The following is a 57,671-nucleotide window of genomic DNA, read 5'->3' as shown; positions in this document are numbered from 1 at the left end:
TGCGGGACAACCTGACCCTGGGTGCGGGCCTGGCCAGCGACCAGGAGCTGATCGCCGCCCTGGCAGCCACGGGGGCCTTGGACTTTGTGCGGCAACTGCCCAAAGGCCTGGACCACCTGCTGCACGAAGGCGGCCTTGGCCTCTCCGGCGGTCAGCGCCAAAGCCTGCTGCTGGCCCGCCTGCTGATACGCCAGCCGCAGGTACTGCTATTGGACGAACCTACGGCCGCGCTGGACGACGTGACCGAGCGGCTGTTGCTGGATGACCTGGGCAAGTGGAGCCGTGGGCGCACGCTGATCGTGGCCACCCACCGTGTGAGCGTGCTGCAACTAGTGGAACGGGTAATCGTGGTGGACAACGGCCGCATCGTGATCGACGACGCCCGGGATGCCGCTTTGGCCCAGTTGCGACAGCCCGGAGGGCCACAGGCATGAAGCACCTACCCCACAGTGTGACCGACACGCCCTCCTACCTGGACGGGGCCGATGATACGCAGGTGGTACGGGCCAGCCGCGTGGTGTGGCTGACGGCCCTGGCACTGGCCGCGTTCATTGCCTGGGCGGCCACCTTCGAGGTGGTGGAAGTGTCCAACGGGACCGGCAAGGTGGTCCCCAGCTCACGTGAGCAGTTGATCCAGTCTTTAGAGGGCGGCATTCTGGCCTCCCTTAACGTGGCCGAAGGCGATGTGGTCCAGCAAGGGGCTGTGCTGGCCCAGCTGGACCCGACCAAAACCGAATCCACGGTGGGTGAAAGCGAGGCCCGCTTTCGAGCGGCTACTGCCAGTGTTGCGCGGTTGCAAGCCGAAGCCAGCGACCAGCCCTTGAGTTTCCCCCCGGCACTGGAAAGCTCACCCGAGCTGATCCGCAGTGAAACGCAGCTGTACAACAGCCGACGCCGTGGACTGGAAGCCACCCTAAAGGGCATCAACGCCTCCCTGGCGCTGGTACGCAGCGAACTGGAGATCACCGAGAACCTGGCGCGCATTGGTGCGTCCAGCAAGGTAGAGGTGATTCGCCTCAACCGCCAACGCTCCGAACTGGAACTCAAGGCCGCCGAAGCCCGTTCCGAGTACGTGGTGCGAGCACGGGAGGAACTGGCCAAGGCCAGCGCCGAAGCGGACAGCACCGCCCAGGTGATCCGAGGACGCGCCGACTCCCTGTCACGGCTTACCCTCCGCTCCCCGGTGCGAGGCGTGGTCAAGGACATTGAAGTCACCACCCTGGGCGGTGTGGTGCCGCCCAATGGGCAATTGATGCAGATCGTACCCATGGACGACCGCCTGCTGATCGAAACCCGCATCGCCCCACGGGACATCGCCTTTATCCACCCCGGCCAAGCCGCCAAGGTAAAGATCACGGCCTACGACTACGCCATCTACGGCAGCCTGGACGGCACCGTGGTCAACATTTCCCCCGACACGATCCAGGATGAGGCTAAACCGGAAGTGTTCTATTACCGGGTGTATATCCGCACCGCCTCGGATGCGTTGCTGAACAAGGCCGGGACGAGCTTTCCTATCGTGCCAGGGATGATCGCGACCGTAGACATTCGCACCGGGGCGAAAACGGTGATGGCGTATTTGATGAAACCGTTGAACAAGGCGGGGGAAGCGTTGCGGGAGCGTTAGGGTTTGTTTGGGTTAAGTGCTGGGAAGGTGCTCGGCTGAACGTGGCCAACACTAAACTGTTACACCTTCCTCCAAAATGCTTAGCGCTAACTGCGCCGCGTCTCTCACGCCCTCGCTATTCGAGTGTGTTGAAAGTTTAATACCACTGCGCCAAGGCTCATCAACAAACGTCACAGTTGCCTAGGTATACCACTACCTAACGCCCTTGGAGGTGTGATCATATTCGAGTACGGCTTTCAAAGCTTTAATCGCACCATTTTCGGCATATATAAAAGCGATCTTCTACAAGCGGACCGTCATCCGGCATACCTGACATTTTTACCAGTTGTTCAATACCGCCGATTTGGCTGAATCTATCTCCAGAACGGGTCAGCGACAGGCGCCTTGGCCCCGTACAGCGAACGGAGTGGGCCATGACTAACTCGCCAGATGAACAGGCGCTCAAAAAGGATGCCGCTGCTGTTTTCGAACGCTTACAGGCCATGCTGGTCGACGTGCCATCGACCGCCGACGCGAGCGCGTGGCTGGCTAAGGTCTCCAGCGACGGTTCGTTCACCGACATCGCTTATCCCTCGCAAACTCCGGTGGCCGATGTGGGGCCATGGGAGAATCATTTGGACAGAGTGAGGGGGTTGGCAAGTTTCGCCATCAAGGGTGCAGAAGAAAAACAAAAGGCCGGGTATCGCGCTGCTGCTGCCAAGGCGCTGGTGTGGTACACCCAGTGCGATGTTCAGACCAAGAACTGGTGGCAGCGAGAGATAGGCCTGGCTAAGCGAGCTGGGCACGCGCTGGTGGTACTGGCGGCAGCAGGGTCAAACGACGTGCCAGTCGAAACTGTCCACTACCTCGAAAAGGTGTCCAATATCAATCCCGGTACCCGGCACATGACCGGCGCCAATCTTGCCGATTTAGCTGATAACCAGTTGATGTGGGCATTCGGGGGTTGGAAAGTCAGTTCAAACGTAAACTACCTGAAAAAAGCTCACGACGCTTCGGTTGCGCTGTCCAAACTCTACCGCCCCGTCACGCTCAATGGTCCTGAGCAGGGCGAAGGTATACGTGTGGATGGCTCCTTCAGCCAGCATAACCCCGTACAAGGCGATACCGTTTACTCACAGCTGTACACCGGTGGCTATGGGGTGGTTTTTCTAGATGTTTTTTTCAAATACAGTGCACTGCTCAGAGGCGCCTACGCACTCGCCAGAGAGTGCAATACACACGTTTTTGAATTCGTTAAAAAAGGTTTAGCGGGCGCTTATTACAAGGGCCGATATGACCCTCACTCGCTGGGACGAGGCATTAGCAGACCTCAAGCAGAGCGATTTAACACGCCGCAATGGTTGATCTGGTGCAAGGAGCACCAGTATCTTATAAATACTGGAGGCCTCGAAGGTTTTAAAGAAAGTAAAGTCAGAATCGAGGGTCTCTTGTTCGATCAAATTAACGCGTATTGGCTCAACGACAGCCTGACTGCAAAATTTGAAGGATTTGCCTTTTTCAACAAAGTTGTTTCTACCCGCACAGTGGGTACTGAAACCGGAAATGGCGAGAACCTGAAAGGCTATTACCTGGGTTGCGGCACTTACTTCCTTGTCGCCGAAGGGCACGAATACCATAACATCCAACCTCTCTTGGACTGGCAGCGATTACCCGGCCTCACTGCCGAATATGATCCTAACTTTTCTTTCCCACTGCTGGAGTGGGGCAAAAACGCTTGGGGCAGTCATGATTTTGCAGGTGTACTGGAAACTCGGACGGTCCTCGATAAAAAGGACTTCTATAGGCGGCACAAAGTTAGCTGTGGAGTTTCTACGCTTCAATTAACAAAAGGCAATCTGCAAGATACCCGAAAGACGATTATTGTCCACCAAGGCTCCGTTTGCTGCCTTGGCCATGCTGGAAACCTTCGAAAGACTACGCACCCTGTATACACCACTGTCAATCAATGCCTTTTCGTGGATGAGGTCACTATAATAGCGAAAGGCAAGATGCATAAAATCAGCACAGGTATTTCAAAATTTGAGGAAACCGAATGTATTTTTCATGATGGCCTTACATATGACTTTCGAAACGATAATCTGCCAACGATCACTATCGCTATCGAAGAACGAAAAGAAAACTGGAGAACGATCAATACCTCCGTATCTGACTGTGAGAAAAATGCGAAGATACTTACGATCCACACCGAGCACAAGCTGGGGTCGGAAGAATATTTTTGGCGAATTAGCTCAATATTAGACGCACCAAGCCATTCCTTAAGTTATCTCGAAAGCAATCATAGAAAGCAAATAATCAGATTAACCTATGACTTTACACCTGAACCCAAAGACGTCGTAGCCGGATCAATTTTTTATTCTTTCGAAATATTGAGAATACCTGACTGGCCCACTTTAAAATTCTCATCGCCATGCATTTTCATGATGATTCAAGATACCCTATCTTACCCAAAAAAAATTATAATTGTTGTTTCCGACCCTACTCAAAAATTAGAAAGCCTTACCATCTATGTCACAGGATCCGGCATCGAAAAAACACTCACTGCGCATTTCCCTGAAGGCGAAAAGCGAGGTAAAGGTGTTGTCGTAAGTTCGCCGCTATAGATAGCAGGATTACTTAATTCAACCGCCTGAAACCAAACACTATTACAGACCTGCTGGGCGCGCGGACCTGCGCATCTCGGACCTGGTGTACGGCCATGCCCTGCGCCTGCGTAACTCGGTTCGGCCACGCTCCATCGGCTCGTTCATTTCACAACTGCGCGAGCTGGAGCAGATCCGCAACCTGATTATCTCCAGCACCGTCACAGCCTTGGCCGATGTGCCTTCTTCTTTCTGTTCGCGGTGGTGTTCTAGCTGATCGGCGGGGCGCTGGTAACCATTCCTCTGTTCGCGCTGCTGGCCATGGTGATCCCCGGCGTCCCTGCCAACGCCGCCTGGCCCGGCGGGCCAATGCCAACTTGCGTGAGCCCTCCTTGCGCAATGCCAGGCGGGTAGAAAGCATTCAAGGCTTGGACGACACTAAACTGTTATACCTTCCTCCAAAATGCTTAGCACTAACTGCGTAGCGTCTCTCGCGCCCTCGCCATTCAATTATATTGAAAGTTTGATTCCACTGCGCAAAGACTCATCACCAAACGCTGTATCTGCCTGGGTAAACCACTACCCAACGCCCTTGGAGAGGTGATCATCTTCGAGTACGGCTTTCAAAGCTTTAATCGCACCACTTTCGGCATATATAAAAGCGATCTTCTACAAGCGGACCGTCATCCGGCATACCTGACATTTTTACCAGTTGTTCAATACCGCCGGTTTGGCTGAATCTATCTCCAGAACGGGTCAGCGACCGGCGACTTGGCCCCGTGAAGCGAACGGAGTGGGCCATGACCAACTCGAAAGATGAACAAGCGATCAAGAATGATGCCGCTGCTGTTTTCGAACGCTTACAGGCCTTGGTGGCCGTGGTGCCATCGACCGCCGACGCGAACGCGTGGCTGGCCAAGGCCTCCAGCAACGGCTCGTTCACCGACATCGCTTATCCCTCGCAAACCGCGGTGGCCGACGTGGGGCCATGGGAGGATCACCTGCACAGGGTACTGAGGTTGGCAAGTTTCGCTATCAAGGGTGCAGAAGAAAAACAAAAGGCCGGGTATCGCGCTGCTGCTGCCAAGGCGCTGGTGTGGTACACCCAATGCGACGTTCAGACCACGAACTGGTGGCAGCGAGAGATAGGCCTGGCCAAGCGAGCTGGCCACGCACTGGTGGTACTGGCAGCAGCAGGGTCAAACGACGTGCCGATCGAAACTGTCGACTACCTTGAAAAGGTTTCCAATATCACTTCCGGTACCCGGCACATGACCGGCGCCAATCTTGCCGATTTAGCTGATAACCAGTTGATGTGGGCATTCGGGGGTTGGAAAGTCAGTTCAAACGTAAACTACCTGAAAAAAGCTCACGACGCTTCGGTTGCGCTGTCCAAACTCTACCGCCCGGTCACGCTCAATGGCCCTGAGCTGGGCGAAGGTATACGTGTGGATGGCTCCTTTAGCCAGCATAACCCCGTACAAGGCGATACCGTTTACTCACAGCTGTACACCGGTGGCTATGGGGTGGTTTTCCTAGATGTTTTTTTCAAATACAGTGCACTGCTGACAGGCGCCTACGCACTCTCCAGCGAATGCATTGAGCACGTTTATATATTCATTGAAAAGGGTTTACTGGGCGCTTATCACAACGGCCAGTATGACCCACACACGCTGGGACGAGGCATTAGCAGACCTCAAGCAGAGCGCCCTGGCACGCCGCAATGGCTGATCTGGTACATGAAGCGCCGGCAACAGAAGGGTTACGGAAACCTCGAAAGTTTTGACGCAATTGAAGTCAGCATTGAGGATCTCCCATGCAATCGAATTAACGCGCATTGGCTCAACGACAGCCTGACTGCAAAATTTGAAGGATTTGCCTTTTTCAACAAAGTTGTTTCCACCCGCACGGTGGGTACTGAAACCGGAAATGGCGAGAATCTTAAAGGCTTTTACCTGGGTTGCGGCACTTACTTCCTTGTCGCCGGGGGGCACGAATACCGTAATATTCAACCTCTCTTGGACTGGCAGCGATTACCCGGCCTCACTGCCGAACATGATCCTGACTTTTCTTTCCCACTGCTGGAGTGGGGCAAAAACGCTTGGGGCAGCCATGATTTTGCAGGTGTACTGGGAACTTCGACATTCCTCGTGAATAGAAGCTACACAGTTGACTGCGGAATTACTGCACTTCAGCTGACAAAAGGCAATCTGCAAGACACCCGAAAGACGATCATTGTCCACCAAGGCTCCGTTTACTGCCTTGGCCATGCTGGAAGCCTTGAAAAGGCTACGCACCCCGTATATACCACCGTCAATCAATGCCTGTTCAAAGACGAGGTCATCATAAAGTGCGCAGGAGGCACGGAACAAAAAATCAGCACAGGTATTTCGACGTTTGAGCAAACCGAATCTATCATTCACGACGGTTTTCTATATGATTTTGGAAACTATAATCTGCCAACGATCACTATCACTATCGAGGAACGGCAAGAAAACTGGAGAACGATCAATACCTCCGCGCCTAACCGCATGCAAAAAGCGAAGATACTCACGATCTATACCGAACACAAACCGGGATCGGAAACATACTTTTGGCGAATTAGTAGACATTCACAAATGCAACACTTTAGCCTTGACGGTCACGAAAACACTCGTGAATGGCAAATCATCGGATTAACCTTTAAACTCGGAGTCGAGTCTGGGAGCCCCGTACACCGACATGCTGGCACTGTAGCTGGATCAATTTTTGACGCTCCCAGAACATTATTCATATCTAATGGCCCCAGTTTTGAATTCTCATCACCATGCATTTTTATAATTATTTACAAAACCCAACCATCGCGATGGGAAATCACTATTTCCGACCCTACTCATAAACTAGAAAACATTACCATCAACGCAACATGGCACGGCAAAGAACAAACACTTACCGCGCACTTTCCCGCAGGCGAAAAACAAGGTGAAAGTGCTACCGTAAGCTTATTTTGGCCGAACTAGGATTACTTTATTTCAACTGCCCGACGCCAGGCGATATTTTATTAAAACACCAAATCTCAAGCATCAAACGACGCTCCACCCCTGCGTGCTCAACAACCTACACGTGAACTTCCTTGTCTGCCTGCAATGTGCTCCATACCGTGTTTATCGACCCATCTATATAACCGTAAGAGTACGACACCATGCCCGAACAAACCGCCACTGCCTATACGTACGCTAAGCTGTTCCCTGAGCAACTGGCCAACCCTTGCCGCCCCGACGCGCCCGAGTCCAATACCGGGCCGATTGCCTACTTGCATGCCTTGTACTACAAAGCCCTAGAGTTGGAGGGGACCAGCAAGTCTGGCAACCGTATTACGCTGGCGGCGAGGCGGCCAGACATCGTCGAACTGGTGCTTGACCCCCAGCGCCTTGAACAACCTGTCAGCGCACTGACCTTGGCCATTCGAACCCTCGCCCGCCATGCACAGGAACGTGCCGGTGAATCAGTTTACCTGCCTGAGGCGATGGCAAGTGCAGGGCAACACGCTTGCCTGCCTTTTCACCGTGCCCATGAGCAGACCCAGGCCGTGCTCAAGCATTGGCAAATTCCCCATTTGGAACTGTTGCAAAAAACCGGAGAGCGCTATCCCAGCTTCTGCTACAAGCGCCTGCGCACCGACGAACTGCGTCAGGACATGCGTAACGCCAGTGGCTTTAGCCCCGCACTGCAAACCCTGCTACTGGATGAAACCCCGCTGCGCAATACGGGCGATGACTGGCGCAAGTGGTATGGCATGGCGGAGGTCGAGCCCAAGAAGGCGATCGCCTCGCTGCTAGATGTCGAAACATACGGGCGCCGTACGGGCCTGCGCTTCGAGCAGATCCTCGAAATGCTGGCCGTAGCCGGTATCGATGACAACGCCGATGCCGGCTACAGCCTTGTGCATATGTCCAAGGCGTACCGCCCAGCCAGCCAGCCCGAAATCGATAAATACCACTACGGCGCGACTTACATCAATGCCAGGCGCAAAAAACCCTTGACCATCAAGGACGCCAACACGAATACCGGCGTCAAAGCACAGTTCGGCGACCTCGACTACGACTGCCTATCGCGGATGTACCAGATAATCCACCTACAACGAGCCCTCGGCTTGCCTTTCGCTGAGGTGGACCTGCTGCTGATGTCGATCCTGCGCGCCGAAGGCCAGGTCGGCAATTGGCACCTCACACCTGCCACCTTGCGTGCAATCGGTGTATTCCGCTACCTGAACGAAGCGTATGAGATCAAGGCGGAACAGTTCGCCGCACTCATGTGCGAGGTGAATCCGTTCGGGATCGGCGAACAAGTTCCAATGCTGGACCGTATACTGGACGGCCTAAGCGCAAGTGGGCTCGACGCGCCCGAGCCCCTGGCGATCGATGACCGGGCGTTTGATCCGACCGACCAAGCCAAGGGTCAATTCCAGGTCGTACCGACGCTGGCCAAGGTGCTGGGCACTGACGAACCGACGACCCTGTTCTACCTGGACAAAGCAAAGCAAGCACTAGGGGTGAAAGGGCTTACGCTGTCGTTGAAACTGCTGTCCTCGCTGTATCGGCTCAGCCGCATGCATCGCCTGTTCAAGCGCTCGCCTCAGGAAGGCAAGGCGCTTATTGCGCTGCTGGGTACGACGGGGGCCGATGTCTGGTCGCATTTGGCCGGCACACCTGTGATCAGCGACGCAGATAGCAGCGACACCCTCGATACGTTGGTCGCGCTGAGCAATCTTGACCAATGGCTGCGCCGGCAAGAGGTGTCGCCGAGCCGGTTGCTGGAAGCGCTGTCACCGATACCCACCGGCCAGGTAGCACTGGACAGCACGCTGTTGGCCGTCATCCGCGAACATCGCGGTTCGATCGAAAACGTACTCAAGGAGAAGGTCTCGCTAGGGGCCAACGATGCCGCTCCTGTTTCGGAAAAAGAACCCGGCAATTTCTCGGCGCAACAAGAGCAAGTGGCAACGATATTGACGGCTATGTTCGGTACCCCGCAGAACGGTATCGGGCTCAGCACAGAACATGTCCCAGCACTGGTGAGCTGGTCCGGCAGCGACCTTGCGACGGTCCTGAAAGCGGCCATCACAGTCACGGATCCCTCGTCCATTGCATCATCCAAGGAATGCCTGGCCGCGACGCGGTGCTGGCTTGGCCTCATTCGCTGCTGCGCCCTCAGCCTCCTGCTGCGCTTGAGCTCGGGAATGATCCAGGCGCTCAATGACAGCCCTGATGTGTTCGACCTCGAACAGGATTCAAACCAAGCCCTCAGCCTGGATCTCTGTTATCAATTCAGCCGCCTGCGCGATTGGATTCAGGTTTGCCGGGGCAACGGGAAGGACGAAAAGGATGCGATCACCTATCTGGCCGACTATGGTCCACATCGCCTCAGCACCGACAGCGCCGAGCTTAGGGCTGCCGCCAAGGCGTTGAACGCTCTGATCGGCTGGAGCGAGGATGAAGTACTGGAGGCTTGTCCGCATGTCAGCATGGACACAGTGGTCACAGATGCCAGGCCTACGTTCGATGATTTTTTGAAGGAAGTGACTCAGGAAGATCGTGTGGCATTCGAAAATCACAAGATCGAGGACTTCTTTCGATTCTTCGTCGTGCGATATACCGGCGCCTATACCTACAAGGACAAGGCGCTACAGCTACTTGTTGACAAATTGAGGGCATTCATGGAGCGGCACCCGGGGCCACTGTTGGTCACGGCAAAGCAATATAAGCAGGCTTATCAGCCAGCCGTGTGGATCGAACACTGGAAAGGCGTGCAGGCCGATGAAAACGAAAAGGTAAAGCGCGGGTACTTCCCCATTGCGTTTGAAGCTTTGGCTGATAAACCGCAGACGGTTCATCGGTCTGTTAGTGCGGCTAGCGTGCCCTCCACCGTCAGCGATATCGACCTCGTTCTGCGCCTGAAGGAATTCTCGGAAAAAACAGGATTGGCGTGCACTTCGCTGCTGAATTTCAGAGCCCTGAACGAAACCTCTGCCTATTTAGCGTATGAAGGAACGAGCCAGCTTTTTCTGGCCACGCTGAACGCGTCCTCGAGTGAAACCGTCGACACGCGAGTTCGCGAATGCTGGCGCGATGCCCTGGCGGGTTATCTGATTGCCCACTGGGCACCACCGCAACCCGACGCAGTCGCCAGCGTTACCTCCTTCGATGACCTATCAAGCTATTGCCTGTGCGATATCGCCATCGGCAGCCAAGTCAACACGACGCTTCTCAATCAAGCCATTGGGAGTCTGCAGCATTACCTTTTCCGCTTGCTCGCTCACCTCGAACCGGGATATGCCACTGCGCCTTCAGCGCAATCACAAAAGGAATGGCACAGCGTGCTGGGGCAGTACAACACCTGGAAACGCTTGATGGATGAGTACAACCATCCAGCCAATCTCATCCACTATGCCAATCGACCAAGGAAAAGTGTGGCATTCCAAGAGCTGGAGGTGGAGCTTAACCAAGGCAAGATGGACACCGACCTGTTGCACACAGCAATCTGTGGCTACCTGACGAAGTTCGAGCGTGTCAGTAATCTTCAAGTAATCAGCGGTTACCTGGACAGCCATGATCCGAAATCAGGTATGTACCATTTTATCGCAAAGACCAACACCACCCCGTATGAGTATTACTGGCGTACGTTCGACATCAGCATGCGTGATGAGCAGGAGCGGATTAATCCCCTGGCATGGAGCGAATGGGAAAAAATCAGTTTGGCTACCACCGACCCCATTGCGCAAAATTCGCACCATGACGTCATACGCCCAGTGGTCATTGCTGGGCGTCGCTATGTGTTCTGGGTGGAGCGCGGCACTACGGACCTACCCGATGGTAAAAACGCTAATAAAACGATGGCGGGCAAGCGCAAGTTTTCGATGAATTACGCGTTTCAGCAAAGTGATGGCGCTTGGAGCACAGCGAATGAACTTCTAAGCCTTGATGGCTATGACAGGGATGGCGTGTGGCACAACACTAATGATTCTAAGAATCCTAACAATTTTGTCAAATCGGAGGATTACAAGCCTGGTTTGATCGTCATTGTCAACCAAGAGGGCGTTCGTAGAAATGACCCCTGGCTGGTCGCATTGATGTATGACAGCAATAAATCCTCGGGAACGGGCCTTGTCAAGGATGCTGACTACTATCTTGAAGCCCGCGACCTATTACTTTTGCGCTCGCAATCGACTAGCGACATTGAGGGAGAACTGGTCAAATCCTTACTCGCCAGTTATAAGGATCAGCACGCCGTTCAACACCCTTATGATGGCAAGCCGGTAATCATTGAGTGCTCTTTAATAAACGAGGAGGAACAATGGGAATACAGTCTGGAATGGTATAAAAAACCCAAGCAGCCTGTATTTACCCTGGACCTGCACCCCAGTACGGATGCAGAATCGTCGCTTGTCGCTATCGCTCAATACAACCAAAGCGGCAACATGCCTGGCCAGACCGGGCGGGAGAGCAAATTAACCATCAGCGTCGAAAGTGCCGATGGTGTTCTACACTCGGCCTCAGTCCATCAAGGCATGTACGTCGAAAGCCTCCAAACAAAGGTGACAGTGCCTTATAGCTTGAAGAAAGAAATTAAAATCACGTTGACCTATATTAATTATGGTAAATTAGTTTACAAAAACACTTATACAGTTGCAGTGAAGCAATACGCCAAAGATGAATACTGGAATATTTCCATTGTCACGAATGATGCCCAAGCACAATATCTCGATCTAGGCACAGCCGATAAAATTAATCCACCGTTGCAGGTTAGCAAAATCCGGCTTAATACCATGTTCGGTAAGAACTTGGTCGCTCGGGCTACCCAAAGTGTAGCCAAGGTACTGGATTGGGAAACGCAACTGCTGCCTGAGCCGAGCCTGGACGACCCCAAGGCCACGGTCGAGATGGATCTCCACGGTGCCAACGCGCTCTACCTACGTGAACTGTTCCTCCACCTGCCAGCGATGGTCGCCATGCGCTTGACGGAACAGGGACAGTTCGAGGAGGCGGAAGACTGGTACCTGTCTTACCTGTTCAATCCTTACCGTCACGAGGCGGATGAACATGGCCGCCCTGCACCGTGGTGCACACGACCGCTCGCACACGTTGGCACCTTGCGCTCGGTGCTGCGCCTTGGCGTCGACCTCATTAGCCGGGTGTTTGTGCTTTCGCGACACTACCAACAAGCGGTTTACCTCTCGCTGCTGGAAAACTGGCAACAGCAAGGCGATCATCATTATCGCCAACTCACACTCAGCTCGTTGAATCAGGCCTGGCTGTGTTATCAACAAGCCCTGAAGGTGCTAGGCCCCCTGCCCGAAAGTGATACCACCTCGCGGTGGGCTTCCGTTGCCTTGGATAAGCTGGACAGCAATGATTTCCGCAAGCCAGTCAACCCACGCGTACGTAGCTTGCAAGCTACGTTGGAAAGCCGCCTTTACAATCTGCGACATGGGCTGACGCTCGACGGGAAAACGTTGCCGCCTCTTGACTGGAATACTGAGCGGTTGGACGCGTTCATGCCTGCGAGAGGGGGTATCAGCAATGCACCCAGGCCCTATCGTAGTGGGCAAGTGGCGCTTCCACACTATCGGTTCCGCCAGCTGCTCCCCTTGGCCAAGGCAGCGGCTCAACAGTTGTCGGACTTTGGGCGGCATTACATGAAGCTGATGGAAGACGAGTTCAATACCACTTTGTCTGTCCAGCTCAAGGAGCACGACATCAAGATAGCGGACTTCGCCATTCGCCTACAGAAAGAACTGGTCGATAACGCTCGGGCCAAGATTACGATATTGCAACTCAATCATGCCAAGGCCAGCGCACACAAGGATCATCTCAATCGTCTCATTGACGTAGGTCGCTCGCCCATGGAGGAGGCCGCCACCTCAATGACGTGGATATCAAACGCATCCAAGGTAATGTCGGTACCTTTCGAGTCGGTGGCTGCGGCAGGTGAAGCGGCCTTACCGACGATTTACGGAATGGCTGTTGGCGGCAACGATCCATTTGCCCCCTTAAGAGCAACCTCGATAGGGCTGAAAACAATAGCAGATGCCCTGGGCCTCGTGTCCAACGAGTTGGCAACCCAAGCGGGCTATGAACGACGTGCAGTAGGTTGGGCATTTGACAAAAACCAAGTCGAATGGGATCTGAAGATCCTGGACCAAGAGCTTGTCGAAGCCAAGGGCGAGCTCGCAGCAACCAAGCTTGGCCTGGCTCAACAGCAACAGGATCGGCAGAACCTCCAGGAGGCCTACATATCCATGACCACTGGATTCACCATCATTCCGATTTACAACTGGATGGTGGTGCGCCAAGGGCAGATTTACGGTGTGGCCTACGATGCCGTCCGGTCGTTATGCGCCACGCTGGAAGAGGCCTGGCGACAGGAGATCGGTGACTATCGACGCGGGAGCTTTTTCGACACCACGGTCTGGAGTGAGAACTACAAGGGCATGCTAATAGGTGAGTCTTTGCTCGTTGATTTGCAACAGATGGAAAACGAGTACTTGCTGAAGAATGAGCGTCGGCTGACCAACAGGAAGACATTCAGCCTCAAAAAACTATTCGGCACCTCCGAGTGGGAACAGCTGCTCAAGCGAGACGATAAACGCGTCGACCCCCTATCCTTGAAATTCGCGTTCAAGGCTTCCCATTTCGACCGCAACTTCCCTGGCCAATACCTGCGCCAACTCAAATATGTGTCCGTCACGATCTCGCTTAAAGGCAAGGAATCAATAAGCGAACTCAGTGCTACGCTTGTTCAGACGGGAAGTACTCTGTTGCTGGAGGACAAAGACGACGCGGCCAGCTCGCTCTACCCTGAACCAAAAGCCAGTAGTGGCTTAGGTTCAAATGATAAAACCTTGATCGCCAAAGCGGGTCAGGATCCGCAACTGGTACTGCGCAATCCAAGCATGAGGCAACAGATCGCACTCTCTTCGGCAATTGCCGAAGACGGGCTGGGGTATGAGCCAGGCACTTGGGTCTACGAGCTTATGTTCCACGATGGCCGCTACCTGCCGTTCGAGGGCACAGGCGCCATTTCGGAATGGACCTTGGACATTCTGGGTGACGAGGCCTTGCTCAAAGATCCAACAATCATCGAAGACATCTCCATCAATATGGTGTACACGGCCAAGGCGGGAAGTGATAGCTTTACTCAGCATGTCAAAAAGTTGTTGAAAGAAATGAAATAGGTAGTTTGATTCGTTCTGCCAAGGAATAAGCGCGCCCCTGCGGCGCGCTTTTTTATGAAATTTTCCGCCCCCCCGGCCTTTCCTTGACTGCAAACCCTGAAAGCCAGTGCTCGTGAGGGTTCACAGCCAAGCGACGAGATTTCCCACACCTTACGGATACGCAAGATTTTCTTACAATTGGTTGAGTAGCGAGCGAGGGCGTAAAGGCCGCAATAACCCTTCAAAGCCTGCCTGAGGCCGTGCCTCAATTCCGCGCCAACTGCGCACCCCGCCCTTCCAGCAATTGCTGGTTCTGGAACCGTGTCCACTCCCGTCGGATCTCACTGTACGGCATGAAGATGCTCACGCGAGGCTGGTTAGCCAGGTCTGGGCGGTTCAAGGCCTGCAGGTCACCCTGGGTGAGATAAGCCACATTGATACCCACCGCGTCGCCATCGGCCGCAAACACCGGGCCGCCGGACATACCTTTGCCTGTCGGGGCGTTGGTGGTGCCGTACATCACATTGTCGGTGGTGCTCAGCCGCACCATGGCGGGCAGCGCTTGGCCCTCACCCTTGATGGGCACATACAGGGAGTTATAGCCCACGGCCGTCAGGGTTTCCCCAGGTGTGTACTGGCGCCACGCTGGCGCGTGATCGGCTTTGTGCCGGAAGAACTGCACATCGCCCTGCCCTTGGTGCACAGCGCCGGCCAGGTAAGGCACGTGTTTGACGGTCACGGCGTACGCCTCGTTCCACTGCACGGCGGTGCCCATGAGCAGCAGTGGGATAGGCCCACCTGAATGCACCACAAAGGCTTGGTTGTAGACAGGGTCCTGCAGGAAGGCGGTAGGCAGGCCGTTGCAACCGCTGAGCAGTACGCAGGCAAGGAGGAGTGATTTGAAGGGAAACATAGTGGCGAGTGGCTATATAGGAGTGATGGCCGCGAATATGTCAGTAAGCCATTACCTACACCAGTGCCGGTTATCTGGATCCATGCGCAGCAAATGTTGGCCCGCCAATTATCGATATGCCTATTTGTTTAGCGCGCTTTATAAACCCCTGAAAACCCCATTGCAGAGCGTTTTAAACCCTATCTATAAGCTTCATAGAGGATCCAATAAAACTATGGATGGTTAAGATTTAATAGAAATCCGCCAGACGGTCGTAAGCCAAGGCTCACACGTGGATTTTCTCCATGGAACATCTTTCACCTTAATTGCGCACGGTTAGCTGACAAACCCCGGCGTTAACCGGCATGCTGGCACATTCGTAGCCCGCCCCTGCGCGGGGGTCTTTTTTCCTGCCTGTGTCCACTCATGCAAAAACCCGTTCGGTTGTTCATTGCCTGCCTTGTATTGGTGCTGGTCGCGTGCCTGGCGTGGTGGTTCAGTAACCGTCAGCCATCCGCCCCCATCCAGATCATGCCCAGCCGGGTTCCGGTCAAGGTGATACGTGTTGAGCGCCAGGATGTACCTGAGCTGTTGTCCGCCATCGGCACCGTTGCGCCGGTGCAAAGCGTGACCCTGCGTGCCCAGGTAGACGGCATCCTCACCCATGTGTGGGTCAAGGAAGGCCAGTTCGTGGATAAGGGACAATTGCTGGCCAGCATCGATGATCGTGCCGTGCGTGCCAGCCTGGACCAGGCCCTGGCCATGGCCGGTCAGACGCGAGCACGGTTGAAAGCAGCAGCCTCAGACCTCAAGCGCTACACCAACCTGGCTGACGACCGCAGCATCACCCGCCAGCAGCTGGACCAGCAGCAGGCACTGTATGACCAGTTGCAAGCTACTCAGCTCGGGGACGAAGCCGCCGTAGCCGCCGCGCGCGTGCAAGTGTCCTACACGCAGATTCACTCGCCGCTGGCCGGGCGTGTGGGCATTCGGGCCGTGGACGAAGGCAACCTACTCAGGGTCAGCGATGCCACCGGCTTGTTTACGGTCACCCGGCTGGACCCTATCACTGTGGAATTCGCCCTGCCCCAGGCCGAGCTGCCCGTCCTTCAAAGGCTGCTCAAGGCGCCAGAGCAAGCGCCGGTGACTGCCTATGCCGGGGGTGATCTCCAGAGTGGGGTGGCACTGGGGCAAGGGCAGCTCAGTTTGATCGACAACCAAGTGTCCAGCACCACAGGTACGGTCAAGGCCAAGGCCCAGTTCCCTAACCCAGACCAGGCCCTGTGGCCCGGCCAGCTGGTGAATGTGCGGTTGCAGACACAGGTGCAGCGCGGGGCGCTGGTGGTGCCTAACGGTGTGGTACAGCGCAGCTTGGACGGGACCTACGTGTACCGCTTGCAGGGCACGGCGGTGGAAAGCGTGCCGGTGGCCGTGGTGTATGAAACGGCGGCCCTGTCGGTGATTACCGGTGTGGCCGAGGGAGATACGCTGGTCAGCGATGGGCAATCCCGGCTAAGGCCCGGCACCCAGGTTGAAGTGCTGCAACCCAAGCCGACCGCAGGCATCGCGCCATGAACGGCCTACGCTCCCCTTCGGCGTGGTGCATCGACCACCCTATTGCCACCTTTTTGCTGACCTTTGCACTGGTGCTGCTGGGCTTGATCGCCTTTCCACGCCTGCCTGTGGCACCGCTGCCGGAAGCTGATTTTCCCACCATTCAGGTGATCGCCCAACTGCCGGGTGCCAGCCCGGAAACCATGGCGTCTTCCGTGGCCACGCCGTTGGAAGTCCAGTTCAGTGCCATTCCTGGCCTGAACCAGATGACCTCCACCAGCGCCCTGGGATCAACGAACCTGACGTTGATGTTCAGCCTGACCAAGAACATCGATGCAGCAGCCCAAGAAGTACAGGCCGCCATCAACACCGCTGCTGGGCGACTGCCCCAAGACCTGCCCAACCTGCCCACCTGGCGAAAAGTGAACCCAGCGGACAGCCCGGTGCTGATCCTGGGGATCAGTTCGTCCCTGCTGAGCACCCCCGAGCTGAGCGATAAAGTAGAAACCTTGCTGGCACGGCAACTGAGCCAGATCGAAGGCGTGGGCGTGGTGAACATCAGCGGCCAGCAACGCCCGGCCATTCGCGTACAGGCCCAGGCAGACCGCCTGGCGGCTGTGGGCATTACCCTGGGCGACCTGCGCGCCACCATCCAGGCCAGCAGCTTGAACCTGGCCAAAGGTGCCCTTTACGGGCAGAACCGCATTTCTACCCTGGCTGCCAACGACCAGTTGTTTACCCCTGAAGACTATGGAGACCTGATTGTCGCCTATCGCCAAGGCGCACCGGTGCATATGCGGGATGTGGCCACGGTGGTGTCGGGCGCTGAAAATGATTACGTGCAGGCCTGGTCCGAAGACCAGCCGGGTGTGAACCTGGCGATCACGCGCCAGCCCGGTGCCAATATCGTGGACACGGTCGACCGTGTGCAGGCAGCCCTGCCCGCGTTGGAAGCCTTGCTGCCCGCCTCTATCGACGTCAAAGTACTCAACGACCGCACCGAGACCATTCGTGCCTCCTTGCATGAAGTGGAGCTGACGCTGGCCATCGCCGTGCTGTTGGTCATCGCGGTGATGGCGCTGTTCTTGCGCCAGCTGTCGGCCACGCTGATCGTGTGCGCTGTGCTGGGCGTGTCGCTGGTCGCCAGCTTCGGCTGGATGTACCTGCTAGGGTTCAGCCTGAACAACCTCACCCTGGTGGCCATCGTGATTGCGGTGGGGTTTGTGGTGGACGATGCCATTGTGGTGGTAGAAAACATCCACCGTTACCTGGAACAGGGCCTCGGGCGGCGAGAGGCGGCCATCCGTGGCAGCGGCGAAATCGGCTTTACGGTGGTGTCCATCAGCTTCTCGTTGATCGCCGCGTTTATCCCGCTGCTGTTCATGGGGGGTGTGGTGGGCCGGTTGTTCAAGGAATTCGCCCTTACCGCGACGTCCACCATTCTGCTATCGGTGCTGGTATCGCTGACCCTGGCGCCTACATTGGCGGCGCTGTACATGAATGCCCCGGTGCATAAACCCCACGCCAAAGCCACATTGTCGGACCGTATGGTGGCAGCGTATGACCGCTTGCTCACCCGAGCGCTGAACAACCAGCGCCTTATGCTGGGCGTGTTCATGGTGTCGCTGGGGCTGGCCGTGGCCGGTTATGTGTTCATTCCCAAAGGCTTCTTCCCGGTGCAGGACACGGGCTTCGTGGGGGGGACAACCGAGGCGGCGGCCGACACCTCTTATGCGGCGATGGTGCAGAAACACCTGGCCCTGGCCAGGATTGTGGCGGCCGACCCGGCCGTGCGCACCTTTTCTCACTTCGTGGGGGCCTCGGGCAGTAACCAGACCGTGGCCAGCGGGCGCTTCTGGATTTCCCTCAAGCCACGGCAAGACCGTGACGTGGACGTAAGCGGTTTCATCGATCGGCTGCGGCCGAAACTGGCCCAGGTGCCGGGGATTGTGATGTACCTCCGGGCTGGGCAGGACATCAACCTCAGCTCCGGCCCCAGCCGTGCCCAGTACCAGTACGTGCTCAAAAGCAACGATGGCGATGCCCTTACGCTGTGGGCTCAGCGTTTGACCGACGCCTTGCGCAAGAATGGCAGCTTCCGCGACGTGTCCAACGACCTGCAGTTGGGGGGAAGCACGACCCCCATCGAGATCGACCGGGCCGCCGCCGCGCGCTTCGGCCTCAGCGCCAGCGACGTGGACCAGGCCCTGTACGACGCCTTCGGCCAGCGCCAGGTGAGCGAATTCCAGACCCAGACCAACCAGTACAAGGTGATACTGGAGCTGGACGCTGCCCAGCGGGGCCAGGCCGACAGCCTGAACTATTTCTACCTGCGCTCGCCGTTGACCGACGAAATGATTCCGCTGGCAGCCTTGGCCCACGTGGGCACGGCGCGCAGCGGCCCGATCTCCATTGCCCATGACGGCATGTTCCCCGCCGCCAACCTGTCCTTCAACCTGGCCCGGGGCGTAGCGCTTGGGGATGCCGTGGCCCAGTTGGAGAACATCCAGCGGGACCTGGCCATGCCCACCAGCATCACAGGCACGTTCCAGGGTGCTGCCCAGGCATTCCAAAGCTCCCTGGCCAGCCAGCCTTGGCTCATTCTGGCAGCGCTGGTGGCGGTGTATATCATCCTGGGTGTGCTGTACGAGAGCCTGGTGCACCCGCTGACCATCATTTCCACATTGCCGTCTGCAGGGTTGGGCGCGCTCATGCTGCTCTGGGCCACCGGGCAAAGCTTCTCGATCATGGCGTTGATCGGGCTGGTGCTGTTGATCGGGATCGTGAAGAAGAACGGTATTCTGCTGATCGACTTTGCCCTCAATGCGCAGCGCAACGAAGGCCTGTCTCCCCGCGAGGCCATTCACCAGGCGTGTCTGGTACGGTTGCGCCCCATCGTGATGACCACCCTCGCCGCCCTGCTCGGCGCTGTGCCGTTGATGCTGGGTTATGGGGCGGGGGCTGAGTTGCGCCAGCCATTGGGTATTGCCGTGGTGGGCGGGCTGTTGTTGAGCCAGGTTCTGACCCTGTTCACGACCCCGATTGTTTACCTGCAACTGGAGCGGGTGTTTCGTAGAAAAGGTAACAGCAAAGGCAGTGTGGGCCTAAAGGCTTCGTAAGTTCCCGGGCAAGCCCGGTCCCACAGGTGTACGGCTCATTTCTGTAGGAATGGGGGGTCGGCCTTCCGGCGAAGCCCGCGAATGAATTGCACTGCATAGGTTGGACAGGGTGTCCAACCTATGGGGGCAGTCCAGGGAAATGGGGTTACAGGTTCACGTAAACGCCGGGCCTGCTGGCGCGTTCAAGGCCGTCAGTTCCCGGGCAAGCCCGGTCCCACAGGGGTACGGCTCATTTCTGTAGGAATGGGGGGCCGGCCTTCCGGCGAAGCCCGCGAATGAATTGCACTGCAAAGGTTGGATAGGGCGTCTAACTTCTTGGGGGTAGTCCAAGGGAGTGGGGTTACAGGTTCACGTGGCCATTGATGCAGGTGGTGACCTCGCCGCCCAGCCAGATGCCTTCAACGCAGCGCTGCACATGCACCCGGCCGGCGCAGCCTAATACGGTGCCTTGGCTGACCACGTACTGTTCGGGCGCTAGCCCTTCCCGGTAGAACCACTGCGCAATACCGGCATTCAGGCTGCCGGTGACCGGGTCTTCGGGCACGCCTTCGCCGGGGATAAACGCTCGCACTTCGAACTGGGCCGCTACACCGTCAACATCCGGGTTCCATGGGCCAACCACGCCGAGCACCAAACCTTCAAGGGCGCTGTAATCAGGCTTCAGGCCGAGTACCGTCTGGCGGTCTCGCAGCCGCAAGGCCAGCCAACCGGGCCCGTTGTCGACCCATTGGGCGGCAACCACCTCGTCGGTACGCAGCCCCAACCCACGGCAGGCCTGTTCAAGCTCCGCCGTGCTAGGCGGGCCTGTACGCACCAACGGCGGGCACAGAAAGGCTAATTGGCTGCCCTGCCGGCGCACCTGAATCAAACCGGCGCCGCACTCCTGAACAATGTGTTCGCCTGCCGGTTGCCCACCGGCCTCCAGCCACACGTGGCAGGTGCCCAACGTTGGGTGCCCGGCAAAGGGCAATTCCCGTACGGCGGTGAAGATGCGTACCCGGTAATCCGCGCCCGGCACCGTGGGCGGCACTACAAAGGTGGTTTCACTCAGGTTCGTCCAGCGCGCAAAGGCCTGCATCTGCGCATCGCTCAGCCCGTCGGCATCCACCACCACGGCCAGCGGGTTACCCAGCAGCGGCTGGGCGGTGAAGACATCCACTTGTTTGAAGGGGCGTGAACGAACCGTCATAAGGAGCACCTGTGAGTAATGGCCAGGGCTTCCATGTTAGCCCAGAAGAGTTGGTCTAGACTGGTTTCTGACCCCTTCTCCTACGGATGCTTCGCATGTGCCAGCACTTCCCGCGCCACGCCCTCATGTGCCTGATTCCCCCCTACCTGCTGGACCAGATCGCTCGCCACGGCAGCAAGGAGCAACGCGAGGCTGCCCTGCGCACCCGCGCCAAGGACACCACCTTCCGCTCCCTGCGCATGGCGGCCCAGCCCACGCGCCCGCGCCCCCAGGCCGCTGCCACAGCCTTTGTGGGCCTACGCCGGTCCATCTACACTGCCAACGGCAGTGAAACCCTGCCCGGCACCCTAGTGCGTGGCGAAGGCCAACCGGCCAGTGGAGACGTGGCCGTGGACGAGGCCTACGACGGCCTGGGCGCTACGTTCAACTTCTTCTCCGAGGTATTCGATCGCAACTCCATCGACGACGCCGGGTTGGCCCTGGACGCCACCGTGCACTTCGGCCAGGCCTATAACAATGCCTTCTGGAACTCCGCCCAGATGGTCTTCGGCGATGGCGACGGCGCCCTCTTCAACCGCTTTACCATTGCCCTGGACGTGATCGGCCACGAATTGGCCCATGGGGTAACCGAAGACGAAGCCAAGCTGATGTACTTCAACCAGTCCGGTGCGCTGAACGAAAGCCTGTCCGACGTGTTCGGCTCACTGATCAAACAGTATGCCCTCAAGCAATCCGCCGAAGACGCCAACTGGCTGATTGGCGAAGGGCTGTTTACCAAAAAGGTGAAAGGCGTGGCCTTGCGCTCCATGAAAGCCCCAGGCACGGCCTTCGATGACAAGGTACTGGGCAAGGACCCACAGCCGGCCCATATGGACGACTTCGTGCACACCTTCGATGACAACGGCGGGGTGCACATCAACTCGGGCATTCCCAACCATGCCTTCTATCAGGTGGCTACCCGTATTGGCGGAAATGCCTGGGAAAAGGCCGGGCGCATCTGGTATGACACGCTGCGCGACCCCCGCCTGCGCCCCAACACCGGCTTCCTGCGCTTTGCCCGTATCAGCTTCGACGTGGCAGGCCGTTTGTACGGCACCGACAAGGGCAAAGGCCCTCAGCAAGCGGTGAAAGAAGGCTGGGCGGCGGTAGGGATCGACGTATGATTCAACCCTGACTTTCCTGGAGCACCAGCCATGCGTATCTCGTACCGCGAAACCGGCGGAGTGGCGTTTTTTCCCGGCCTGAACAAGCCCCGCACCGTGGAAGTGGAGGCGCTGCCCGCGGCAGACCAGCAGGAACTGCGGCAACTGGTAGAAGCCTCGCGGTTCTTTGCCCTACCCCAAAGCCGCGAGCCCGCCAGCAGCCCACGGGGTGCCCAGCATTACACCCTCACGGTCAGCGAGGGTGAACGCGAGCACACCGTGTGCCTGCCTGCCCCGGTGCAGGCCGGCCCCTTGCAAGGGCTGGTGCAATGTGTGAGGCGGCACGTCGGCGAGTAGCCCTCTACCCTGCGGTCAGGCCTGCGCCTGGGCCAGCCCGTTCAGGGTATCGGCAATGCTCTTGGTGCGCTGCGCGGTGCCCTCGGTGGCTCGGTTCGAGCCTTCGAGGGTGTCGAGCATGTTTCTCAAGGTATCCACCGCACTGGACTGGTCCTCGATCTGCTGGGCCACCCGTTGGATCTCTTCGGACAATTGATCGATGTCTACCCCAATCTCGGCGGCGTTCTTGCGGGTGATGCCGGCCAGCTTGCGCACTTCATCGGCCACCACGGCGAACCCCCGGCCCATGTCCCCTGCCCTGGCGGCCTCGATGGCGGCGTTGAGCGCCAGCAGGTTGGTCTGGCCGGCGATCTGTTGAATCACCTGGACGATGGACTGGATGCGCAGGCTGGACCCTGCCAAGGCTCGGGCGCCCTGCACCGCCTCACCCGCTTGTGCGGCCAGGTTCTCAACGGTAACGCCAGCGTCCCCGGCCACAGCGCTTTGCTGTTCGATGGTGCCCGCCAAGTCATCCATGGAGCGGTGCAGCTCCCCTGAGTAATGCCGGATCTGTGTGGCCATGGAGGCTTGCAGCTCGCTAGCCTGCGCCAGCACCAGGCCCAAATCATCCAACCCGCTGAACACCGGCACAATGGCTTCGTCCAGCCCGCGGGTGTCCAGGGCGCTGGCAAAATCGTTGGCTTTGAAGGCCATGATCTGTTTGACCACCACATGGTTCAGGCCGCTCAGCTTCTTGATCTGCCGACGCAGGAAGAACGCTTTGAATTCACCATAGTGGGCAATGAAATTGTCCACGTACTCGTCCGTGAAGCTGGCGCCCTTATCCACCTTGAAGAAGAAAATAGCAGTCAGGGTTTGGTTGAGGTTCAAACCTAGAATTTCCCCAAAGGTGGAGAACCCCGCCAAAGGCACGTCGCCAAACACACCGGCCATGCCCGGCAGGTCCTTGCCATTGTTCAGGCGCCGCAGGATGCAGTCGTTGAGTAGCCCCGCTACCGGCTGACCGCCCTTGCCTTGCAGAAAACGCTCGTAATCCGTGCGGGTGGCCTCACGCAGGGGCGTGCGCTTGACCATCACCAATTCTTCGCCAGGCGCCACATCGCAGAACAGTTTGATGATCTGGTGTTGATAGTCGATCTGGGCAATGGACCGTACGAACAGCTCATCCCCCACGCGAATAGCGAACGAATAATCGGCCAGCTTCTGCTCAAGGGTGGCATGGTTGCATTGGAATGCGTCGCACAGCGCTTGCACCATGCTCTTGATGTTGCCTTTGCTGTCGATCACCTGGTCGATGGTGCGGTCTTCTACCGAGGCGGTGAGCACGCTGAACGTGAGGCCGGCGGGCTGGAAGTTCTGGCTTTTGAACACGCCAAAACGCACCTGTGGCGCGGTTTTCAGAAACACGATCTGGGCGTGGTTCTGGTAGCTGCGCTGGCCATCGTGGATGAAGGTGTGCTTGAAGTCCCCTTTGCCCCCGGCAGAGCCCCCCACGAACAGGCAGGGAAAACGGCCAGACTCGTACAAGGCTTCCATGAAGAAGGATTCGGACGCCGACAGCCCGTCAAACAGCACATAAGCCAGGGTGTCCCGGTGGTCGAGCGCGGTGCATATCGAGGTTCGGTTGATGTTGGCCACCAGCTTGGCAATGCGCTCGCGCATGCCCAGCCGTTTACCGCCATTGCGGATGTCTTCACATTCCAGCGGCACCATCACCACTTCAGCCGACGCGATCACGGAGGTGTCGAACAGTTGCAGCACCAGCCGGTCCCAGCGTTCGCCGGTGGCGCAATACAGCTGGCCGAGGCCTCCGCACAGCTCGCCGGAAGTGGTACACAAGCTGATCGCAGCCTGGGGGTAGCGCGCCCGAACCTGAGCGGCGATCTGGTCAATGTCCAGGTGAGGTGAGACAAAGCCCGTGACCAGCACGGGCGCAATGCGCGTGGCCGCCAGTGCCCCCTTGAGTTCGTTGGCGGTACAGGTGAGGCTGGTCACGCCATGTGCCTGGGCACGTCCCTTGGCAAAAAAATTGAATGGGTTCATGGCTTGGCTCGATCCAATAAAGGTCATCGCGCCCTGAAATGGCGCATGTTCTTTCGGGTATCGGCCAAGCCCGCCATAGCTAAAGCGGTGCGGCAATCTGACTCGGCACCCCTGGCTATTGCACCTGGTCAGGGGTGACCACCACCCAGTTCTTGTCCGCCGTCACCGGCAGCCCCGCGGCTTCCTGCGCCTTAGCATTGTGCTGGATCATCCCGTTGAGCTGGTCCATGTACTTGGTTTTGCGGTTGATCCACAGGTGGATGCCGCCTTTGCTCACGTCCACGCTGTGGAACAGCATGTAGCCGTCACTGGTGGGCGTGTCACCGGCCACCAGTACGGGCTTTTTCCATTGGTCAATGTAGGTCAGGATCGCCGCTTGCTTGCCCGCCATCCAGGTAGCAGGCGTCCAGAGGTAGGGCGTGAGCTCCAGGTTGAGGTTGGCCTGGGGGGTATAAGCGCCTGCAGTGATCTGCTTGCGGGCCGTGGTCAACTCACCGGTAGTACGGTTCTTGAGCAGCGTGGTCACGCCAATCACATTCTCAGGCTTCACGTTGTACCCATATTTAGGGTCTGCCGCGACCATGCGTACCAGCTCTTCTGAAGCCGCGCTGATGACATACACCGCAATGCCGTTTTCCATCAGCTTGTTGTACAGCTCCACTTGGCCGGCGAATACCTTGGGCGGTTGCACGTCCATGGCGGTGACCTTGTCGCCGTCCAGGTACATGGCCGGAATAGGCTTGCCGTAGGCCATCAGCTCGTCCACATAGCCTTTGAGTTCCTTGAGGGTGAACCCGGCAAACACCTGTGCCACCCAGGGGTAGCACACCATGTCGTCCACTTCGCACAACCGGTAGTAGTAGCTGAACAGGCTTTCCTTGTGGTCTGCCGTGTCTTTGAAAGGGATCAGCTTAAGGGAGGGGTCGAGCGTTTCCCGGGTAAGCACGCCTTTCATTTCCAGAAACGGCAGCAACGACTCTTCCAGGTCGTAGCGGTAACTGGTGTTGTCCATGTCAAACACCGCGTAATTGCCTTTGTTGGCATTGGCGGCAATCATCGCGTCCAGTTGCTTGGCCGCTTCGGGTGGCCAGTGCTTGAGTTCGGTGGCGGCCAAGCTTGGTAGGGAAAGGGCAAGGCAACAGGCTGCGGCGATCAGCTTCATAGGTAGGGTTCCTGGCGTGGTCCGGGGACGCTATCAGAGCGGTGTGACAGGCCCATGCCAGGTGCGACGACGGCTATCGTGTTTGCGGCAAGGCCCCTACCCGAACGCCACCACGGCTTCTACCCCTTCCCCCTGTGTGTAATGCCGCAAATGCCCCAACGCCGTGCCTGCGTCGGTAAACAGGTGGCACCGCCTGCCACTCACGCCTACCGCCAACGCCTGGCCTGCCGTCACGGGCAGGTGCCCTTCGCCTTTCACCGTAAATTCCTGGCCATCGCCGGTCACGGCGTGGGTGAAGGTTTCGCCGCCCAGGTGTTCCACTACCACCGCCGTGGCCGCGATACGGGCATCGCCTTGGCCGTTGGCGTACAAATGCTCAGGGCGCAGGCCCAGCGTAAGGGAGTCACCTGGCTGCACCTGCTCACCTCGCACCGGCACCAGCAAGGGCTCCCCGCCTGGTAGGCTCACCTGCACCCCATGGGCGCCCACCGCCAGCACTGGCACCGTGAGAAAGCGCATCTGTGGGGAGCCGATAAACCCGGCCACAAAGCGGTTACAGGGGTGGTGGTACAGCTCAAGGGGCGAGCCGACCTGTTCGATGCCGCCTTTGTTGAGCACCACAATCTTGTCGGCCAGGGTCATGGCCTCCACTTGGTCATGGGTCACGTAGATCATGGTGGCCTGCAATTGGGCGTGCAGCTTGGCGATTTCGATGCGCATCTGCACGCGCAGGGAAGCGTCCAGGTTCGAGAGCGGCTCATCCAACAGGAACACCTGGGGCTCGTGGACGATGGCCCGGCCGATCGCCACCCGCTGGCGCTGCCCCCCGGACAGGGCCTTGGGCTTGCGCTGCAACAAGGGCTCCAATTGAAGAATGCGGGCAGCCTCGCGCACTTTTTCATCGATACGGGGCGTGGGCACCTTCTGCATTTTCAAGCCGAAAGCAATGTTGTCGTACACCGTCATGTGCGGGTACAGCGCATACGACTGAAACACCATGGCCACGCCGCGATCGGCGGGTTCCAGCACGGTCACGTCACGGGCGCCAATATGAATACTGCCGCGGGTGATGGTCTCCAGCCCGGCGATGCACCGCAGCAGCGTGGACTTGCCACACCCAGAGGGCCCCACGAATACCACGAACTCCCGGCTGGCGATGCTCAGGTGGATGTCATGCAGCACGTTGATGTCGCCGTAGGCTTTTTCCACACCTTGCAGGCTGAGCTCGGTCATGGTCGGTTTCCTGTCGTTATTGTTTTAAGCCAGGGGGTCAGTGCGCTTACCTTGACAGCACCCGTTTTTTCTCTACGATCATTTGTAATTCCAAAAATACAAATGTCAAGGAGCGGGCATGAAAGCGGCGTACATACATGGGATACGTGACATTCGTGTGGGTGAGCGGCCGCAACCCGTGCCGGGCCCTGGCGAGATTCTGCTGAAGGTTAGCGCGGTGGGCATTTGCGGCAGCGACCTGCACTACTACAAGGAAGCGGCCATCGGCCACGCGCGTATTACTCAACCCTTTATCTGTGGCCATGAGTTCGCTGGCTACATTGTGGACGACCACCCCCAATACGGGCTCAAGGCCGGGCAACTGGTGGCAGTGGACCCGGCCAAGCCGTGTGGCCAGTGCGAGTGGTGCCACCGGGGCCACGTGAACCTGTGCCCCCATGTGCAGTTCCTCGGCTCCCCGCCCAACCTGCACGGGGCCATGACTGAGTACATTGTGGTATCGCCCACCCAGGTATTCCCCGTGCCGGAGCACTTCACCAGTGTGCAGGCCGCCATGCTCGAACCCCTGGGCGTGGCCATCCATGCCATGGACCTGGCCAAGTCCAAGCGGGTGCTGGAAACCGTGGCGATCATCGGCTGTGGCCCTATCGGCCTGTGCCTGCTGCAACTGGCGCGCATGAACTGCAAGGATGTGATCTACGCCATCGACCCCATCGCCTACCGCACCGGCAAGGCTACGGAGCTTGGGGCCACCCAGGTGGCGGCGCATCACAGTGCCATTGCCGAGTGGACCAACGGCCGTGGCGTGGACCTGGTGATGGAGGCGACCAATTCGCCGGAGGGTTTCCAGATTGCGGCGGAGAGCGCCCGCATCGGTGGCCGGGTCGTGCTGGTGGGCATTCCCGACGGCGACCAGTACACCCCCCTGAGTGCCTCCACCCTACGCCGCAAAGGCCTGGACGTGCGGATGTCCCGGCGCATGGGCCATGTGTACGACCGTGCGATCAAGCTGGTGGCCGAAGGCCGGGTGGACGTGGATTGCCTGGTCACCCACCGGTTTGAACTGGACCGCGCCGCAGACGCCTTCGAGTACCCCGCATCGTTTATCGACGGGGCGCTGAAAACTATCATCCTGCCTACGGCTTAGGCCGCCTCGTACAGGCTTACGTCACACCACCACAACAACAAGAGGTTTTGCCATGAACAAACCCGTTTGCCGGGCCCTGGCCCTGAGCATCGCCCTGGCCAGCGCTGGCGCCCACGCCTGGACACTGGAAGAGGCCGCCAAGCCCTACAAGGGCACCACCATCAAGGCCATTTTCCTGGACCGCCCTGGCTATGCCGCGGCGATCAAGCTGCTGCCCCAGTTCGAGCAGGCCACAGGCATCAAGGTGCAATACGAGACCGTGCCCTACGAAAACAGCCGCGAGCGCGAGGTATTGAGTTTCACCTCGGGTGACGAGCTGGACGTGGTGCTCACCGATGTGGTGTGGATCGGGGAATTTGCTGGTAACGGTTGGCTGGAACCTATCAAAACGTTCACGGGCAACCCGGCGCTGGCCGATCCTGCCTTGAACCTCGACGGCTTTTTCCCCATCCTGCTCAAATCCTTCGGGGGGTGGGGCGATGACACCTATGGCCTGCCGTTCGATAACTATTCCGGCTTGCTGTTCTACAACAAATGCATGCTCAAGGACGCCGGTTTCGATGCCCCGCCCGCGACCTGGGACGAACTCCTCCACACCTATGCACCTAAACTGACCCATGCCGACAAGGGCCAGTACGCCTATGCGCTGCAGTCTCGCCGGGGCGAAACCCAGTCGGCCGACAGCTTCATGCGCATGCTGTGGCCCTTCGGCGGCTCGTTGCTGGACGCCAATTTCAAGTCCAACCTCAATTCGAAGGAATCCCAGGCCGGGCTGCAATTCCGCCAGGACCTGATGAAGTTCATGCCTCCAGGCATCGTGGACTACGACCACAACGAGTCGGTTAACGCCTTGGCCCAAGGCAAGGTGGCGATGATTACCGAGTGGTCAGCGTTCTACGGCACCCTGGCCGACCCCGGAAAATCCAAGATCACCGATTGCCTGGCGGTGGCCACCGAACCCAAAGGGCCAGCCGGGCTCAAGCCGGCGCTGGGCGGTTTCTCCCTGGGCGTGAACGCCAACAGCCCGGACGAGAAAAAGGCCGCAGCCTGGCTGTTCATTCAATGGGTGACCTCCGACGCCATGGCCAAGCCCTACCTGGAAGCAGGGGGCGTGAGCGGGCGCAGTGCCGTTTACAAAGAGGCGGACGTGCAGAAGCGCTACCCCTTCGTACAACCCATGGTGACCTCATGGGAAGGCGGCGTGCCGGACTACCGCCCACGCTTCCCGGAGTGGCCAGCCGTGAGCGAGGTGATTGGTGAGTACGGCACCAACATGATGCTGGGCAAGCAAAGCGTCAGCGAGGGTGCCAAAGCCATTGGCACACGTGTGGAGGGCATTCTTGAGAAGGCCGGTTACTACAAAGGCGACAAGCCCCTGCGTAAATAACCCCCATGGGCGCTGCGCAAGGTAATGGCGCGGCGCCCTGGTTCAAGGCGATCGCTCAAGGAGGCTGGCATGGCTGGCACACCCCTCAAGCACCTGGGCCCTGCCCTGTGGAACAACACACGGGCGGCGCTGGCGTTTCTGGCACCCGCTACCGTGGCATTGGCACTGATCGGAATCTTTCCCACCGTGTTCGCGCTGGTGAACTCATTCCGGCAATACAACCTGGCGCGGCCTAAAGACCCCACGCCTTTCATTGGCGTGGACAATTACCTGAGCGTGCTTCAGGACGCGTCGTTCTGGGCAGCGCTGGGCCGTACGTTCGGGTTTCTGCTCACAGTGGTGCCGGTGCAACTGGCCTTGGGGCTGATCATTGCCTTGCTGTTGCATAAACCGGGGCTCGGTGGCGTCAAGCTCCTGGCACGCATGAGCCTGGTGGTGCCACTGGCCACGGCACCCGCGGTGGCTGGCCTGATTGGGCGGCTGATCTTCAACCGCGACTTCGGCGTGGCCAACGCGTTGCTGGGCATGGCAGGCGCCGGGCCGGTGGAGTGGCTGGGGGACCCACTCAACGCGTTCCTGGCCGTGGCCCTGATGGACGTGTGGCAATGGACACCGTTCTGCGCACTGGTGCTGCTGGCCGGGCTGAGCATGGTCCCTACGGAAGTGGAAGAAGCCGCGCGCCTGGAAACCCGCAGCCGCTGGCAGGTGCTGCGCCATGTGCAACTGCCGTTCCTGTTGCCCAGCGTGACGGTGATCCTGATATTGCGCACTGCAGACGTGCTGAAGATGTTCGACACCGTCTTTACCATGACCCGAGGCGGGCCTGGCGCCGCTACTGAATTGGTGAGTGTGTACATCCAGCGGGTAGGCTTTCGGGTATTCGACCAGGGGGTGGCCTCCGCCCAGGCCATTCTGCTGCTGATCCTCACTATTGTGCTGGCACGGCTTTATATCCGATTCGTGTACCGGGAGGTGTGACATGACGACCTTTGCCTACTCATCGCAGGCGGTGGCCCGGCCCCGCCGACACCTCCATGCCTGGCACCTGGTCGGCCTGCTGGCCATTGTGCTGTTCGCCGTGTTTCCGTTCTATTGGATGGTAGCCACCAGCATCAAGACCCAGGCCGAAGCCCTTGCCTCGCCCCCGGTGTGGCTGTTCACGCCCCACCTGGACAATTACACCAAAGTGCTGTTCGAGCGGGACGTGCTGGCCAGCTTGGGCAACTCGCTGATCGTCGCGCTTAGCACCACGGCGCTGGCGGTGGGCCTTGGCACCCCGGCAGCCTACGCCTTGGCCCGGTTCGAGTTTCGCGGCAAGCAGGACCTGTGGTTCTGGTTCATCACCAACCGCATGCTCAGCCCCATCGTAGTAGCGTTGCCGGTGTACCTGATGGCCCGCACGCTGAACCTGATCGACACCCACCTGGTGCTGATCCTGGTGTACCTCACCTTCAACCTGCCCATTGTGGTGTGGATCTGCACAGACCAGTTCAGAGGCGTGCCCAAGGACCTGGACGAAGCCGCACGGCTGTCAGGGGCGTCGCGCTGGGCCATCTTCTGGCGCATTGCGTTGCCGCTGGCCATGCCAGGGGTAGCGGTGTCGGCCATTTTCTCGTTCATCTTCTCCTGGAACGAGTTGCTGTATGCCCTGGTGCTGACCCGCACAGCCGCCCGCACTGCGCCCGTCAGCGCCACCAGTTTCATGAGCGGCTACGACCTGCCCTGGGGCGAGATCACCGCCACGGGCACCCTGATCGTGTTCCCGGTAGTCATTTTTGCGTTGATGGTGTCCCGGCATCTGGTACAAGGGCTGACCATGGGCGCCGTGAAGTAGCGCGCCCGGCTTGAACGGTTTGAAGGAACGCACTGTGCACACTCGCTACCCTGGCGCTGCAGACACCGACACGGTTGATGCCGATGAACAACTCACCGTCCGTATTGCCTGGTACTACTACGTCACCCAGATGACCCAGCAGCAGATCGCCGATCACTTCGGCATCACCCGTGCCCGGGTCAACAAGGCACTGGCGGCAAGCCGGGAAAACGGCATTGTCCAGATCCGCATCCATTCCCCCCTGGCTAATTGTGTGGCCCTGGAGCATCGCCTTCAGGCGCGTTACGGGCTGCGGCGCGTGGTGGTGGTGCCCACGCCCGAAGACCCCAACATGATCTTTCGCGTGCTGGGTGTGGGTGCGGCCCCGCGCATTCAGGAGCACCTGGCCGAGGGCAGCGTTGTGGCCGTGGGCTGGGGGCGCACCCTGCGCGAAGCTGTGCGCGAAGTGCAGGGCCGTGCCTGGCCAGGCCTGACGGTGCTGTCACTGCTGGGGGGGTTGCACTATGGCTCGGCCAACAACACGGTGGAAATCGCGTCCAGCCTGGCAGGCCTGTTCGGCGGCGCCTATTACTACCTGGCCGCGCCAGTATTCGCCCCTTCGGAGCACTACCGGGAAATGATTCTGGCGGAGGCGTCTGTGCAGGATGTGCTGGGCAAAGCCAGGCAGGCAGACCTGGCGCTGCTGACCGTGGGCGACCTCACCGAACGCTCGCTGATGCTGGAGCGGGGGCTGGTAAGCGCACAGGACAGCCATACCTTGCAGGCGGCCGGCGCCGTAGGCGACCTGCTGGGCCGCTGGCTGGACGCCGACGGCAACGAAGTGGACCACCCCCTCAACCGGCGAGCGGTCTCCATTGACCTGGAAGACCTGCGCCGTATCAAGCAGGTGATGCTGGTGTCTGGTGGCCCCTACAAAGGCGCGATTATCAAGGCGGTGTTAAACCGCGGGCTGGTGCACGAACTGGTGATCGACGAAGCGGCAGCCGAGCAGTTGCTTGGGGAATAAGAACGACCGCAGGTTCCCGGTCTCCGCCTTTGGCTACGCCCGGTCCCACATCAAACCGCGCACTGCCTCCTGTGTGAGCAGGGGGCCGGCCTTCCGGCGCCAGCCTGCGAAAAGGCCGGGCACTCACCGCCGCAACGCGCCAAGGCGCCCGTACAGGCCTTTCACGCTGGGGTACAGCTCTCGGTACACCCCCAGCAACTCGGCGTGAAACGCCCTTTCTTCCGGCTGGGGCAGCACGGTTTCACCTTCCTGGGTCATGGCCGCAGCGGCCTCGGGGAAGCTGTTGAACCACCCTGCTCCCACCGCCGCCGCAATGCCCGCGCCCAGGCTGGAGGCTTCCTGGGTGGCGGCCCGTACCACGGGCCGGTCGCACACATTGGCGATAATCTGACACCACAGGGCGCTGGCCGCCCCACCACCAATGGCCACGAACCGGCCGACCGGCTCCCCGGTGGCCTGCTCAACGGCCGCTGTAGCCACCGCCTGCTCCAGGGCAATGCCTTCGAGCAGTGCCCGGTACAGCTCACCTTGGCCATGCTCTGGCCCCAGGCCCAACAGGCAGCCGCGCGCCTGCGCATCCCAGTGGGGGTTCATCACGCCGTTCCAGTAAGGCAACAGCAGCAAACCCCGGCTGCCGGGAGGCACAGCCTGGGCCTGGGCCTCCAGCGTGGGCAGGCAGGTGGCCGGGTCCAGGCCGAAGAACTGCCGGACCAGGGTGTTGACCAGCAAGGTGCCGGCGCGCAGCGAGGTTTCCAGCACGTACCCGCCACCGTCGATGGCACACATCGTTCGAAATGCCAGGCTGGTGACGGGCGCCTGGGCATACACCCCCGCCACTACCGCCGTACCCAGGTTCAAGTAGGCCATGCCAGGCCGTACCATGCCTGCACCCAGGCCGCCCGCCTGGCCATCGCCGCCCCCAGCGACCACCGGTGTGCCTTCTGCAAGGCCAGTGGCCAGGCTTGCCTGCCGGTGCACGTGGCCCAGTACCATACCCGGTGGTGCGGCGGTGGCGAAGGCCGACCCCGGCACGCTGCCTGGCAACGCGGCCAGCACCTCCTCGGCCCAGCGATGGCCTTGGATATCAAACGCGCCGAACGGGTCAGCGCTGGCCCAGCTGGTGGCAAACTCGCCGGTCAGCTGGCGCACCAGCCAGGCATGGGGGTCGTACACGTGGGCTATGCGTTCAAACAGCGTCGGTTCGGCCCGGGCCATCCAGGCCAGGCTATAAATGGCAGGTGACCAGTCGTAGGGCTTGCCGGTCAGCTCATGTAACCGTTCACGGCCTACCCGCTGTGCAACTGCTGCCACTTCATGCTGCCGCCGCTCATCGAGCCAGAGCAGCGCGGGGCGCAGCAACCGGTCGCTGGCATCGGTCACGGCCAGGGTTTCCCGCTGGTTCACGACAGCGATGGCCGCCACCTGGTAATCGCCGAGTTGTGCGGTCAATGCCTGCAAAGCGTGTTGCGCCGCCTGCCACCACCCCTGCGGATCTTGCTCATAGGCACCGGGCGCGGGTTGCTGAAGGCCCAATGGCGCCCTGGCCTGTGCGACCAGTGTGCCGCCCTGCGACCAGGCAATGGCCTTGCAGGTAGTGGTGCTAAGGTCAATCCCGATAACCACGCTGTGCATAGAGAGGCCGCCGTTGCGCTTGTTTGTTGTTGTGCACAAAGCGTAGCCCACGCACAGCGAACCGGTGGCTGAACACGCGTTCATACAGTGGGTCCCCTGCGCGCCCCTGAGGAACCCTGGCATGCCCACCACCTACCCCACCACGCCTGACGGCCGCTACTTTGTGGTCAGGGGGCGCCTGTGGCGCTGCACTAACCCGGCTTTGCCCGAAGCAGAGCGAGCACAGCAGGTCAAGGCGCTGATGGACGCGCGCAGGGCGGTAAAAGCCGCCAAGGCCGCTGAAGACGCCGCCGCTTTGAAAGCCGCCCGCGCCCACGTGGATGCCGCCAAAGTGCAGCTGGGCGAGCGCGGGCCAGTGTGGTGGCAGGACGGCGAACCGGATTTGAACCGACGCCTGGTGGCTAACACACCGTATGCCCAGTGGTACGCTGCCTTGCCGTCCTAGCGGCGCGGGTTGCGCGTGTAGGCAAGGCAGTCTTGCCTGCCGTGCTGTATCGCAGTGACACAATTTTGAAATATCTGGAAACAACCTAGGCTGAGCGAGGGTCAATGCCGTATCCCCCAAAAGACATTTCCTATGAAGCCAGTTGCCCCCTCCGACCGCCTAGAACCGCTCACTCACTTGCGCAACCTGAAGATGGCCCGTTCGGCCCATGCTTACGTACGGGGCAGTACGGTGCAGTTCTATGAATGGCTGCACAGCCAGCCAGGCCGTCGGCTGCCCAGTGGGCCGCCTGTATGGATCTGTGGCGACTGCCACGCCGGCAACCTAGGCCCTACCGGTAGCCTGAAGGGCAAGATCGATATTCACATCCGGGACCTGGATCAAACAGTCATTGGCAACCCTGCCCACGACCTGGTGCGCCTCGGCCTGTCATTGGCCACCGCTGCGCGGGGCTCCGACCTGCCAGGTGTGGCCACTGCCCGCATGCTCGAAGAGATGACCCGAGGGTATGAACAGGCGTTCGACACCGATGAGCACGAGGAACTGGAGCGCCCACCCCAAGTGAAAGCGGGCATGCGCAGCGCGGTTCAGCGCACCTGGCGGCACCTGGCCAAAGAGCGCATTGACAGCGTGCGGCCCACCATTCCACTGGGCAAGCACTTCTGGCCACTGGCCAAGGAGGAGAAAAAAGCGCTGAAAGCCCTATGTGCCGGCCCTGAGATTCATAACCTGGTCACGTCGCTCAAAGGGCGTTCTCAGACCGACCCCGTGGTGCTGCTGGATGCGGCCTACTGGGTCAAAGGCTGCAGCTCCCTGGGCCTGCACCGGTATGCGGTACTGCTGGGGGTGGGACCGTCTGACGACCAGGACTATTGCCTGATCGATATCAAGGAGGCCGTCGGCGCTGCAGCGCCTCGGGTTCCACGCGCACGGATGCCCAGGGACAATGCCCAACGCGTGGTAGAAGGCGCCAGGCACCTCTCGCCCAGCCTGGGCAACCGTATGATCTCCACACGCATGCTGGGCCGGGGGTTCTTTATCCGCGAGCTGCTGCCTCAGGACATGAAGCTGGAGCTGGACCAACTGACCCAGGCAGAAGCCATGAGTGCGGCGGCTTACCTGGCCCGTGTGGTCGGGGCGGCCCACGCCCAGCAAATGGACATGACCACCCGCATGGATTGGGTCAAGGCTCTGCAGCAAAGCCGTTCGCGGGTGCTGGATGCCCCTTCGTGGCTGTGGTCGAGCGTTGTGCAACTGGTGGGCAGCCATGAGCGAGGCTATCTGGAGCATTGCCGGCGGTATGCGTTGGAGCAGAGCCGCCTGGGGCGTTAAGGGCTGATGCCCGGCATCGGGAGGGTGCGCAGGTAGCTGTCAGTGATTCGCTTGATGACCCCTTCCCTGCGCATGTGCTCCACAGCCTTGGTCAAGCCTGCCACCAAGGCCTTGTCGCACTGCCTGGAGCACGCTAGGTACATGTCTGAACGCATCAGCACGGGACTTTCCTGCAGGGGCTGATCCGACACCTGGCGCCAGATGTACCGCGTTTCAGCGATGCCATTGAACCAGGCATCGACTCGCCCAAGCATCAGCATTCGCGCGGGGTTTTCGCCTATTTTCAGGGGGTAGATCTGGTCATCGCGAAAGCCTTCGTCATGCAGCCTTCGCTCCTGCACGCTGCCCATGCCCACGGCAATACGGGCGTAGGCGGCCTTGGCTTGCGCGAAGGTCTCCACGCGCGTGTTGAGGCTGAAGAATGCCCGGTCCATGGTAAGCACTGGAGTGATCCAGGTGTACCGCGCTTCACGTTCCGGCGTACGGGACAGGGGGATGATGAGCAGGTTTTCGCCGGTCATTACAACCCGCTGCGCCCGTGGCCAGGGAGGTGTCAACAGGTGAAGGTCGTACCCCGCGCGTTTGGCCGCTACGGCGGTTACCTCGCCCAGGATGCCACGCAGCTGGTTCTGCTCAAGCATGGCCAGGGGCGGGGCGTCTGTGAGATACAGGTCAAGGGTGGGGGGCGCGGCCATGCAGGTGGCCGTAAAAAACGTACTGGCCCACAGCAGGCGACGCACACGTGCAACACATAGATCCATGGCACTGGCTCAAGGAAAATCCGCGTTATTCAAGCACAGCTTGCACAGCGCAGCGATGCTTGCATGGGATGCAGGGCGAAGATTCAGACGGCAGGCGTTGCACATGGCCGATGGAATTCCAGGGGCCTCAACGGATCCATACCTTGAACCCTGCAACGGAGCCGGCTCAATGACAACGCACTATAAAGTGGGAGACAGCGTGACGTGGCGCTCACAGGCTGGGGAGACCCATGGCAAAGTGACCAAGGTGCATGTAAACGATGTGGAATTCATGGGCAAGCACCGGCCGGCGTCCAAGGACGAGCCTCAATATGAGGTGAAAAGTGACAAGACCGGGCACAGCGCCCTGCACCATGGTGATGCGTTGAGCAGGCGCTGAGCGGCCTGTGACCGGCTAGTTCAAATGTCGACCTGAATCGAGGCCTGCACCATGCGAGGAGCGCCTAGGTTCGCGCTCGCGGTGCCGCTACCGGAATAGCCATTCAACCCACCGGGTACAATGTTGGTCCAATACCGCTCATTACCTAGGTTGGAGACGTTCAGCCGGTACACAGTAGCGCGCTGCATCAACCGGGTCGTGTAGCTGGCGCCTATGTCAAAGGTTCGGTAGCCGCTCACCCAATGGTCATTGTTGTTGTCCGAGGCACGGCGGCCCACATAGCGGGCTGTTGTATTGAGCGCTACCCCAGGCAGCTGTGGCACCTGGTATTCGGCCAGCAGGCTGGCGGTGTATTTGGCCAGGCCCACCACCTGGGTGTTTTCGGTAGCGGCCGCGCCGGTGTCCAGCAGCCGCGGGTCCAGCCAGGTCACGCCACCATACAGCCGAGTGTTCTCGGTTGCCTTGCCGTCCACCATGAACTCAATCCCACGGTTGCGTTGTTCACCGTTCACCCCATAGTGCGTGCCTTCGGTATACGCGTAAGACCGTTTGATCTGAAAGGCTGCCAGGGACAGGTTCATCCCTGCCAGCGCCCATTTGCCTCCCGCTTCCCACATACGGCTGCGGTACGGCGACAGTACCGTGTTGGCGTTACCAGTCCCGGTGGGCGCCGTGTCGCCTTGCTGCAGGCTATCGGCATAGGTCAGGTACAGCGTAAGGTCATCCACAGGCTTGTACATCAGGCTGGCCGCGGTGCTGAGGCCGCTGTCGTCCGAAGTACTGGTGCGCTGGCCTGTTTTCCCATAGTTGCGCGCGCTGAGCCGGCTCTCGCTGGCGGTCAGCATCAGGCTCCATTGGGGTGAAAACGTTAGGGTGTCCCCCAGGGTCAGGGCGCCCTGGCGGGACACGGCCGAGCGGTAGCGGTCGGTAAAGTCAGGGTAGTCAGGCTCGCCAAAACGGGTCGGGTGGTTCAGGCTGGCAAGGCCCAGGTCCTGCTTACTGCCATTGACCGGGTTGTAGTTGTTCCAGTCGAAGCCACTCACGCCCACAGTGAGGTCATGGCGCACCGGCCCTGTAAACAGGCTGCCATTAAGGTTGGCCAGGTAGCTGTTGATCGTGAAGCGGCTGGCGGTAGTGGTAGACACGGTAGACCGGTAATCACCCACGCCGTCGATCAGCGTATTGGTCACGCCTGTGGATTCGCGGTCAGCCATTTGCCGCAACCAGCCGACGTCTAGCTTCCAGTTGCCGTCGAAATCGTGCTTCAGGTGCAGGCTGCCGGTCTGGGTAACGTTGTCATTACCCGCATACGTTTGGCCCAAGTGGCTGCGGGTGGGGTTCAAGGCGCGAGGGTAGGCCTGGCCGGCGGCAAGCGCGAAGGTGCCCGGCTGGCCTTTAGCGAGGTAGTTGTACTGGGTGAAGTTGGTCTCCAGTACCGTGCTGTCGCCCAGTTGCACATCCGTGGCCAGGCTGACCAACTGTCGATGCAGGCGGCTACCAGGGTTGTAACCCTGGCCCTGTTCGTCCAGCAGGTTCAGCCGGTACTTCACGCGGCCGGCCGGGTCGAATGGCCCGCTCAGGTCGGCGCTTTTAAGCCAGGTCAGCCCGGTGCCAACGCCCAGCGTGAGGCGGTTTCGGGTGCTATCCGTGGGGCGCCTGGAGATGAAATTGAAGGTACCGGCGGGGTTGGCGGGGCCGTACAGCGAGCCTGCCAGGCCGTTAAGTACCTGGAGGCTATCGAACTGTTCGGCCGGGTAGTCGGTGGTGGAGACGATATTGAGGCCATCCAGGCGACTGTTCTGCACCACACTGCCTTGCAGGCCGCGTGTCTGTGGGCGGGTGCCGCCGCCCTGCACCGAGGGAATCAATCGGTAGACGTCTTTGACGCTTTTGAATTGCTGGCTATCTATCAAGTCCCGAGGTACCACGTTCAGCGCATAAGGCGTGTCTTGCACGTCACGCTCACCCAGGGGGCCAAGTACAGCGGACTTGTACCGTGCGGCGACGTGGTCGATCTCGGCCGGGCTCAAAGGTTGGCCATTCACCTGAACAGGCGCCAGCTCGATCTCCTGGGGCTGCTCGGCGTAAGCGTGGGTAATGCAGAGCGCCATCAACAGCGGCGTGGAAGGCAAAGCAAAAAACGATTTCATAGACGACAGGCAACTCGACCCGCTAGCGTGAAAAGGGCTGTATAGAAACCTATATACCGAATGCTGTCCACGCCCATCGTTTTGATGACGCTGCCCGGTCGCGGTATGCTGTTAGCCTTCAAGGTCTTCAGGTTGTGGTCGACGGCCCTTTTTCTACTGCTCTATCTGCCGGCCTTTCCATGACCTTACGCCCCGCTCTGCTTCCCCTCGCGTTGTTGTTTCTTCCCGCACTTACCCTGGCCGACGGCATGTTGATGCCAGGCTGGGCGTCCATTGCTGACCAGGCCCTGGCCGATATCCGTACCGCCACGCTGCAGATGCACCCTGGCGACGGTGGCACGCCCGCCGACCCACGGCCTGAGGACACGGCCTGGCCTGCCATCGAGGCCTACCTAGCGGCCCGAGGCGGTTCGGCCGAGCCCCATACCGATGCCTTGGTCGCCAACGTGTGGCGGCAACACATGGGCGGCAGCGCGGGCAAGGAAAACGGTGCCGACACCGTGGCACGGGCCTTCACCGTAGGCAATGCCACCTCGCAACTGGCCCACGCCATCGCCGGTGGGCCGCCGGGGGCAGCCGCCTATGGCGCATGGTGGGCCTACCAGCAGCCCAACACCACGCCCACCCAGGCGCTGCGCGTCGGCCTGCTGGCCGCTGCCGGCTTGTGGGATACACAACGCACAACCGGCGCGCCCGGCCAATTGATGCAAAGCGCTACCTTAGCGGCAGCGCTGGGCGGGCTGGCCATGGCCGCTGCTGGCAGCGATGAGCAGGCGCTGCGCTCGGTATTTTTCGACACCGGTTCGGCGGTGCTGCTGCGGGACACTAACGGCACCACGTGCCTGTCTGCCACCTTCAAGTGCCAACGGCCATTGGCCTCGGCGGCGATCCTGCAAGGCGCACAGCTAAAAGGGTGGACGGTCGCCAAACTGGACCCTGTGCAGGCCTATGACGGGATGGTGCCGCCCGGCACCGGGTCCTCCGTGACGGCGGTGCCTCGGCCAGTGGGGTCGTTGCCCCTGAGCGATGGCTGGACCCTGGGCTGGCACCTTACAGACCCCGTGCAGCCTGGCGTGCTGTACCCGAAGGTAGTGCTGACCCAGAACACGGCTGAGGTGCCTGTGCCTGTGGTGGCTCCCGCCGCAGCGCCCACCCCAGTGGTCGCCCCCTTGCACGTCAAAGGGGCCGGTGTCCGGTGCGAAAAGCACGGAGATGTGCGTAGGGTATGGGTGATCGGGGGCGATTCGCCCCGCTCGGTGTGCCGTACGATGTACCAGGTGGACAAGACCACATCGGTGCTCTGGAACGCCCGGCAGAAGCCGCAGGTGTGCCAGGAGAAGGCCCAGGCCCAGGTAGCGCGCGAGCAAGCCAAGGGGTTTGCCTGCACAAGGGCAGACTGAGGGGGGTTAAGGCCTGGGAGCCCGATCAGGCCCCCAGGGTAGTGCGGCTTACACCAGCGCGCTGCGGCGCTTGAGTTCGCTGTTCAGAATCGCGTCATTTTCCGAGTAGTCGACTGGGCAGTCGATTACATGCACGCCCGGCTCGCTGAGGCAGCGCTCCAGCAGTGGCAGGAAGCTTTCCGCGCTTTCCACGCGGTGCCCTTTGGCGCCGTAGCTTTGCGCGTACATCACGAAGTCCGGGTTGCCATAGTCCAGGCCATAGTCGGTGAACCCCATGTTCGACTGTTTCCAGCGGATCATGCCGTAACCGTCGTCTCGCAGGATGATGACGGTGATGTGCATCTTCAGGCGAACGGCCGTTTCCAGCTCCTGGCTGTTCATCATGAAGCCACCGTCACCACATACGGCTACCACAGGGCGATCCGGGTGCACCAGGTGCGACGCCATGGCCGACGGCAAGCCGGCGCCCATGGTCGCCAAGGCGTTGTCCAACAGTACGGTGTTGGGCTTGTGGGCCTTGTAGTTACGGGCAAACCAGAGCTTGTAGATGCCGTTATCCAGCGCCACGATGCCGTCGGAAGGCAGCGCCCTGCGCACGTCGGCCACCAGCCGCTGCGGGTACACCGGGAAGCGGTTGTCGTCGGCGCCCTCGGCAATCTGGGTTTCGTTGGCTTCACGGATGGTCATGAACCGGTCGAAATCCCAGTGGGCCTGGGGCTCCAGCGCCTCGCTGATTTGCCACACGGTGTTGGCGATGTCCCCTACCACCTCGATCTGGGGGAAATACACGGGGTCAACTTCTGCCGAGCGGAAGTTGATGTGGATGACTTCCGTCCCGCCACGGACCATGAAGAACGGTGGCTTTTCGATCACGTCGTGGCCGATGTTCACGATCAAATCGGCGGCTTCCACGGCACGGTGCACGAAGTCCCCGGCCGACAGCGCGGCGTTGCCCAGGAAGCGTGGATGGCGCTCGTCTACCACGCCCTTGCCCATCTGGGTGGTCACGAAAGGAATATCGGTCTTGTCGATCAGCTGGCGCAGCACCTTGGCCGTCATCTTGCGGTTGGCGCCCGCCCCGATCACGAGAATGGGACGGCGGGCCGCCTGCAGTTTAGCCAGCGCCGCAGCGATCGCTTTGTGTTCAGCCACAGGGCGGCGGTGCAGGCTAGGGGTGATCGGCAGGCTGTCGGTCTGCTCGGCGGCGATGTCTTCAGGCAGCTCCAGGTGCACTGCGCCCGGCTTTTCTTCCTCCGCCAGACGGAAGGCTTCACGTACGCGGGACGGGATGTTGTCGGCCGACGCCAACTGGTGGGTGTATTTGGTCAGGGGCTGCATCATGCCGACCACATCCAGGATCTGGAAACGGCCCTGCTTGGACTTCTTGATCGGCTTCTGGCCTGTGATCATCAGCATGGGCATGCCGCCCAGGTAGGCATAGGCGCCAGCGGTCACCAGGTTAGTGGCGCCTGGGCCGAGGGTGGACAGGCTTACGCCGGTTTTGCCAGTCAAGCGGCCATAGGTCGCGGCCATGAACCCAGCCGATTGCTCGTGACGGGTGAGAATCAGCTTGATCGGTGACTTGCGCAAGGATTCGAGCAGGTCCAGGTTTTCTTCGCCTGGAATCCCGAATACATACTCGACGCCTTCGTTTTCCAGGCATTGAACGACGACATCAGCGGCCTTGGCCATTTCCTTTCCCCATGAGTAAGCGCGTGCGTGCGCGTGGCGGTGACTATGTAAAGGACAAGCGGGTAAAAAAGCCAGCCCCTTTTTCAGACTGGCGCCGCTGCGGTTACGTCACGTTAGGGCTGTGATTGATCTCAGCGTGGGTTCATTGTGCTGTAGTAGGCGCCATGCCCTGCCTGCGCAGCGGCCTGGCAAGCGCGGGCAAGCCCCGGCGTATATGGGGTGAGATCGGATTGGTCGAAACCTTCCTGCCTTGCCTGCGGTCCGGTCTTGTACCCCCTCCACTGTTACCGAGCCTGCCATGAGCGATGACCGCCCTACCCTCAACCGCCGTGCCCTGTGCAAACTGGTGGCCGTGTCGGCCACTGCCGCTGCGGTGGTGCCCAGCGCCATGGCCGCCACCTTCGCAGCCCCTACCCCCGTGGATACCGGCAATGTGGAACAGGGCGCGGTAAAATTCCCCACCTGGCGGGGGCCGGCGGATACCCCTTCGCCACCCCCGCCCAAGCCTCTGCCGCCGGAAGAGCGCATCGGCTTTGCCGTGGTAGGGCTGGGTCGGCTAGCGCTGGAAGAAATTCTTCCGGCCTTTGGCCAGTGTATGAAGGCCAAACCCGTGGCGCTGGTGTCGGGCTCGCCCGAAAAGCTGAAGGCTGTAGCCCAGCAATACGGCATCAAGCCTGACAGCTGCTACAGCTATGAGGCCTTCGACCGCCTCCAGGACAACCCAGACGTAAAAGTGGTGTACATCGTGCTGCCCAACGCCATGCACCGGGAATTCTGCGAGCGGGCCGCCAAAGCCGGCAAGCATGTGCTGACGGAAAAACCCATGTCGGTCTCCTCCAAGGATGGCCAGGCCATGGTCGACGCCTGCCAACAGGCCGGGGTAAAACTGATGGTGGCATACCGCATTCAATATGAGCCCTACAACCGCCGAGCCATGGAACTGGTCCGCGGCAAACAGTATGGGCGGCTGGTGGCGTATAACGGCATCAATACCCAGACAGTGGCGGCCGATGGCGACCAGCAATGGCGACACAAGAAAGCCATGGCCGGCGGAGGTTCTTTGGTGGACATTGGGCTGTACTGCTTGAACACCGCACGCTTCATCACCGGTGAAGAGCCCACCGAGGTGTATGCCACCACCTATTCCCCTCCGGGTGATCCGCGTTTTGCCGACGTAGAGGAAACCGTGCAGTTCACCCTGCGCTTCCCCTCCCACACCGTCGCCAACTGCATGACCAGCTACGGCGCCCGCGACGACAAGCGCCAGCACCTGAACCTGGAAAAGGCGGCCATCGATATGCCAAATGCGTTTCTCTACCGGGGCCAGCGCATGGCCGTGGTAGACCGGGACGATGACGCCACGCGAAATGCCGAACTCACGTTAGCCCCCAAAAACCAGTTCGCGGCTGAACTGGACCACATGGCCGACTGCGTGCTCACTGGCCGTACGCCCTACACCCCTGGGGAAGAAGGGGTACAGGATCACAAGCTGATGGAGGCCATCTATGAAAGCGCCCGTACGGGGCAACCTGTGAAGCTGGAGCCGATACAAGGGCTGGACCCTTTCCGCGGCCCGCCCCTGGCACAAGATGCCTGAAGCGCCAGGCCTAGGCCTAGGGCGCCACTTTATCCAGTATCTGCTTGGCCAGCGCATGGTATAGGGACACCGGGGCGATCCACCCGGAGATGGCGGCGGCCATCAAGGTAGTGCCCAGCATGGGAATGGCCAGGTCTGGACTGTGGGACAGCTCCAGCACAATCACAGAGGCCGTCAGCGGCGAGCGCGTCACGCCCGCCAAGTAAGCGCCCATGCCCAGCAAGGCAGCGGTCTGGAAGTCGATACCGGGGAACAGGCTGAGCACCGGCGTGAACGCTGCACCAATGCTCAGAGAGGGTGAAAACAGGCCGCCCGGTATACCTGCCAGGTAGGACGCGACATTGGCCAGAAATTTCCACAGCAAAAAGCCGCTGTTGGTAATGGGCTGGCCTTCGAGCAACGCGCGGGTTTCCTCGTAGCCAGTGCCGAACACATGGTTGCCCGAGATCAGGCCCAGCACCGCCAGCACCAGCCCGCAGCCACCTGCAAAACGCATGGGGAAGCGCGAACGTAGCGCAGCCATTTTCCCCAGCCAACCTCGGTCCGACGGCAGGACCAGCTTCACATACACCCCGCCCAGCACCCCACCGAACAGCGCGCAGGCCGGCACCGCACTCCAGCCCCAGCCGCTGGGCAACTGCCCGCCAATGTCACCGAAATAAGCGTAATGGCCCATCAGGCCCAGGGTGACCATGCCCCCAATGAGCACCGCCGTCAGCACCAGGCCGCTGAAGCGTTGTTCGAAGGTGCGGCTCAGCTCTTCGATGGCAAATACCACGCCTGCCAGGGGTGTGTTGAACGCTGCAGCAATCCCAGCAGCACCTCCCGCCAGGATCAGCCCGGCCACCGTGCGCCGCCCATGCAGGCCCAGGCGGCGGCCGAAGGCGTACAACACCGCTGCGCCGACGTGCACTGTAGGGCCTTCGCGCCCTACCGAACCGCCTACCAGCAATGCCCCCAGGGTGCAGGCCATCCGAACCGCCGCGACGGGCAGCGCCAGCACCTGGTGGCGAAACCGCCGGGATGGCGTTTCCAGGGCGGCGATGACTTGGGGGATACCACTGCCACGGGCATTCTGAAACCAGTGATGGGTAACGCCGGCCAGCAATGCGAAGCCTAAGGGCGTGACAATGAGCGGCAGCCAGGCGGCCAAAGCCAGCAGGCGCTGAAACGCAGTGAACGCCGCGTCGGCCAGCCAGGCAAAGGCCAGGGCCACCAGCCCTACCAGCAGCGCCCCGACCCAGAACCCCATGCGCTGGCGCCACAGCCCCCACTGGGGCCGCGCAAACCGGTGGGGTGTAGCACCTGCTGGCGTGGGCGTGGGTTCAACAGGCTCGTTTTGCATACCCTGCTACTCCTGTTCGGCGGCCAACAGTGCCTTGAGTTCGGCATCCAGCCGTTGGAGTGCACCGGCCTTGTCTACCCACCAGTCGGTGGACCATAGCCGGACCAGGTGCCAGCCCAGGCCGCGAAGAATCTCGGCGCGCACCTTGTCTCGGTCCCGGGCCGTGGCGGCACTGTGATAGGTAGCACCGTCGCACTCCACCCCAGCCAGGTAATCCCCAGGGCGCTGCGGGTGTACAACCCCCAGGTCAATGCGGAAGCGTGATACACCCACCTGCGGCACCACCGTCCAGCCCAGGCCTCGCAGCCCTTGGGCCACGGCCTCTTCAAAGGGTGAATCATAGCCCCCGACAGAACCGCGTACCGCACCAGCCAAGGCTTTGGGGCCGCGCTGGGCGAATTCGATGAAGTGCTTCAGGTCCGCGACCGCACGGGCGCTGGTGCGGTTGAGGTCAATCATCGAGGGGTCGAACGACGAGAACACCAGCATCTCCCGTCGTGAACGGGTAACGGCCACGTTGAGCCGGCGCCAGCCTCCTTCCTTGTTGAGGGGGCCGAAGTTCATGGACATCACCGGGGCGCCCGGCTCGGTCGGCCCGTAACCGATGCTGAGCATGATCAGGTCGCGCTCGTCTCCCTGTACCGTCTCCAGATTTTTCACCACCACCGGTTCGGCCCGGCCCTCTTCCTGGAAGAAGGGTTCGATCTCGGGGTACTGTTTGCGAGCAGCATCGAGCAGGTCGTTGATCAGCTTCTGCTGGTCACTGTTCAAAGTGATGATGCCGATGGAATAGCCTTCAGCCACGAATGCAGGGTCCGTCAGGCGCTTCACGGTCTCATCCACCACAGCCTGGGCTTCGGCCTGGTTGTAGCGGCCCTTGCCCTTGGCATAAACGCCCTCTACCCGCCGCCAGCCCACGGCACTGGCGCGGGTTTCGGCGGCCGGGAAGGTGATCAAGTTGCTGTCGTAGTAGCGGTGGTTGGAGAACGCAATCAGGCTTTCATGGCGGCTGCGGTAGTGCCAGCTCAAGCTGTGGCTGGGCACACCGGCCCCCAGGCATTCGTCCAGGATGCTTTCCATGTCTTCGCCAGTGTCGTCCTCGCCTGCGTTGGCACCCCGGTTGAAGAAGTTGGTGGGCGGCATCTGCCGGGGATCCCCAGCGATCACCACCTGGGTGCCGCGGGCGATGGAACCGATGGCGTCCCAGGGTGCGATCTGCGACGCCTCGTCGAAAATCACGAGATCGAACGGCGGCTGATTCGGCGGCAGGAATTGCGCAATGGACAGCGGGCTCATGAGCATGCACGGGGCCAGGCGGTTGAACGCATCACCCATTTCAACGGCCAGCTGGCGCACGGGCTTGTGCCGTCGGGACTTCTGCAGCTCATGCTTGAGCACCGCGAAACCGCCTTCCCGGCCACTGTCGTTTTTCGAGGGGATGGCCCCGCATAGGCGGGCCCGGATGTACCGTACGCTCAAGGCGGCCAATTCATCGTCCAACTGGCTGAACCGAGCAATGTCGCTCAGGTGCTCGGCGGCCACGAAGTCGCGTAGCAGAGGCTCGGCATCGATGCCCTCGGAAGCGAACCAATGGGCATAGGCGGTGATGAAGGTGTCCACACAGCTTGAGGCGGTCACCGAACCACTGACCAACCCATCGGCCAGGGGGCCAAGCCCGGCTTCGCGTGCCTCATCCCGCACCCGGCACCAGTCACACCAGGCTTTGAGCCGCGCTGGCTGACGCTCAATAGCGGCGGCGGCCTCGCGGCGCGCACTGGCGGGCAACGGCACCGCGCCTTGCGCGCCGATCAGGCGGTTGAACTGACCACTCACCTGGGCCTCCTGGGCGGCCGCCTGTTCCAGTGCCGTGGTGGCCGCTGCAACCTGGCCCTCGGGCCCCAGCAGTTCGTTGGCCTCCACCACCAGCCGGGCTACGGCAGCGCGCAGGTCAATCAGGTGATCCGGCGAGCCTGCCAAGGCGCTGAGCTGGCGACGAATACCTTCTGCCAGCTCACGCGCCTGGGCCATACGAGGCCGGTCGCTGGCAACGCCCCTCCAGCCCGGTACACCTTGAAGGTCAGTGTCCAGCTGATCCAGCTCGGCCATCACGTCGCGCATGCGTTCAAGGGTGTCCAGGTCCTTGGGCGTGTCAGGCGTGCCGGTGGCGCCGCCCAGGCTGGCCAACTGCTGGGTCACCTTGTTTTTGGCCAGTGTGGCGAAGAACCAGAATTTTCCTTCGGCCGCTTTCCAGGCCTCTCGCAGGCTGTCGAAGGGTAACCTGCGGCAGGCGTCATCGGCGTAGGGCACCGACAGTGCCTGGCGCAGCTGCTCATAACGGTCGATCAGCGGGTGAGCATGGGCGATGGCGGCCAGCCGGGCCGGGGTGTCAGGCGAAAACGCGAAGCTCAGGTTCAGCCCATGGGTTTTGAGCAGCAGGCGAGCCAGCACGGCCAAGCCCTGGGCCTGGGCGGTATCGGCCGCCTCCAGTGGCAGGCGGGTCAAGGCCAGCACCTGCTCGGCCTTGGCCTGAAGGGCATCCAGTGCCTGGGGCACCACACCGACGAGCGCGGCCAGTTCAGCCTGCCAGCCATTGGACCATTGACTGTTGGCCACGGCCCCGAATTCGCTCCCCAAAGTGACCGCGGCATCTGCATTGAGGCCTAGCCGGCGAGCAAGGTCCAACAGGTGCTGGTAGTAGGCAGCGTCATGCGCAGTACCTACGGGCCAGGTCAACCGAGGCGTGGCGGGGGTGTGATCCCGCACCACACGGCCGATGGCTTGGTGCAGCGACAGCCCATTAGGGTGCCGCTGGTGCAGGACGGCCACGCGCGCGTTCAACTGCCCGCGCAGCACTTGCACCTTGTAGGCTTCGCCCTCCCACGCCTCGCTGGTCAAGGCTTCCCGGGTATCCCAGGCGCGCTCCAACTGCTTGAGCACCTCCACCTTCGAGACCTTGCTGGAGTGCAGCTCCAGGCAAAACTCACCCAGCCCCTTGGCTTCCAGCCGCCTGTAGACCACATCCAGCGCAGCGCGCTTCTCGGCCACGAACAGCACCCTGCGCCCCAGGGCCAGGTTGTGGGCAATCATGTTGGCGATGGTCTGTGATTTGCCCGTACCGGGAGGGCCGTCCAGCACAAAGCTGTGGCCACTGGCCGACGCCACTACGGCGGCCAGCTGGGATGAATCCGCCGGCAGCGGTGTGAACACCTGGGCAGGCGGCACAGTAGCGTCCAGGCGTTCGGGGCGTGGAAACGGGTGGGCCGGGCCGAACCCTTCACCCTGGCTGTCCCGATTGAGCAGGTGCCTGACCAAGGGGCTCTGCAACAACTGCTCGCTATTGGCGGACAGGTCTTGCCACATCAGGTATTTGGCGAACGAGAACGTCCCCAGCACCACGTCGGTGCTGACCTCGAACCCTGTCACGTCTCGAACCGCACGCCGCACCAGGTTCCAGATGCCTAGTACGTCGATGCCTTGATCGTCCATAGGCAGGCCATTTTCCAGGCCAGGAATAGTCAACTCGAAGTCGTGGCGCAGCAGCTCCAGCAGGGTCAGGTTGAGCTGGGGTTCTTCGTCCAGCACGGCCAGGGTCACCCCCGACAGGGCGCTTTTGCGCTCCAGCTTCACGGGCAGCAGAATCAGGGGTGCCGAATAGGTTTTTGGGTCTTCGGCGCTTTTTTTCCATTTCAAAAAACCCAAGGCCAGGAACAGGGTATTGGCACCGCCCTCTTCCAGGTCGCCACGGGCCTTGCGGTACAGGTCGATCAGGCTGGCTTCGAGCCGCGCCTTGTCCAGGTTGGCCAACACCTCGCCACGCCCTAAGGCGGCCTGGGCGACCTCATCGAGTAGGCTTTGCTGGTGCTGACGCTCATACAAGGCCGGGTCACGCCCACTGCTTTCCAGGTCTGGCACTGGCACGATACGCAACCGCTGGCCACCGGCCAGGGCGTCTTCCAAGGCCGCGGGCTCAGTGCACAACAGGCGCACGCCTTTGGCACTGTCGGGCAGGTGCAGCAGGCGGTTGCGCGTTGTCAGGTCCAGCAGCTTGCGCTGCCAGAGGGTCAACGTGCCCGCAGGCCCCTCGGCTGCCTGGGTAATGTCCACGTCAAAGCCCGGCAGCGCTGGCGCGGCCTCCAGGCTGTCCACAGGGCCGGGGGCTTCGGCTGCGTCAGGCGACGGCAAGGCACTGGCCAAGGCCAGCGGCCGAATTTTCTGCATACGCGCCCGGTGCAGGTCCAGGGCCATGAGAAAGCGATCATCCGTCAGTTGCCGTTCACCCGCCTGTACTGCCGTGGAGAAGGCCGGCGGTGGCATGTGTGTGGCCAGGGTGGTCTCGAAGACCACGAGTTCCTTGAGGTCCACGCGCTTGCGCACCGCGCTGGCCTCATCGGTCAGCAGCTGTGAGAATTCCTGGGGTTGCAGCCAGGCCCCTACAAAAGCATGCCCCTTGGCCAGAATGATCAAGGCATTCAACCCGGCCTGCTCCAGGGCCGCAGCGAACAGCAAGGCGGTATCCAGGCAGGTGGCCATGCCGTTTTCGAACACCTGCCCAGGGGCCCGGATTTTCTGGCCTTGGTCCTCGAAGCTAGCCGGGGGCAAGGCATAACTCAAGCGCAGGCTGCAGACCGCTGACCACAGGGCCGAAACCACTTCCCACACACGGGTGCGGGATTTGCCTTCGTAGCCGTCGATGGCGTCTTTTTTACCCGCCCGGCGCAGGATGTCCGAGGCCGCTTTGAGCAGGCGATCCACAGTCGGGTCGTTGGGCAGGCAGAAGGCAGCCAGCAACTCAGGCATCGCATTCAGCCCACCCCAGGCCATGCGGGCCAGAAGCTCCACCGGGTAGCGTTGCTCGGCCAACACCTGTTCACCTTGGGCAAGGCGCAGGATCAGCTGCGCCTGCAGGCCCTCGCTCAGTTCGGCCAGCACCCCTGCATGAAGGTGAACGTCCCGGTCCGCCACCGCCAAGGTGTCGCCAGGCTCCAGCCGCGCCAGGTGCCAACTGCGGGGTTCTGCAAAGGGTGGGTCGGTGACCAGGCTGAGGGTCAGGTCGCTCAGGGCCTCGGTGCCTTCGTGCAGCACGGCCAGCTCACGAAGCACTGGCACGGCATTCTGGTGAAACGCAAAGCCGACCTTTCGGGCAACCGCTGCCTCGATCCTGGGGTGCATGGGTAGACTCCTCGAACACAGACCCTCGCCGATGAGCGGGCGAGGGGAAAAAGTGCCTATAGTCCACGACACACCCCTGTACAGACAAACAGTTTATGCGCTGGCGCGCATGAAACCTGTGCCGGGTGCAGCAGGCTGTCAGCTGTACCCGCTGATGGAGTGCGGCACATAAGGGGCTTCAAGGCGTTCCCGCTCTTCCTGCGTCAGTACCAGGCCCAGTGCGGTCACGGCATCATTGAGCTGAGCCACTTTAGAGGCGCCCACAATGGGTGCTGAAACGCCAGGCTTGCCCAGTACCCAGGCCAGTGCCACCTGGGCCATAGGCACGCCTCGCTCTCCTGCGATCTGCTCGACCACATCGATCACGTGGCCGTCCAAAGCCTCGGCACCCTTATAGAACGACTGCCCGGACAGGTCGGTGCGCATGCGTTCGGTCTCTTGCCCATGCGGCCGGGTCAGGCGGCCACGGGCCAGGGGGCTCCAAGGGATAAGGCCTACGCCTTGGTCCTGGCACAGGGGCAGCATCTCACGCTCTTCTTCCCGGTACAGCAGGTTGAGGTGATTCTGCATGGACACGAAGCGGCTCCAGCCGTGCTCCTTGGCCACCTGCTGCGCCTTGGCGAACTGCCAGGCAAACATGGACGATGCGCCGATATACCGAGCCTTGCCGGCCTTCACAACGTCATGCAGCGCTTCCATGGTTTCTTCGATAGGCGTGTGATAGTCCCAACGGTGGATCTGGTACAGGTCCACATAGTCCATGCCCAGGCGCGTGAGGCTGGCGTCGATATTGGCCATGATCGCCTTGCGTGACAGCCCCTGTTCGTTAGGGCGTGAACCTCCCCCCAGCATGCTGGACGAGAAGAAAACCTTGGTGGCCACCACCACTTCATCGCGACGTGTGAACTCTTTCAGCAGCTTGCCCAGAATGATCTCGGACGTGCCTGCCGAATAGCTGTTGGCGGTATCGAAAAAGTTGATACCGTGCTCCACCGCCTGCTTCACGATCGGCCGGCTGGCCGCCTCATCCAGTGTCCAGGCATGGGTGCCCGCATCGGGCTCGCCAAATGTCATGCATCCCAGGCAGAGGCGCGAGATTTCTAAGCCAGTCGTTCCCAGTTTGGTCATGTTCATGGTGGGCTCCTCGTCTCAAAGCCTTGGACCTTACCTCACCTGGCCCAAAGGCACCATGAAAGCGCTCAATGGCGCGAAGCCATGGCGTATAGCAATCGCTGTTCAAAACTTGTACACCATGCCGCGCACTGCTCGATATCTGTACAAATTGTACCTCTCATCCGCCATTCTGATCGGCGCTCACTCCAGAGTGTCAGAACTTTGACCATTATGGATGTGATCAGCCATGCCAAATAACGATGCTGCCCCGCTGTGCCGGGACATACTGATCGTCGAGGACGAACCTACGTTGCGTGAGATCATGGTGCTTGCTTTAGAGGACCTGGGCGCGCGCGTGGTGGCTGTGGAAACGGCGGATCAAGGGCTCACGGCTATCTCTGCGATGCGGCCTGACCTACTGGTAACCGATGTGCAAACCCCCGGCAAGCTCGATGGCTGGGAGCTGGCCTGGCTGATTCACGACTATGACCCAGACATCGCCGTGATTGTGACCAGCGGCTACCATGGCAGGGGCAATGACCCGCTGCCACCCAGTGCTGCGTTCCTGCCTAAGCCTTGGACACTGGACCACCTGTACGCCATCGTGCAGGACAAGATCCGCGAGCACCTCAAGCACAACTGACGCCAGGTCAGCGATCTCGTTGCTGCAAGTCCACGAACAAGGCCTCGACCTTCTGCCGTGCCCAAGGGGTTTTGCGCAGAAAGGCGAGGCTGGACTTCACACTGGGATCATGTTTGAAACACCGGATGTCCACCTGGGCGGCCAGCCCATCCCACCCGTAGTGACCCACCAGTTCATTGAGCAGCCGTTCAAGGGTAATACCGTGCAGCGGGTTGGTGTTCGATGGGGTGGTCATGGCGTGCCCATTGCTCCGTGTAAAAGCCGGCAGCTTAGTGCAGTTAACGACCTGCGCCTAACGCTAGACGCCAATCCGCTTGCACACGCCTCATTTTCGGTTAGTATCTGGTATACCGTAATACGAAAAACCATTTCCCAACCTATACCGATATGAGTGCTCGCAAGGGCATCGCTAAGGAGAACGTACCGTGGGCTTTGACATTCGCAAGATCGTGACCTACACCGAGCAGACGTTTATTGAAGGTGGCAAGGCCACTGAGCAACCGGTCACCATGGTGGGCTTGGCGGTGGTCATTAAAAACCCTTGGGCCGGTGGGTTTGTGGAAGACCTCCAGCCTCAGATCAAGGCCAATTGTTCGGAGCTAGGGGCGTTGATGGTCGAGCAACTCACCGCAGCCATCGGCGGTGCAGGCCAGATTGAGGCCTATGGCAAGGCCGCCGTGGTAGGCGCTGATGGCGAGATCGAACACGCCTCTGCCGTGATCCACACCCTTCGCTTCGGCAACCATTACCGCGAAGCGGTACAAGCCAAGAGCTACTTGAGCTTCACTAACAAGCGAGGTGGGCCGGGCACCTCAATCCAGATCCCGATGATGCACAAGGATGATGAAGGCCTGCGGTCTCACTACATCACCCTTGAGATGAAGATTGAAGACGCTCCTCGTGCCGACGAAATCGTGGTAGTGCTCGGGGCGGCCAATGGCGGCCGTCTGCACCCTCGCATCGGTAATCGATACCTGGACCTTGAAGCACTGGCTGCGGAAAAGGCTCAGCAGTGATGAGCGCCCAGCCCACTCAATGGACAGGCGCAGGTACTGCGTACCAGGTGACCGGAAGCGGCGCACCCGTGGTGTTGATCCACGGTGTGGGCCTGAACCAGGCCATGTGGGGTGGCCAGGTGGTAGGCCTGGCCAAGCAGTACCAAGTGATTACCTATGACATGCTCGGCCATGGCGAAAGTGCCATGCCCGACGCTGATGCCGGCCTGGAGGGCTACGCCGCCCAACTGCTGGAGCTGCTCGATCACCTTGGGCTGAGCCAGCCCCACGTGGTGGGGTTTTCCATGGGTGGCCTGGTGGCCCGTGCGTTTGCCCTTCTTCACCCTGCCCGGCTCAGTTCCCTGGTGGTGCTCAACAGCGTATTCGCCCGCTCGCCCGAGCAGCGTGCCGGTGTGGTAGAGCGTACCCGGCAGGCGGCCCAGTTCGGCCCTGATGCAAACGCCGGGGCCGCCTTGGCGCGGTGGTTCAGCCCCGAATACCTAGCGGCCAGCCCTGCACAGGTGGACAGCATTCGCCGCACCCTGGCCAGCAATGACCCACAGGGCTACCTGACGACCTACAGCCTGTTCGCTACCCAGGACATGTACCGTGCCGAAGCGCTGAGCAAGGTGAACGTACCCACACTGGTGGCCACCGGTGAATGGGACACCGGCTCTACACCGGAAATGGCCCGACAACTGGCGGCGCGCATTCCTGGTGCCTTGGTGGCGGTGCTACCTGAACAACGTCACATGATGCCAGTAGAAGCCCCACGGCTGGTCAACCAGCTGCTGACCGGGTTCCTGGCCAATATCAAAGGCCTGCACGCACAGGCCGAGGGGAACGTGGCATGACCTTGGTTCGTTTTCAGATGTGCATCGCAGGTACCTGGCAGGATGCCCACACCGGGCGTACCTTCCAAAGCCTTGACCCTTCCACTGGCCAGCCCTGGGCGCAATTGCCGGATGCGGACGAAACCGATGTGGACGCGGCGGTTCAGGCCGCCCAGCAAGCGTTCGAAAGTGTCGCCTGGCGTGGGCTGACTGCCACGGCGCGTGGAAAACTGCTGCGCCGCCTGGGGGATTTGATTGGCGAGCACAAAGAGCACCTGGCCCAGCTGGAAAGCCGGGACAATGGCAAGCTGATCCGTGAAACCCGAGGGCAAGTGGGTTACCTGCCTGAGTTCTTCCATTACACCGCAGGCCTGGCGGACAAGCTGGAAGGCGGCACACTGCCTTTGGACAAACCGGACCTGTTTGCCTACACCGTGCACGAACCCTTAGGCGTTGTGGCGGGGATCATTCCGTGGAACAGCCCGCTGTACCTGACCGCCATCAAGCTGGCGCCTGCCTTGGCGGCAGGCAATACCATTGTGCTCAAGCCTTCCGAACATGCTTCGGCCACCCTGCTGGAGCTGGCCCGTCTGGCGCTGGAAGCCGGTATTCCACCCGGCGTGGTAAACGTGGTGACCGGCTACGGCCCCAGCACGGGCGCAGCCTTGGTGCGCCACCCGCTGGTACGCAAGGTGGCCTTCACCGGCGGCGCTGCCACGGCCCGCCATGTGGTACGCGGCACCGCCGAGAATTTCGCCCGGTTGTCACTGGAGCTGGGTGGCAAATCGCCCAATATCATCTTTGCTGACGCCGACCTGGATAGCGCGATCAATGGCGTGATAGCGGGCATCTACGCCGCTTCAGGGCAAAGTTGCGTAGCCGGTTCGCGCCTGCTGGTGCAGGACGAGATCTACGAAACCTTTGTCAGCCGCCTGGTCGAACGTGCCAAAGCCATCAAGATTGGCGCCCCACGGGAAGACGCCACTGAAATGGGCCCCATGGCAACCGAGCAACAGCTGGGCGTGGTGGAGCGCCTGGTGGGTGAAGCGCTGGCCGAAGGCGCGGTACTGCGCACAGGCGGAAAGCGCCCGGCGCTCGACACTGGCGGCTGGTACTACGAGCCCACCCTGTTTGAATGTGACCGCCATAACATGCGGATCATGCAGGAAGAAGTGTTCGGCCCTGTGGCCTCAGCCATCCGCTTCAAGACCGAGGCCGAGGCCTTGGAACTGGCCAATGATTCGGAGTATGGGCTGGCAGCGGGTATCTGGACCCGCGACCTGGGCCGCGCACACCGTCTGGCACGGGACGTGCGTTCAGGTATTATCTGGGTCAACACCTATCGGGCCGTGTCAGCCATGGCCCCGATCGGTGGGTTCAAGAACAGCGGCTACGGCCGTGAAAGCGGCATCGATTCGGTGCTGGCGTATACAGAACAGAAAACCGTGTGGATCAACCTGTCCCAGGCTCCCATGCCAGACCCATTCGTGATGCGTTAAGAGGTAAGGCGGCAATGATCGAACCCCAAGTGTACAAAGACGTATTGGCCTCCTTCCCCTCCGGAGTGACTGTGGTCACTACCCTGGACAGCGAAGGCGAGCTGGTCGGTATCACCGCCAGCGCCTTCAGCGCCCTGTCGCTGGACCCTGCCCTGGTATTGTTCTGCCCCAACTACACGTCCAATACCTACCCGGTACTGGTGCAAAGCAAGCGTTTTGCCATCCACTTGCTCTCAGGGGAACAGCAGGCCCATGCCTATGCGTTCGCCAGCAAGGACAAGGACAAGGCTCGCCAGCTCCCCTGGACCTTGAGCGCCCTGGGCAACCCGTTGCTCGAAGGTGCTACAGCCATCATCGAGTGCGAGCTATGGCGTGAATACGAAGGCGGCGACCACGCCATCATCGTTGGGGAAGTGAAGAACCTGATCCTGCCCGGCGAACCGGTCACGCCCATGATCTATCACCGGGGCAAAATGGGCACCCTACCCGCCTTCAGTTAAAGCGCCAGGCCGGGCAGGTGGCCACCTTGATGGGCAGCACGCTGAACATCAAGGTTGAGCTTCGGCCGTGCCAATGAAAAGATACGCATCCTCCGCTTCAGGCGAGCCAACAAGAGCCCCTCAATGAAACGCACGCCCCTCGACGACAGCTTCAAGGTCAATCGCAACCCCGTGACACTGCGCGAGATCGTGCTCGACAAACTCCGAAGTGCGATCATGAACTTCCAGCTGCTACCCGGTGATCGCCTGGTGGAACGGGACCTGTGCGACCGCCTGGGGGTAAGCCGTACCTCGGTACGCGAAGCGCTCCGGCACCTGGAGTCCGAAGGGCTGGTGGAATTTGCGGATGCCAAGGGCCCGCGGGTGGCGATCATTACACTCGAAGACGCTCGTGACCTCTACGAACTGCGTGCTGCGCTGGAGGGCCTGATCGTTCAACTGTTCACCCTGCGTGCCAAGCCCAAGCATATCCGTGCCCTGGAAAAAGCATTGGCGGTCAACCGCCAGACGCTCGAAGCCGGGGACCTGACCCAGGTCCTGGATTCAGTGCAGGGCTTCTACGATGTGTTGCTCGAAGGCTCCGGCAACCAGGTGGCCGCTACCCAGTTGCGCCAACTGCAGGCCCGTATCAGCTACCTGCGCGCCACGTCGGTGTCCCAGGAAAACCGCCGAGGGGCCAGCAATCAGGAAATGGAGCGCATGGTGGAGGCCATCAAAAGCGGGGACCCCCAAGCCGCCTTCCAAGCCTCCATCGACCACGTTCATGCTGCAGCGCAGGTGGCCCTGGCCTACCTGCAGGCCAAGCAGGAAGGCAGTGCAAAAGTGCGCGACATGATCGAACCCCTGCCCACGCCCCTGCCAGCTCTGGAACGGTAGCATGACGGCGCCCCGCTTCTGCCCACAGTGTGGCGGGGCCGACCTGCACCAGCGCTGCCCACCCGGCGATACCCACTCGCGGCTGCTGTGCGCACGCTGCGGCTATGTGCATTACGTGAACCCCAAGATCATTGCCGGCTGCATTGTGGAGCATGAAGGCCGTTACCTGCTCAGCCAGCGTGCCATCGCGCCGCGCCCTGGCACCTGGACGTTACCTGCAGGCTTTATGGAAGCCGGCGAAACCACAGAGCAGGCGGCCTTGCGTGAGGTGTGGGAAGAAACCGGCGTAACGGCACAGATCACAGCGCCCTATTCCATCTTCAGCGTGCCGCGCATCAGCGAGGTGTACATCGTGTTTCGGGCCACGCTGGTGAGCATGGCAGACACCTGGGGTGAGGAGTCCCTGGACCGGCAGCTGTTCCTGCCCCAGGACATTCCCTGGGATAACATCTACTACCCCGCCATTCGCCAGATTCTGGAGCGCTATATCGAAGAGCGCGCGTCTGGCGTTTATGGGTTGTACACGGGCAGTGACGAACACGGGCAGCTGTTGTTCGTGAGGTAGGGGTTTGCAGGATTGTGAACGGCGTCTCACAACAGGCCCTATCCAGGGTTAAAGCAATCGCACAGGGCGACGATAACTAGGGCATAGGTTCTCCGGGCCATTTCCAAACAGCCAGGGCCGGAAGCCGTACTCCACAATCGACCCTGAGGTTTGCATCATGTCGTTGACCGTTAACACTAACATCGCTTCCTTGACCGTTCAGAACAACCTGAACAAGGCTTCGTCTGCCACTGCAACCTCGATGACTCGCCTGTCCTCGGGTCTGAAAATCAACAGCGCCAA

General features: G+C 60.4%; 39 protein-coding genes and 3 pseudogenes (1 of these 42 running past the window's edge). 28 read left to right on the top strand and 14 right to left on the bottom strand.

The features are described from left to right. From HBH25_RS14190 to HBH25_RS14165, 6 genes and pseudogenes are all read left to right on the top strand, one after another. Window positions 1-434, top strand: the end of a protein-coding gene (locus HBH25_RS14190) for a type I secretion system permease/ATPase (RefSeq protein ID WP_168084569.1). The gene continues 1,726 nt to the left of window position 1, outside the view; only the last 434 of its 2,160 coding nucleotides appear in the window; its start codon lies off the left edge, out of view; it ends in the stop codon at window positions 432-434. Next, a complete protein-coding gene (locus tag HBH25_RS14185) occupies window positions 431-1,627 on the top strand; it encodes an HlyD family type I secretion periplasmic adaptor subunit (RefSeq protein ID WP_168084568.1) in 1,197 nt (398 codons plus the stop codon). The genes HBH25_RS14190 and HBH25_RS14185 overlap by 4 nt, the downstream gene beginning before the upstream one ends. A gap of 413 nt (window positions 1,628-2,040) precedes the next feature. Beyond that, window positions 2,041-4,227: a polysaccharide lyase family 8 super-sandwich domain-containing protein gene (locus HBH25_RS14180; protein WP_168084567.1), complete on the top strand. Its 2,187-nt coding sequence runs from the start codon at window positions 2,041-2,043 to the stop codon at window positions 4,225-4,227. 58 nt (window positions 4,228-4,285) lie between these two features. Next, window positions 4,286-4,655, top strand: a pseudogene (locus HBH25_RS23355) (6TM ABC transporter family protein); the annotation flags it as partial. Window positions 4,656-5,006: 351 nt separating this feature from the next. Further along, the gene (locus HBH25_RS14170) at window positions 5,007-7,205 is read left to right on the top strand and encodes a polysaccharide lyase family 8 super-sandwich domain-containing protein (RefSeq protein WP_168084566.1); all 2,199 of its coding nucleotides are present in this window, start codon (window positions 5,007-5,009) and stop codon (window positions 7,203-7,205) included. A 182-nt stretch (window positions 7,206-7,387) separates the two neighbouring features. Next, entirely contained in the window at window positions 7,388-14,419 is a 7,032-nt protein-coding gene (locus HBH25_RS14165) for a Tc toxin subunit A-related protein (protein ID WP_168084565.1), read from the top strand. Between the two features lie 244 nt (window positions 14,420-14,663). Here the strand turns inward: HBH25_RS14165 and HBH25_RS14160 are convergent, their stop codons facing one another. Further along, window positions 14,664-15,311, bottom strand: a complete 648-nt coding sequence (locus HBH25_RS14160; RefSeq protein ID WP_168084564.1) for a trypsin-like peptidase domain-containing protein — start codon at window positions 15,309-15,311, stop codon at window positions 14,664-14,666. A 405-nt stretch (window positions 15,312-15,716) separates the two neighbouring features. Between HBH25_RS14160 and HBH25_RS14155 the strand changes: the two genes are divergently transcribed. Both HBH25_RS14155 and HBH25_RS14150 read left to right on the top strand, forming a co-directional pair. Further along, window positions 15,717-16,865 carry an efflux RND transporter periplasmic adaptor subunit gene (locus HBH25_RS14155; RefSeq protein WP_168084563.1) on the top strand — a complete coding sequence of 383 codons (1,149 nt, stop codon included), beginning with the start codon at window positions 15,717-15,719 and terminating at the stop codon, window positions 16,863-16,865. Beyond that, on the top strand, window positions 16,862-19,963 hold the full coding sequence (locus tag HBH25_RS14150) for a multidrug efflux RND transporter permease subunit (protein WP_168084562.1): 3,102 nt from the start codon (window positions 16,862-16,864) through the stop codon (window positions 19,961-19,963). Before HBH25_RS14155 ends, HBH25_RS14150 begins: the two co-directional genes overlap by 4 nt. Window positions 19,964-20,303: 340 nt before the next feature. Here the strand turns inward: HBH25_RS14150 and HBH25_RS14145 are convergent, their stop codons facing one another. Next, window positions 20,304-21,152, bottom strand: a complete 849-nt coding sequence (locus HBH25_RS14145) for a PhzF family phenazine biosynthesis protein (RefSeq protein WP_168084561.1) — start codon at window positions 21,150-21,152, stop codon at window positions 20,304-20,306. 95 nt (window positions 21,153-21,247) lie between these two features. On the opposite strand from HBH25_RS14145, the gene HBH25_RS14140 reads away from it, so the two are divergent. After that, the gene (locus tag HBH25_RS14140) at window positions 21,248-22,315 is read left to right on the top strand and encodes a M4 family metallopeptidase (protein WP_168084560.1); all 1,068 of its coding nucleotides are present in this window, start codon (window positions 21,248-21,250) and stop codon (window positions 22,313-22,315) included. Window positions 22,316-22,345: 30 nt separating this feature from the next. Continuing rightward, window positions 22,346-22,651, top strand: coding sequence for a protealysin inhibitor emfourin (locus HBH25_RS14135; RefSeq protein WP_168084559.1), 306 nt, complete (start codon window positions 22,346-22,348; stop codon window positions 22,649-22,651). Window positions 22,652-22,666: 15 nt separating this feature from the next. On the opposite strand, the pseudogene HBH25_RS23770 reads toward HBH25_RS14135, so the two are convergent. The 4 genes and pseudogenes from HBH25_RS23770 to HBH25_RS14120 all read right to left on the bottom strand — a co-directional run. Beyond that, window positions 22,667-23,023, bottom strand: a pseudogene (locus HBH25_RS23770) (methyl-accepting chemotaxis protein); the annotation flags it as partial. 564 nt (window positions 23,024-23,587) lie between these two features. Beyond that, a pseudogene (locus HBH25_RS23765) lies at window positions 23,588-24,694 on the bottom strand (FIST signal transduction protein); the annotation flags it as partial. A 115-nt stretch (window positions 24,695-24,809) separates the two neighbouring features. After that, window positions 24,810-25,856, bottom strand: a complete 1,047-nt coding sequence (locus HBH25_RS14125) for an HAD family hydrolase (RefSeq protein WP_168084557.1) — start codon at window positions 25,854-25,856, stop codon at window positions 24,810-24,812. Between the two features lie 96 nt (window positions 25,857-25,952). Further along, window positions 25,953-27,089, bottom strand: a complete 1,137-nt coding sequence (locus HBH25_RS14120; RefSeq protein ID WP_168084556.1) for an ABC transporter ATP-binding protein — start codon at window positions 27,087-27,089, stop codon at window positions 25,953-25,955. A 118-nt stretch (window positions 27,090-27,207) separates the two neighbouring features. Between HBH25_RS14120 and HBH25_RS14115 the strand changes: the two genes are divergently transcribed. From HBH25_RS14115 to HBH25_RS14095, 5 genes are all read left to right on the top strand, one after another. Next, a complete protein-coding gene (locus tag HBH25_RS14115) occupies window positions 27,208-28,236 on the top strand; it encodes a zinc-dependent alcohol dehydrogenase (RefSeq protein ID WP_168084555.1) in 1,029 nt (342 codons plus the stop codon). A 52-nt stretch (window positions 28,237-28,288) separates the two neighbouring features. Beyond that, on the top strand, window positions 28,289-29,623 hold the full coding sequence (locus HBH25_RS14110; protein WP_168084554.1) for an ABC transporter substrate-binding protein: 1,335 nt from the start codon (window positions 28,289-28,291) through the stop codon (window positions 29,621-29,623). Window positions 29,624-29,692: 69 nt separating this feature from the next. Beyond that, window positions 29,693-30,601, top strand: coding sequence for a carbohydrate ABC transporter permease (locus tag HBH25_RS14105; protein ID WP_168084553.1), 909 nt, complete (start codon window positions 29,693-29,695; stop codon window positions 30,599-30,601). Window position 30,602: 1 nt separating this feature from the next. Continuing rightward, window positions 30,603-31,457 carry a carbohydrate ABC transporter permease gene (locus HBH25_RS14100; RefSeq protein WP_168084552.1) on the top strand — a complete coding sequence of 285 codons (855 nt, stop codon included), beginning with the start codon at window positions 30,603-30,605 and terminating at the stop codon, window positions 31,455-31,457. 34 nt (window positions 31,458-31,491) lie between these two features. Next, a complete protein-coding gene (locus HBH25_RS14095; RefSeq protein ID WP_168084551.1) occupies window positions 31,492-32,463 on the top strand; it encodes a sugar-binding transcriptional regulator in 972 nt (323 codons plus the stop codon). 123 nt (window positions 32,464-32,586) lie between these two features. On the opposite strand, the gene HBH25_RS14090 is transcribed toward HBH25_RS14095, so the two are convergent. Further along, window positions 32,587-34,095, bottom strand: a complete 1,509-nt coding sequence (locus tag HBH25_RS14090; protein WP_168084550.1) for a xylulokinase — start codon at window positions 34,093-34,095, stop codon at window positions 32,587-32,589. Window positions 34,096-34,216: 121 nt separating this feature from the next. On the opposite strand from HBH25_RS14090, the gene HBH25_RS14085 reads away from it, so the two are divergent. Both HBH25_RS14085 and HBH25_RS14080 read left to right on the top strand, forming a co-directional pair. Then, complete coding sequence (locus HBH25_RS14085) at window positions 34,217-34,540, top strand: hypothetical protein (RefSeq protein WP_168084549.1); 324 nt, start codon at window positions 34,217-34,219, stop codon at window positions 34,538-34,540. Window positions 34,541-34,672: 132 nt separating this feature from the next. Continuing rightward, window positions 34,673-35,872: a DUF2252 domain-containing protein gene (locus HBH25_RS14080; RefSeq protein ID WP_168084548.1), complete on the top strand. Its 1,200-nt coding sequence runs from the start codon at window positions 34,673-34,675 to the stop codon at window positions 35,870-35,872. Here the strand turns inward: HBH25_RS14080 and HBH25_RS14075 are convergent. Beyond that, complete coding sequence (locus HBH25_RS14075) at window positions 35,869-36,567, bottom strand: substrate-binding periplasmic protein (RefSeq protein ID WP_229632001.1); 699 nt, start codon at window positions 36,565-36,567, stop codon at window positions 35,869-35,871. The two genes, HBH25_RS14080 and HBH25_RS14075, sit on opposite strands and share 4 nt — an antisense overlap. A 235-nt stretch (window positions 36,568-36,802) precedes the next feature. Between HBH25_RS14075 and HBH25_RS14070 the strand changes: the two genes are divergently transcribed. Beyond that, window positions 36,803-37,012 carry a hypervirulence associated TUDOR domain-containing protein gene (locus tag HBH25_RS14070; protein ID WP_168084546.1) on the top strand — a complete coding sequence of 70 codons (210 nt, stop codon included), beginning with the start codon at window positions 36,803-36,805 and terminating at the stop codon, window positions 37,010-37,012. 20 nt (window positions 37,013-37,032) lie between these two features. Here HBH25_RS14070 and HBH25_RS14065 read toward each other — a convergent pair whose 3' ends face one another. Next, complete coding sequence (locus HBH25_RS14065; RefSeq protein ID WP_229632000.1) at window positions 37,033-39,162, bottom strand: TonB-dependent receptor; 2,130 nt, start codon at window positions 39,160-39,162, stop codon at window positions 37,033-37,035. A 179-nt stretch (window positions 39,163-39,341) separates the two neighbouring features. On the opposite strand from HBH25_RS14065, the gene HBH25_RS14060 reads away from it, so the two are divergent. Continuing rightward, window positions 39,342-40,562, top strand: coding sequence for a hypothetical protein (locus HBH25_RS14060; RefSeq protein WP_168084545.1), 1,221 nt, complete (start codon window positions 39,342-39,344; stop codon window positions 40,560-40,562). Window positions 40,563-40,610: 48 nt separating this feature from the next. Here HBH25_RS14060 and HBH25_RS14055 read toward each other — a convergent pair whose 3' ends face one another. Continuing rightward, entirely contained in the window at window positions 40,611-42,254 is a 1,644-nt protein-coding gene (locus tag HBH25_RS14055; RefSeq protein WP_168084544.1) for an acetolactate synthase large subunit, read from the bottom strand. Window positions 42,255-42,552: 298 nt separating this feature from the next. Between HBH25_RS14055 and HBH25_RS14050 the strand changes: the two genes are divergently transcribed. Beyond that, window positions 42,553-43,851, top strand: coding sequence for a Gfo/Idh/MocA family protein (locus HBH25_RS14050; RefSeq protein WP_168084543.1), 1,299 nt, complete (start codon window positions 42,553-42,555; stop codon window positions 43,849-43,851). Window positions 43,852-43,867: 16 nt separating this feature from the next. Here HBH25_RS14050 and HBH25_RS14045 read toward each other — a convergent pair whose 3' ends face one another. From HBH25_RS14045 to HBH25_RS14035, 3 genes are all read right to left on the bottom strand, one after another. Further along, on the bottom strand, window positions 43,868-45,103 hold the full coding sequence (locus tag HBH25_RS14045; RefSeq protein WP_420708528.1) for a chloride channel protein: 1,236 nt from the start codon (window positions 45,101-45,103) through the stop codon (window positions 43,868-43,870). A 99-nt stretch (window positions 45,104-45,202) separates the two neighbouring features. After that, window positions 45,203-50,365, bottom strand: coding sequence for a DUF4011 domain-containing protein (locus tag HBH25_RS14040; protein ID WP_168084541.1), 5,163 nt, complete (start codon window positions 50,363-50,365; stop codon window positions 45,203-45,205). Window positions 50,366-50,503: 138 nt separating this feature from the next. Then, window positions 50,504-51,499 carry an aldo/keto reductase gene (locus tag HBH25_RS14035; protein ID WP_168084540.1) on the bottom strand — a complete coding sequence of 332 codons (996 nt, stop codon included), beginning with the start codon at window positions 51,497-51,499 and terminating at the stop codon, window positions 50,504-50,506. Window positions 51,500-51,725: 226 nt separating this feature from the next. On the opposite strand from HBH25_RS14035, the gene HBH25_RS14030 reads away from it, so the two are divergent. After that, window positions 51,726-52,121 (top strand): response regulator, encoded by a 396-nt coding sequence (locus HBH25_RS14030; protein ID WP_168084539.1) that lies wholly within the window; start codon window positions 51,726-51,728, stop codon window positions 52,119-52,121. A 7-nt stretch (window positions 52,122-52,128) separates the two neighbouring features. Here the strand turns inward: HBH25_RS14030 and HBH25_RS14025 are convergent, their stop codons facing one another. Further along, window positions 52,129-52,356: a VF530 family protein gene (locus HBH25_RS14025; RefSeq protein ID WP_168084538.1), complete on the bottom strand. Its 228-nt coding sequence runs from the start codon at window positions 52,354-52,356 to the stop codon at window positions 52,129-52,131. A 190-nt stretch (window positions 52,357-52,546) separates the two neighbouring features. On the opposite strand from HBH25_RS14025, the gene HBH25_RS14020 reads away from it, so the two are divergent. The 7 genes from HBH25_RS14020 to HBH25_RS13990 all read left to right on the top strand — a co-directional run. Continuing rightward, window positions 52,547-53,137, top strand: coding sequence for an amino acid synthesis family protein (locus tag HBH25_RS14020; protein WP_168084537.1), 591 nt, complete (start codon window positions 52,547-52,549; stop codon window positions 53,135-53,137). Next, window positions 53,137-53,970, top strand: coding sequence for an alpha/beta fold hydrolase (locus HBH25_RS14015; RefSeq protein ID WP_168084536.1), 834 nt, complete (start codon window positions 53,137-53,139; stop codon window positions 53,968-53,970). The genes HBH25_RS14020 and HBH25_RS14015 overlap by 1 nt, the downstream gene beginning before the upstream one ends. Further along, window positions 53,967-55,448, top strand: coding sequence for an aldehyde dehydrogenase (locus HBH25_RS14010; protein ID WP_168084535.1), 1,482 nt, complete (start codon window positions 53,967-53,969; stop codon window positions 55,446-55,448). Before HBH25_RS14015 ends, HBH25_RS14010 begins: the two co-directional genes overlap by 4 nt. Before the next feature lie 14 nt (window positions 55,449-55,462). Further along, a complete protein-coding gene (locus HBH25_RS14005) occupies window positions 55,463-55,948 on the top strand; it encodes a flavin reductase family protein (RefSeq protein ID WP_168084534.1) in 486 nt (161 codons plus the stop codon). Window positions 55,949-56,071: 123 nt separating this feature from the next. Then, window positions 56,072-56,824 (top strand): GntR family transcriptional regulator, encoded by a 753-nt coding sequence (locus HBH25_RS14000; RefSeq protein ID WP_168084533.1) that lies wholly within the window; start codon window positions 56,072-56,074, stop codon window positions 56,822-56,824. A gap of 1 nt (window position 56,825) precedes the next feature. After that, window positions 56,826-57,389 (top strand): NUDIX hydrolase, encoded by a 564-nt coding sequence (locus HBH25_RS13995; RefSeq protein ID WP_168084532.1) that lies wholly within the window; start codon window positions 56,826-56,828, stop codon window positions 57,387-57,389. 157 nt (window positions 57,390-57,546) lie between these two features. Further along, window positions 57,547-57,671: flagellin N-terminal helical domain-containing protein (locus HBH25_RS13990; protein WP_484573229.1), on the top strand; the 125-nt coding region annotated here is incomplete at its 3' end.

Source organism: Pseudomonas quercus, assembly GCF_012033695.1.
GTDB classification, from domain to species: Bacteria; Pseudomonadota; Gammaproteobacteria; order Pseudomonadales; family Pseudomonadaceae; genus Aquipseudomonas; species Aquipseudomonas quercus.
The sequence above is the reverse complement of the archived record's forward strand: the minus strand, read 5'-3'. Positions and strand labels throughout refer to the sequence as shown.

What these genes read in the sequence shown, in the direction of transcription:
- HBH25_RS14000 (WP_168084533.1), top strand. Translation starts at nt 56,072, where the DNA reads ATGAAACGCACGCCCCTCGACGACAGCTTCAAGGTCAATCGCAACCCC.
- HBH25_RS14015 (WP_168084536.1), top strand. Translation starts at nt 53,137, where the DNA reads ATGAGCGCCCAGCCCACTCAATGGACAGGCGCAGGTACTGCGTACCAG.
- HBH25_RS14150 (WP_168084562.1), top strand. Translation starts at nt 16,862, where the DNA reads ATGAACGGCCTACGCTCCCCTTCGGCGTGGTGCATCGACCACCCTATT.
- HBH25_RS14135 (WP_168084559.1), top strand. Translation starts at nt 22,346, where the DNA reads ATGCGTATCTCGTACCGCGAAACCGGCGGAGTGGCGTTTTTTCCCGGC.
- HBH25_RS14070 (WP_168084546.1), top strand. Translation starts at nt 36,803, where the DNA reads ATGACAACGCACTATAAAGTGGGAGACAGCGTGACGTGGCGCTCACAG.
- HBH25_RS14060 (WP_168084545.1), top strand. Translation starts at nt 39,342, where the DNA reads ATGACCTTACGCCCCGCTCTGCTTCCCCTCGCGTTGTTGTTTCTTCCC.
- HBH25_RS14120 (WP_168084556.1), bottom strand. Translation starts at nt 27,089, where the DNA reads ATGACCGAGCTCAGCCTGCAAGGTGTGGAAAAAGCCTACGGCGACATC.
- HBH25_RS14180 (WP_168084567.1), top strand. Translation starts at nt 2,041, where the DNA reads ATGACTAACTCGCCAGATGAACAGGCGCTCAAAAAGGATGCCGCTGCT.
- HBH25_RS14085 (WP_168084549.1), top strand. Translation starts at nt 34,217, where the DNA reads ATGCCCACCACCTACCCCACCACGCCTGACGGCCGCTACTTTGTGGTC.
- HBH25_RS14080 (WP_168084548.1), top strand. Translation starts at nt 34,673, where the DNA reads ATGAAGCCAGTTGCCCCCTCCGACCGCCTAGAACCGCTCACTCACTTG.
- HBH25_RS14005 (WP_168084534.1), top strand. Translation starts at nt 55,463, where the DNA reads ATGATCGAACCCCAAGTGTACAAAGACGTATTGGCCTCCTTCCCCTCC.
- HBH25_RS14185 (WP_168084568.1), top strand. Translation starts at nt 431, where the DNA reads ATGAAGCACCTACCCCACAGTGTGACCGACACGCCCTCCTACCTGGAC.
- HBH25_RS14010 (WP_168084535.1), top strand. Translation starts at nt 53,967, where the DNA reads ATGACCTTGGTTCGTTTTCAGATGTGCATCGCAGGTACCTGGCAGGAT.
- HBH25_RS14145 (WP_168084561.1), bottom strand. Translation starts at nt 21,152, where the DNA reads ATGACGGTTCGTTCACGCCCCTTCAAACAAGTGGATGTCTTCACCGCC.
- HBH25_RS13995 (WP_168084532.1), top strand. Translation starts at nt 56,826, where the DNA reads ATGACGGCGCCCCGCTTCTGCCCACAGTGTGGCGGGGCCGACCTGCAC.
- HBH25_RS14155 (WP_168084563.1), top strand. Translation starts at nt 15,717, where the DNA reads ATGCAAAAACCCGTTCGGTTGTTCATTGCCTGCCTTGTATTGGTGCTG.
- HBH25_RS14065 (WP_229632000.1), bottom strand. Translation starts at nt 39,162, where the DNA reads ATGAAATCGTTTTTTGCTTTGCCTTCCACGCCGCTGTTGATGGCGCTC.
- HBH25_RS14115 (WP_168084555.1), top strand. Translation starts at nt 27,208, where the DNA reads ATGAAAGCGGCGTACATACATGGGATACGTGACATTCGTGTGGGTGAG.
- HBH25_RS14125 (WP_168084557.1), bottom strand. Translation starts at nt 25,856, where the DNA reads ATGAAGCTGATCGCCGCAGCCTGTTGCCTTGCCCTTTCCCTACCAAGC.
- HBH25_RS14110 (WP_168084554.1), top strand. Translation starts at nt 28,289, where the DNA reads ATGAACAAACCCGTTTGCCGGGCCCTGGCCCTGAGCATCGCCCTGGCC.
- HBH25_RS14050 (WP_168084543.1), top strand. Translation starts at nt 42,553, where the DNA reads ATGAGCGATGACCGCCCTACCCTCAACCGCCGTGCCCTGTGCAAACTG.
- HBH25_RS14140 (WP_168084560.1), top strand. Translation starts at nt 21,248, where the DNA reads ATGTGCCAGCACTTCCCGCGCCACGCCCTCATGTGCCTGATTCCCCCC.
- HBH25_RS14090 (WP_168084550.1), bottom strand. Translation starts at nt 34,095, where the DNA reads ATGCACAGCGTGGTTATCGGGATTGACCTTAGCACCACTACCTGCAAG.
- HBH25_RS14160 (WP_168084564.1), bottom strand. Translation starts at nt 15,311, where the DNA reads ATGTTTCCCTTCAAATCACTCCTCCTTGCCTGCGTACTGCTCAGCGGT.
- HBH25_RS14075 (WP_229632001.1), bottom strand. Translation starts at nt 36,567, where the DNA reads ATGGCCGCGCCCCCCACCCTTGACCTGTATCTCACAGACGCCCCGCCC.
- HBH25_RS14045 (WP_420708528.1), bottom strand. Translation starts at nt 45,103, where the DNA reads ATGGGGTTCTGGGTCGGGGCGCTGCTGGTAGGGCTGGTGGCCCTGGCC.
- HBH25_RS14035 (WP_168084540.1), bottom strand. Translation starts at nt 51,499, where the DNA reads ATGAACATGACCAAACTGGGAACGACTGGCTTAGAAATCTCGCGCCTC.
- HBH25_RS14030 (WP_168084539.1), top strand. Translation starts at nt 51,726, where the DNA reads ATGCCAAATAACGATGCTGCCCCGCTGTGCCGGGACATACTGATCGTC.
- HBH25_RS14100 (WP_168084552.1), top strand. Translation starts at nt 30,603, where the DNA reads ATGACGACCTTTGCCTACTCATCGCAGGCGGTGGCCCGGCCCCGCCGA.
- HBH25_RS14105 (WP_168084553.1), top strand. Translation starts at nt 29,693, where the DNA reads ATGGCTGGCACACCCCTCAAGCACCTGGGCCCTGCCCTGTGGAACAAC.
- HBH25_RS14055 (WP_168084544.1), bottom strand. Translation starts at nt 42,254, where the DNA reads ATGGCCAAGGCCGCTGATGTCGTCGTTCAATGCCTGGAAAACGAAGGC.
- HBH25_RS14040 (WP_168084541.1), bottom strand. Translation starts at nt 50,365, where the DNA reads ATGCACCCCAGGATCGAGGCAGCGGTTGCCCGAAAGGTCGGCTTTGCG.
- HBH25_RS14170 (WP_168084566.1), top strand. Translation starts at nt 5,007, where the DNA reads ATGACCAACTCGAAAGATGAACAAGCGATCAAGAATGATGCCGCTGCT.
- HBH25_RS14025 (WP_168084538.1), bottom strand. Translation starts at nt 52,356, where the DNA reads ATGACCACCCCATCGAACACCAACCCGCTGCACGGTATTACCCTTGAA.
- HBH25_RS14165 (WP_168084565.1), top strand. Translation starts at nt 7,388, where the DNA reads ATGCCCGAACAAACCGCCACTGCCTATACGTACGCTAAGCTGTTCCCT.